At 40.4% G+C, this 52,935-nt stretch carries 40 protein-coding genes; 13 read left to right on the forward strand and 27 right to left on the reverse strand.

Annotated elements, in window-relative coordinates:
* The coding region (locus B5D46_RS05295; RefSeq protein ID WP_078928564.1) for a flagellin at window positions 1-678 on the forward strand (678 nt) is incomplete at its 5' end.
* Window positions 679-816: 138 nt separating this feature from the next.
* Here the strand turns inward: B5D46_RS05295 and B5D46_RS05300 are convergent.
* The 7 genes from B5D46_RS05300 to B5D46_RS05330 form a co-directional block, all read right to left on the reverse strand.
* Window positions 817-1,128, reverse strand: a complete 312-nt coding sequence (locus B5D46_RS05300) for a hypothetical protein (protein WP_031491878.1) — start codon at window positions 1,126-1,128, stop codon at window positions 817-819.
* Window positions 1,129-1,258: 130 nt separating this feature from the next.
* Window positions 1,259-1,945 (reverse strand): tRNA (adenosine(37)-N6)-threonylcarbamoyltransferase complex dimerization subunit type 1 TsaB, encoded by a 687-nt coding sequence (gene tsaB, locus B5D46_RS05305; protein WP_078928565.1) that lies wholly within the window; start codon window positions 1,943-1,945, stop codon window positions 1,259-1,261.
* Window positions 1,946-1,975: 30 nt separating this feature from the next.
* Window positions 1,976-4,219, reverse strand: a complete 2,244-nt coding sequence (locus tag B5D46_RS05310) for an ATP-dependent DNA helicase (protein WP_078928566.1) — start codon at window positions 4,217-4,219, stop codon at window positions 1,976-1,978.
* 21 nt (window positions 4,220-4,240) lie between these two features.
* The gene (locus B5D46_RS05315; protein WP_159443025.1) at window positions 4,241-6,148 is read right to left on the reverse strand and encodes a peptidase U32 family protein; all 1,908 of its coding nucleotides are present in this window, start codon (window positions 6,146-6,148) and stop codon (window positions 4,241-4,243) included.
* Entirely contained in the window at window positions 6,141-6,863 is a 723-nt protein-coding gene (locus B5D46_RS05320) for an SIMPL domain-containing protein (protein ID WP_031491882.1), read from the reverse strand. The genes B5D46_RS05315 and B5D46_RS05320 overlap by 8 nt, the downstream gene beginning before the upstream one ends.
* Before the next feature lie 90 nt (window positions 6,864-6,953).
* The gene (dhaM, locus tag B5D46_RS05325) at window positions 6,954-7,361 is read right to left on the reverse strand and encodes a dihydroxyacetone kinase phosphoryl donor subunit DhaM (protein WP_078928568.1); all 408 of its coding nucleotides are present in this window, start codon (window positions 7,359-7,361) and stop codon (window positions 6,954-6,956) included.
* 365 nt (window positions 7,362-7,726) lie between these two features.
* A complete protein-coding gene (locus B5D46_RS05330) occupies window positions 7,727-7,951 on the reverse strand; it encodes a hypothetical protein (protein ID WP_078928569.1) in 225 nt (74 codons plus the stop codon).
* 170 nt (window positions 7,952-8,121) lie between these two features.
* Here B5D46_RS05330 and B5D46_RS05335 point away from each other — a divergent pair, with 170 nt between their 5' ends.
* The 7 genes from B5D46_RS05335 (at window position 8,122) to B5D46_RS05365 (ending at window position 15,910) form a co-directional block, all read left to right on the forward strand.
* A complete protein-coding gene (locus tag B5D46_RS05335; RefSeq protein WP_078928570.1) occupies window positions 8,122-8,484 on the forward strand; it encodes a histidine triad nucleotide-binding protein in 363 nt (120 codons plus the stop codon).
* A 9-nt stretch (window positions 8,485-8,493) separates the two neighbouring features.
* Window positions 8,494-9,519: a hypothetical protein gene (locus B5D46_RS05340; protein WP_078928571.1), complete on the forward strand. Its 1,026-nt coding sequence runs from the start codon at window positions 8,494-8,496 to the stop codon at window positions 9,517-9,519.
* Between the two features lie 66 nt (window positions 9,520-9,585).
* Complete coding sequence (locus B5D46_RS05345) at window positions 9,586-11,508, forward strand: ABC-F family ATP-binding cassette domain-containing protein (RefSeq protein WP_078928572.1); 1,923 nt, start codon at window positions 9,586-9,588, stop codon at window positions 11,506-11,508.
* 115 nt (window positions 11,509-11,623) lie between these two features.
* On the forward strand, window positions 11,624-12,541 hold the full coding sequence (locus tag B5D46_RS05350; protein WP_078928573.1) for a manganese-dependent inorganic pyrophosphatase: 918 nt from the start codon (window positions 11,624-11,626) through the stop codon (window positions 12,539-12,541).
* 83 nt (window positions 12,542-12,624) lie between these two features.
* Window positions 12,625-13,950 carry a 30S ribosomal protein S12 methylthiotransferase RimO gene (gene rimO, locus B5D46_RS05355; RefSeq protein WP_078928574.1) on the forward strand — a complete coding sequence of 442 codons (1,326 nt, stop codon included), beginning with the start codon at window positions 12,625-12,627 and terminating at the stop codon, window positions 13,948-13,950.
* Window positions 13,951-13,978: 28 nt separating this feature from the next.
* Window positions 13,979-14,572: a xanthine phosphoribosyltransferase gene (xpt, locus tag B5D46_RS05360; protein WP_031491891.1), complete on the forward strand. Its 594-nt coding sequence runs from the start codon at window positions 13,979-13,981 to the stop codon at window positions 14,570-14,572.
* Between the two features lie 3 nt (window positions 14,573-14,575).
* Window positions 14,576-15,910 carry a nucleobase:cation symporter-2 family protein gene (locus B5D46_RS05365; RefSeq protein ID WP_031491892.1) on the forward strand — a complete coding sequence of 445 codons (1,335 nt, stop codon included), beginning with the start codon at window positions 14,576-14,578 and terminating at the stop codon, window positions 15,908-15,910.
* 149 nt (window positions 15,911-16,059) lie between these two features.
* On the opposite strand, the gene B5D46_RS05370 is transcribed toward B5D46_RS05365, so the two are convergent.
* From B5D46_RS05370 to B5D46_RS05415, 10 genes are all read right to left on the reverse strand, one after another.
* Entirely contained in the window at window positions 16,060-16,608 is a 549-nt protein-coding gene (locus B5D46_RS05370) for a methyl-accepting chemotaxis protein (RefSeq protein ID WP_078928575.1), read from the reverse strand.
* Window positions 16,590-17,666, reverse strand: coding sequence for a HAMP domain-containing protein (locus B5D46_RS05375; protein WP_078928576.1), 1,077 nt, complete (start codon window positions 17,664-17,666; stop codon window positions 16,590-16,592). Before B5D46_RS05375 ends, B5D46_RS05370 begins: the two co-directional genes overlap by 19 nt.
* 202 nt (window positions 17,667-17,868) lie before the next feature.
* On the reverse strand, window positions 17,869-19,068 hold the full coding sequence (locus B5D46_RS05380; protein ID WP_078928577.1) for a metallophosphoesterase: 1,200 nt from the start codon (window positions 19,066-19,068) through the stop codon (window positions 17,869-17,871).
* Between the two features lie 336 nt (window positions 19,069-19,404).
* Window positions 19,405-20,553, reverse strand: coding sequence for a YdgA family protein (locus B5D46_RS05385; RefSeq protein ID WP_078928578.1), 1,149 nt, complete (start codon window positions 20,551-20,553; stop codon window positions 19,405-19,407).
* Between the two features lie 150 nt (window positions 20,554-20,703).
* Window positions 20,704-21,999 carry a hypothetical protein gene (locus B5D46_RS05390; RefSeq protein WP_078928579.1) on the reverse strand — a complete coding sequence of 432 codons (1,296 nt, stop codon included), beginning with the start codon at window positions 21,997-21,999 and terminating at the stop codon, window positions 20,704-20,706.
* A 214-nt stretch (window positions 22,000-22,213) separates the two neighbouring features.
* Window positions 22,214-23,443 carry a peptidase T gene (gene pepT, locus B5D46_RS05395; protein WP_078928580.1) on the reverse strand — a complete coding sequence of 410 codons (1,230 nt, stop codon included), beginning with the start codon at window positions 23,441-23,443 and terminating at the stop codon, window positions 22,214-22,216.
* A gap of 9 nt (window positions 23,444-23,452) precedes the next feature.
* Window positions 23,453-25,030: an AbgT family transporter gene (locus B5D46_RS05400; RefSeq protein WP_078928581.1), complete on the reverse strand. Its 1,578-nt coding sequence runs from the start codon at window positions 25,028-25,030 to the stop codon at window positions 23,453-23,455.
* A 409-nt stretch (window positions 25,031-25,439) separates the two neighbouring features.
* Window positions 25,440-26,741 (reverse strand): phosphopyruvate hydratase, encoded by a 1,302-nt coding sequence (eno, locus tag B5D46_RS05405; protein ID WP_078928582.1) that lies wholly within the window; start codon window positions 26,739-26,741, stop codon window positions 25,440-25,442.
* A 250-nt stretch (window positions 26,742-26,991) separates the two neighbouring features.
* On the reverse strand, window positions 26,992-30,720 hold the full coding sequence (locus B5D46_RS05410) for a FimV/HubP family polar landmark protein (protein WP_078928583.1): 3,729 nt from the start codon (window positions 30,718-30,720) through the stop codon (window positions 26,992-26,994).
* A 149-nt stretch (window positions 30,721-30,869) separates the two neighbouring features.
* Window positions 30,870-31,874 carry an aspartate-semialdehyde dehydrogenase gene (locus tag B5D46_RS05415; protein WP_078928584.1) on the reverse strand — a complete coding sequence of 335 codons (1,005 nt, stop codon included), beginning with the start codon at window positions 31,872-31,874 and terminating at the stop codon, window positions 30,870-30,872.
* 396 nt (window positions 31,875-32,270) lie between these two features.
* Between B5D46_RS05415 and B5D46_RS05420 the strand changes: the two genes are divergently transcribed.
* Both B5D46_RS05420 and B5D46_RS05425 read left to right on the forward strand, forming a co-directional pair.
* Window positions 32,271-32,561 (forward strand): integration host factor subunit alpha, encoded by a 291-nt coding sequence (locus tag B5D46_RS05420; protein ID WP_078928585.1) that lies wholly within the window; start codon window positions 32,271-32,273, stop codon window positions 32,559-32,561.
* Window positions 32,562-32,650: 89 nt separating this feature from the next.
* Entirely contained in the window at window positions 32,651-32,911 is a 261-nt protein-coding gene (locus B5D46_RS05425) for an HPr family phosphocarrier protein (protein ID WP_031492353.1), read from the forward strand.
* Between the two features lie 97 nt (window positions 32,912-33,008).
* Here the strand turns inward: B5D46_RS05425 and B5D46_RS05430 are convergent, their stop codons facing one another.
* From B5D46_RS05430 to B5D46_RS05450, 5 genes are all read right to left on the reverse strand, one after another.
* Window positions 33,009-34,553, reverse strand: a complete 1,545-nt coding sequence (locus tag B5D46_RS05430; RefSeq protein ID WP_078928586.1) for a hypothetical protein — start codon at window positions 34,551-34,553, stop codon at window positions 33,009-33,011.
* 17 nt (window positions 34,554-34,570) lie between these two features.
* Complete coding sequence (locus tag B5D46_RS05435; RefSeq protein WP_078928587.1) at window positions 34,571-36,274, reverse strand: zinc finger-like domain-containing protein; 1,704 nt, start codon at window positions 36,272-36,274, stop codon at window positions 34,571-34,573.
* Between the two features lie 36 nt (window positions 36,275-36,310).
* On the reverse strand, window positions 36,311-37,387 hold the full coding sequence (locus tag B5D46_RS05440; protein ID WP_078928588.1) for a hypothetical protein: 1,077 nt from the start codon (window positions 37,385-37,387) through the stop codon (window positions 36,311-36,313).
* A gap of 105 nt (window positions 37,388-37,492) precedes the next feature.
* Window positions 37,493-41,452: an ATP-dependent RNA helicase HrpA gene (gene hrpA / locus B5D46_RS05445; RefSeq protein ID WP_078928589.1), complete on the reverse strand. Its 3,960-nt coding sequence runs from the start codon at window positions 41,450-41,452 to the stop codon at window positions 37,493-37,495.
* A gap of 2 nt (window positions 41,453-41,454) precedes the next feature.
* Complete coding sequence (locus B5D46_RS05450; RefSeq protein WP_078928590.1) at window positions 41,455-43,317, reverse strand: potassium/proton antiporter; 1,863 nt, start codon at window positions 43,315-43,317, stop codon at window positions 41,455-41,457.
* A 326-nt stretch (window positions 43,318-43,643) separates the two neighbouring features.
* Between B5D46_RS05450 and B5D46_RS05455 the strand changes: the two genes are divergently transcribed.
* Entirely contained in the window at window positions 43,644-44,648 is a 1,005-nt protein-coding gene (locus B5D46_RS05455) for a hypothetical protein (protein ID WP_078928591.1), read from the forward strand.
* Window positions 44,649-44,675: 27 nt separating this feature from the next.
* On the opposite strand, the gene B5D46_RS05460 is transcribed toward B5D46_RS05455, so the two are convergent.
* Window positions 44,676-45,518, reverse strand: coding sequence for a macro domain-containing protein (locus B5D46_RS05460; protein WP_078928592.1), 843 nt, complete (start codon window positions 45,516-45,518; stop codon window positions 44,676-44,678).
* A gap of 329 nt (window positions 45,519-45,847) precedes the next feature.
* Between B5D46_RS05460 and lon the strand changes: the two genes are divergently transcribed.
* Window positions 45,848-48,409, forward strand: coding sequence for an endopeptidase La (lon, locus tag B5D46_RS05465; RefSeq protein WP_234973822.1), 2,562 nt, complete (start codon window positions 45,848-45,850; stop codon window positions 48,407-48,409).
* A gap of 247 nt (window positions 48,410-48,656) precedes the next feature.
* Here lon and B5D46_RS05470 read toward each other — a convergent pair whose 3' ends face one another.
* Genes B5D46_RS05470 through B5D46_RS05485 form a run of 4 tightly spaced genes read right to left on the reverse strand, consistent with a single transcriptional unit; the run spans window position 48,657 to window position 52,022 of the window.
* Window positions 48,657-48,893 (reverse strand): hypothetical protein, encoded by a 237-nt coding sequence (locus B5D46_RS05470; protein ID WP_078928593.1) that lies wholly within the window; start codon window positions 48,891-48,893, stop codon window positions 48,657-48,659.
* Window positions 48,894-48,930: 37 nt separating this feature from the next.
* On the reverse strand, window positions 48,931-51,090 hold the full coding sequence (locus tag B5D46_RS05475) for a heavy metal translocating P-type ATPase (protein ID WP_078928594.1): 2,160 nt from the start codon (window positions 51,088-51,090) through the stop codon (window positions 48,931-48,933).
* Window positions 51,090-51,722: an HMA2 domain-containing protein gene (locus B5D46_RS05480; protein WP_078928595.1), complete on the reverse strand. Its 633-nt coding sequence runs from the start codon at window positions 51,720-51,722 to the stop codon at window positions 51,090-51,092. Before B5D46_RS05480 ends, B5D46_RS05475 begins: the two co-directional genes overlap by 1 nt.
* A gap of 9 nt (window positions 51,723-51,731) precedes the next feature.
* A complete protein-coding gene (locus tag B5D46_RS05485) occupies window positions 51,732-52,022 on the reverse strand; it encodes an HMA2 domain-containing protein (RefSeq protein WP_078928596.1) in 291 nt (96 codons plus the stop codon).
* A gap of 395 nt (window positions 52,023-52,417) precedes the next feature.
* On the opposite strand from B5D46_RS05485, the gene B5D46_RS05490 reads away from it, so the two are divergent.
* The coding region (locus tag B5D46_RS05490) for a hypothetical protein (RefSeq protein WP_200805022.1) at window positions 52,418-52,935 on the forward strand (518 nt) is incomplete at its 3' end.

Here is a 52,935-nt window from a genome sequence, read left to right on the forward strand (position 1 = left end):
ATGCTTCAGCGTATTCGTACCTTAGCTATTCAGGCAGCAAACGGTACCAATACTTCAATTGACAGAAAGTCAATTCAGCAGGAAGTTGAGGCTTTATCACAGGAAATTACCCGTATTGCATGTAAGACTACCTTCGGTGGCCAGCAGTGTTTGGCTGGACCTCATGGATTACTTGAGCCTAATGGTAAGATAGTATTCCATGTCGGTGCTTATTCCATGGATACCATCTCGCTATCCTTATCCTGTGGCTTTACCCTATCAGGTATCTGCGGAGATACAGTTGCACTTGGTACCGATGCTATTGCAGCAAGGGAAGGATTGGAAGGCCTAAAGACAACCTCTACAGGTTTATCAAAAGTAGATGGATTCTACCAGTTCTCTGTAATTACTCAGTCTACTGCAGAATATACCATTGGTACAATCGATAAGATTATTAACGTGGTTGACACTCACCGTGCTGCTCTTGGTGCTCTTCAGAACCGTATGGAATCTACCATACGTAACCAGGAAGTTACACATGAGAATGTTTCTGACGCTCGTTCACGTATCCGTGATGCTGACTATGCTGAGGAAGCAGCTAACCTGTCTGCTCAGACCATTACACAGCAGGCTGCAACCACTGTTCTGACACAGGCTAACCAGCGTCCTCAGATTGCTCTGAGTCTGCTTGGCGGTTAAAGCCTGAGCTAATGTTAGATATCTCTCCCTTTCAATACCGCAGATCTCATCTGCGGTATATGAGGGAAAAGGTTGAAGGCAAAAAAAATAGCACCACAAAGGATGCTAATTTTGTTATTTCTGAAAAGGAATTCTTACCTAAGCATATACAGACACACCTAACTGTTCTGAAATAGCCTCGCGTCTGTCCTGATTCTGCACACTGCTGTATGCACTGGCCTTACTCTTAGTTGCTTTCTGGGTATATCCAAGCTCCTCTCTGGCCTCAGCGTAATTATCCTCGTGCTCCTTTCCCTGAACCTTTGGGGTTACAGACAAAGTCTGCTGAACTTTTACAGAAGAATTATTCTCCTCATCATTACGGTTAATCTGCTCGTCAAGTCGCTGACGATTTGTGTGGCTCTGAATGATCTGAAATCTTGAAGAGTCAACAACATTAGATATAGCCATTTGAACCTCAAAAATTTAACACGAACAAGTTCGGATGAACAAAAATATTCAACTGTATTAAGTTTAGGTCAGGATCACACTTTATGCTAATCAGTAATTATTCCTTTTTACAAAGAGTTAAGAATTATTTTTACTGCTCGGAAACCTTCTTCCAGGTAACTTCATTTCTTACATATAAAGGAAGAGCTTCTTCAGGATCAACAACCTTGCCTAATGAGAACAGTTCAGCGCCCTTGTTTAAAAGGAACTGAGCCTGAGGAAAATCTGCAAGCTTTGGATAATCATTCATACCTGCTTTCTTCAGGATATCAACACCAGAACCGGCACAGATAACATCCTCACAGTCACCTACATTCTCCTTGAAGAATGCAACAGCCTCTTCCGGCTTTAATACTTTTTCCTCTGACATTAGTGACAATGAACTGCCTTCTACCTTGTATACAGCAATATAAACCTCGCCCATACGAGCATCGATTGATGAAACCACATATGAGGCAGAAGCTTTTGATAGAGCCTCAATAGCAAGAGCCTCCAGCGACGTAATTTTGGCAACCTTAAGATTTAAGCCCAGGGCCAGTCCTTGTACGGTTGATGCCGCAATACGAACACCAGTGAAGGAGCCTGGACCGATTCCTAAAACAAGACCATCAAGATCATCCTTTGATAAGGAATTATCCTTTAAGATTGTATCCAGCATCTCAAGAACAATTTCAGCATGCTTCTGAGGAGCAACTTCTGACCTGAAGGCAATTCTGGCTTCATTTAACAGAGCAACAGAGCAGTTTTCAGTTGAAGTATCAATAGCAATAAGTTTCATAAAAAAGCATTCCTGATGAACAGTTATATATTATTGGCCTTGAATTTTACCACTTTCGTCAAGAGTTTTTAAAAATGATTTAAAGTCCTCAAGATTATTGTAAATTGCCATATTCGGCAACGATTTTATAAACTGAGAACCATAGCCTTTATTGACAATTCTAGGATCACAGATAATAAGACCACCTACATCCTTCTCATGTCTAATCAGACGACCTACGCCCTGTCTTAAATCGATAACAGCCTCAGGTACAGAGATCTTTACAAAGCTTGCGCCTCGTTTCTGCACTCTGGCATCAAAGAAGTCACAGCGGGCCTTAAAAATAGGATCAGAGATATTCTCAAATGGCAGCTTATCAATGATTACCAGAGATAAAGCCTGGCCTGGCACATCCACGCCAGCCCAGAAGGATGAGGTACCGACCAGTATGGCATGACCATCTTTCTTGAACTTTAAAAGCATATCTGAGTTTGAAAGCTTCTCGTTCTGAGAGAAGATCTTTCTCTTTTTTCCAAACTTACGTCTTAAGGCCGTAGTAGCCTTGGATAAGGCATCACGTGAGGTTGTAAGGAAGAAGATTCCTCCATTTACCTGGTTTATAACCGGTTCAAGCAGATCTACAATCTTATCGATTCGATCAGCATCATCGTGTGGAGGAAAACTGCCATCAAGGTACAGGCCTGCCTGACGACTATAGTCAAAGGAACTTTCAACCTCAAGAGTATGAGTTTCTGCAGGTGCGCCTATATCATTTAAAAACTTGTCAAACCTATGATTTACAGCAAGTGTGGCAGAGGTCATCAGCACACCGATATTGCTGCTGTAGCAGTTATCAAGATAGCTGCCGAAGATACCTGAAATCTCAAGAGGAGTAAGGCTTAATTTGAAGGTCTTGCGCTGAACTTCAACAGTGCCCACGTATTTACCATAATAGATATTCTTTGGATCCTGTCGGTCATCGAGCTTCATCAGACTTACCAGAGTCTCAATCTTTCCCTTGATAAAGGCTGCAACCTTGTCAAAAAACTCCTCATCAAAATCGACATTGTCTAAGATGAACTTCTTGTATTCAGTAAGCTCTTTGTACAGATTTACCATGAGCATACGGAAATCCCTGTTAACCTGATGATACTCAACAAAAGGATCACGGCTGTTCTCATCATAGTCATCGTATTTATAGAAAAGGAAGTTGCGCTTGTTGCTGCCTCCAGCCTCTGCGGTTGAAAGGTAGGAGAAGATCTCCGAATAAACCTTGCGGACTCTTAAGAACCAGTCTTCAAAAGGACGATAAGGGATAGCTGCGTTCTTTCTGATATAGTTTAAATCTTCTTTGAGCTTCTCTAAATCTGATGAGCCAATGGTCTCAGACATATGCTCTCTTCCGATTGCAGGCAGTTCATGAGCCTCATCAAAAATGATGGAACGGAACTTAGGCAGCAGAATGGCAGGAGATAGAGCTGAGAAAGGATCATCAATAAACATATCTGCAAAGAACAGTGAATGATTGATTACCACAACCTTGGTTCTGATAGCCTTTTCTCTTGCAAGATAAGGAAAACACTCATCTGCGTACGGACAGCGTTTTTTAGAACACCATTCAGGAGCACAGGTAACACGTCTGGTTACAGCAGATGGAAACTTGGAGTTAACCTCGACAAAATCGATGTTAGGCAGATCCTTTTCAATCTGAAAATTAGCATTCTGAATCAGAAGCTCAAGCTTTGCCAACACCTCTTCAGTGATGGCATTCTCGTTTAAGGACTCCTCGCTTGGCTTGTTCTCATCAAGCATGCCCTCATCCACTCCATCACTTTTCTCAAGATTGGATTCATCAAATTTAAGAGCGGTCTTATTCAGAAATCTAGAGCATTCCTCATGGTACTTCTTAAGACAGAGATAGTTAGAAAAGCCCTTTAAGGCCATAAATGAAGGAGTAAGCTTCAATAGAGAGAAAACTGCAGGAAGATCCTTTTCTACAAGCTGATCCTGCAGAGCCTTTGAAGCTGTAGAGATAACCACGGTCTTACCTGACAGCAGAGCGGGAATCAGATAGGCAAAGGTTTTACCTGTTCCGGTACCAGCTTCGCAGACAATAAGCTCACTGTTGCGCAGAGACTGCTGCCAGTTTTTTGCCATCTCTATCTGGCCGGCTCTTACACGAAAGCCCTCAACAGAGGATTTGAATGAGCCATTATCTCCGATAAAGCTCTCCACATCCTGCATTGACGGATGAATATAGTCTTCGGTATCGTTGTTATCTTCAGCAAATGACATATGGTTACTGATTATTTGTAGTTATTCTGAGAGTATATGCATAAAGCATTTTTTGCAGTCTACTCTGATTTTAAAGGTTTTACCGCTAACACTTAAGGTATAGCCGCTGACCTTTCCTCCAAGCTTGGAACAGGTGCCATACTCGTTGATAAGGCAGAACTTGCAGGTCATAACAGAATTCTTTTCAAGACTCTCTGATGGTGTATCATCAAGACCGACCTTAGAGCCGCATGCTTCATAAAATCTTTTTGAAACAGAGTTTAGAACAAGTCTTGAATCAATATTATTCTTTGGATATCTGAGAGTATCAGACTCAAATTTAAAAGGTATAAATAAACTATCTGCATTGACTCTGTCATGTTCAAGACATGCTGTCAGAACCTTGCGTCTTAACTCATTTACGGAGGACAGCCGTAAAGAAAGTCGGTCTGTTTCTCCGGTTATTGTAAGGTTATTTAGAAGACTGTATTCATCAAGTCTCTTTGATAAGGTAGCTTTAAGCTTCTCAGGACTTATAACACCGAGCTCACTGCTGTATTCAAAGTCCAGTGACTCACAGGCTGTATTCATACTCTCATCTTTAGCCTTGAGTACTAAAGTGTATAAATTGCCCTCTTTATGCTCTACTGAACATTCAAGATCGTAGGATACAGAACGCTGAGCAAAGTTTTTGGAATCAAGAGTCTTTTCAAATTCTGCATCAAGATTTCTGTAAAGAACAGTTCCAGAGGTTAAATTAACCCTGCCAAATACATTTATAACAGCCGACTTTGGATTCTGCTCTGTAACAGAATTGATTCTAAAGCCATCAACTGAAGGTACCCGCTCTGAAATATTGATTGAGTTCCTTAAGGCAGAATCACTTTCTTTTAGGTAAGTTAAACCATCACCATTGTTAAGTACTGTTTTACCTGCAAGCTTAACTGTAATCTCACTTTCCTTGCCTCTGCGCTTTACAGAAACCACCGTTCCGATCTTAGGTCCCAGGAACTTTGGTGTAGCAGAAAATGGCAGAGCTTTTTTGTTATCAGTGAAAAGACCATCTGTAAAACCGCGGTTGAAGGTCTTATCTAGATCTGCTTTAAAGGCTATCTTGGTTTTTCCGTAGGATGCCCTTTCATACTGATCGTTATTCTTTATGAAAGAATCAAGCTTTGAGCTTACAAATGCGGTGGTGTTAGCCACATAATTCTTATCCTTTAATCTGCCCTCAATCTTAAAGGAGGTTACACCTGCAGACAGAAGATCATCCAGATGATCACCAAGATAATTGTCCTTTAAAGATAAAAGATGGCCTACAGCAATTTCCTTTCCGTTATGGAAAAGCTGCATTGGCAGTCGACAGATCTGGGCACAGCTGCCGCGATTGGCAGAACGCCCCTTCAGATAATCTGAGATATGACAGATTCCGGAAACACCGACACATAAGGCACCAAGAATAAAAGCCTCTAATCTTACAGATGGACAGGCTTCATGGAATTCTCTTATCTGATCTTTTGTAAACTCTCGAGGCAGAACAACCTGAGTTACACCTAAGGATGCATAAAACCTGAGCTTGTCAACAGTATCTATACAGCACTGTGTTGATGCATGAAGCTCGATTCCCTTTGGGATATCAAAGGTAAAAATACTTAAATCCTGAACGATAAGAACATCGATGCCGGCATCGGCAAGCTCATAGATAATATCCTGAGCATTTTTCAGCTCCTCATCATACAAAAGAGTGTTTAATGTAACATGAACCTTTACACCAAAACGATGAGCTAATGAGCAGACCTTTTTGATATCTTCAATTTTATTGGTCGCATCGACCCTGGCGCCGAATGCAGGACCACCGATAAATACGGCATCAGCACCACATAGAATAGCGTTTTTTGCAGACTGATAATCTTTAGCTGGAGCTAAAAGCTCCAGTTTTGTTCTATTCAATTGAGAATGTTGCATATACATTAGAATCTACTGACTGCTTCTCCGGCATATACTCTGTAGCAGGTTCAGCGGCTTCTGCCTTTGCTGCCATCAGAGATACCGCAGCCCTGTTTCTTACATAGTATACGTTGGAGTTATTTCCTTCAAATTTTAGGGAGCAGGCCTTCTTAATCTTCACACCGAAACCTTCGGCAAGACGCTTAGCCTGATCTCTGGCATCAGCAATTGCCTTGGCATCTGCTTCCCTTTTAACGGCTGTTGTATCCTTGACCTCATAGCCAAAGCCATTAATGTCAGATACCCCTGATTCAACAGCAGCTGTGGTTATTTTTTCAATCAGAGAGAAATCATCAATTTTAAAGACTATATCTCTACTGCAGAAATAACCGTCAAATACTCGCTTAGATTTATCTGTATAGTGATATTTAGGATAGAGAGTAATACTACCTGAAATAATCTGTTCTTTTTTTACACCAAAACTTAGGGCCTTATCGTATAGTGATGTGATTTTCTTTTCAACATTATTTCTTGCCTTAACTGGATCTTTATTCTCATCTTTGGCGCTATAGCTTAATACAGCAGTATCCGGCATGACGTCAACCTTACCGTGACCAACAACCTCAATCACTCCGCTGTCAGTACATGATTCTGCAAATACGGAGGCTGAACCTAAAATCATCATTGGCGCTGCCAAATATAAAAACGCTTTTTTCATACAACAAATCCTTATGTGTTTTTTAAGCTATAAAAAAACAAAAGGCCATAGAATTTTGATCTGTGGCCTGTCTGTCTGAGAATAGAAAAATTATTTTTTGTGTAGCTGACGTGAAGCTTCTGCTGCAGATACAACACTATCTAAAGAGCTGTTAGCATCTGATGCAACTTCAACAGCTGCGCCAACTGCACCTTCTAAAACAGGAGCATCGGCGATTCTTACTCTTGATTTTAATGGTTCCTCAAGCATTGCAATTGCTGCCTGAGAACTGATAACACCAGAGCCCAGGTCACAAATAACAACAACACCGTCGCCCTGATCTACTTTTTTGATTGACTCTAAAATACGGTTTGGGTCTGTACCAAGTTTACCCTCTGAGTTACCACCTGCGGCGATAATAGGTAGCTTGCCAGTTCCAGAAGCAGAAATCTGCTCAACCATATCGCAGATACCTTCAGATACTTTAACACTGTGCGATACCACTACGATACCAATCATTTGAAACTCCTCTTTACGCTATAAATTCTTCTTGTCTGCTAGCTATTGTAGATAAAATAAAAAGCATAAAACATGAAAACATTCACATTAGTGAATTTTTCTCTTTATTGATCCATATTTAACTAACTTTTTAACTTGTGTAAGATTATATACCCAGATTCTTAGGTTTGTATTTACAAGGATAGTGAGTTAGTACAACTTTTGTTTACGAAAAAAATTTCCACACTCTGAGTATAGCACTTCTTTTGAAGAAGAAATTGTAGAGAATTAAGCAATTTACTAAAAAAAATATCGCAGGAAAAGGACAAATGAAGACACTTTCCTATACATATCCGTATGTTAGGAAAAACACTGCACGCAAAGGACTACACAATAGCATCAATCCTGCCACTGTTCTTTTCCTTTTCATCCTCATAAACCTCGTTGAACTCTTTCCTGTCAGAATTTTCAAGTTCATACTTATGCTCTTTGGATGAGGTTCCCTTGGTATCATCTCCGCTGTCAGGCTTACTGACACGGCGGCGATAAACCAGATCAGATGGCCTGAGTGTAGGTCTTGGGAGAGCTGAATATACGAACTCCTGTCCCATAATCTGCCTCCTTTTTGATCATTTTGTTCCCTTTATCTATTTAACGGCAGAAATATCAAACAATTAAGTTTTTATAACGAAAAATCAGTCTTTTAAACACAATCTTTTTTTGTGATATAATCGACATCACATAAGTATGGAACCCAAAACATAAGATGAGGCTTTAGAAAATGAGCGAAGAGACACTGTTCACTAAAATTATTAACGGCACAATTCCTTCCAAAACAGTCTACCACGATGATCTGGTTACTGCTTTTTTAGATATCGCTCCTAAGGCTGAACATCACATACTGATCGTAACCAATAAGCCAATTCCATCTGTTGCTCATGTTGAGCCTGAAGATGAAAAGATGCTGGGTCATCTTTTCATTGTTGCTCGCAAAATTGCAGAGGATCTTGGTGTAAATGAATCTGGTTACCGCTTAATTGTTAACGTTGGAAAAAACGGATGTCAGGAAGTTCCACATATTCACATGCATCTTCTTGCAGGTGGATATCTGGGCGGATTCGGTTTTCCTAATGATAAAATCTAACAAAAAAATATGAAAACAAATTCATCTTTAATTGCAAAATTCTTTCTAGCTATAACTGCCGGCTGGCTATTGTCAGCCTGCAGCAGTTCAATGTTTGACAGCTCTGTTGATGCCAACGGTAAAAAGGTTATTGTTCAGCAGCAGCCAACTGCAAAGGTAAAAAAGAAAAAAACAAAGAAGATTACCGCTGCAAAGCCAGAAACTGCTCTTGAGACAGAGGATGCAGATACCGAAGCTAAGAGTGAAGAAGTTGCAAAGGCCTTCTCTCAGGAAATACAGGCGGGTCAGGTAAAGCCTTATATTCCAGATCCATCAGACAATGTCGGCAATGCGGAGAATGTTGGAACTCTGCTGCCAACAGTAAAGGCTCTTGAGGGCAAGGAAAACTCAAGTCCTCTATCAAAGATCACTGTTCAGGATGTTATTAAAGGAAACGTAAGTCTAAATAACATCGATGAAAAGGACGAAAACAGCGCAGATAAGGCCACTGCAGAATCTCAGGTAAATCTGCCACAGCCATATCTTCCAGCGCAAACCTCTCCACAGGATCTTCAGCCAATTGCACAGGTTGGAGAGACAATTGAGGTTTTAAATACAGATAACGATAATAATGTTGCAGCTCTTTCAGCAACTGCAAAATGTGATTCTGAAGCAGCATCAAATGCTACTCAGGTAGCCTATGATTTAGCAACCTCACAGGCTGATAGACTTAAGAACGAGGATGGACCAATCTATATTGCCCCAACCATCGTGTCAGATTCTGTAAGTGACTGTGTAACCGATGTTTCAGGTGCAATCAATCAGTCATTAAAATCAAACGGACTTAAGACTGTTGTAGGAACCAGAGTTCATGTAGCTCAGAACACAGGTTCAGCTGCTGTTATTCCACCACTTATCAGAGCCTGCAAACAGACTGGAATTCCACTGCTGAATGTATCTGTAATCAGACATATCGGCCAGAAAACAGTTATCACAATCAGAAATATCCGTGTAAAAGACGGTATTACCCTGGTTCAGAATACCACTCAGCTCTGATTTTTACCCCATCACTAAAAACAGTGGACTTTGTTCCACTGTTTTTGTTTATCAAGACTATAAAAAATGATTCAGCTAAATGACGTAACAATAATGAGAGGAAGCAAGTACCTTTTAGAAAATGCTTCCTGCAGTATTTTTCCTAACCAGAAAGTAGGTATTATCGGTCGTAACGGCTGTGGAAAATCTACATTATTCGCCGCCATCAAAGGAGAGGTTGCCCCAGAACTTGGAAACATATCCATTCCAAAGGGATTCAAAATCTCCTCTGTTTCTCAGCAGACTCCTTCTTTAGAGATCTCAGCCCTTGAATACGTTAAACAGGGTGACAAGGATCTGTGCGAGCTATTAAAGCAGAAAGAGCAGGCATATAAAGAAAACAATGGTGAGAAGATCGCCTTAATTGAGGATAAGCTGGGTATCGCTGGAGCCTGGACCATTGACAGCAGAGCAAGGATTCTGCTGCACGGTCTTGGTTTTAGTGAAGAGGAAATGGATAAGAGTGTAAAGGAGTTCTCCGGTGGATGGAGAATGCGTCTGAACCTGGCTCAGGCTCTTATCTATCAGTCAGATGTTCTGCTTTTGGACGAACCAACAAACCATCTTGATCTGGATACTATCATCTTCCTAGAGAACTACCTGAAAAACTATGAAGGCACAGTTCTGTGTATTTCTCACGATAGAGATTTCCTGGATACATTCTGCTCTCATATACTTCATTTTGAATCTTGCAAGCTTGTTTCCTATACCGGTAACTATTCTGATTACGAAAGACTAAGAGCTGAAAGAATCAGAAATGAGAAGGCTTCAAGAAAACGAGAGGAAGCTGCCCTTGCCCATATGCAGGACTTTGTGGAAAGATTCAGATACAAAGCCAGCAAAGCCAAGCAGGCTCAGAGTATGTTAAAGGCCATCGACAGACTGAAGCTTACCGCTGTTACAGCAGAGGAATCTCCTTACCATATCCAGTTTGCAGAGCCTGAGAGAACAGTGGATATTCTTGCAGATCTAAAGAATCTTGATGCCGGTTATTCAGAAAATGATGTCATTTTAAAAAACATCAATCTGATGCTTATCGCCGGTGACAGAATCGGTCTTTTAGGAAAGAACGGTCAGGGTAAGTCAACTCTTATCAAAACCTTGTGCAACGTGCTAAAGCCTGTACATGGAACTGTAACCTTAGGTAAGGGAATTAAAATCGGCTATTTCGCACAGCATGAGCTTGACCAGCTTTCAGGACAGATGAGCGGTCTTGACCATCTAAGAGCAATTGATCCAAATGCCAAGGAAAAGGATTTAAGAACATTCCTGGGGTCATTCTCATTCAGCGGAGACAAGGCTACAGCCAAGGTTGAGACAATGTCCGGAGGTGAGCAGGCAAGACTTGCTCTTGCAATTGTTGCCTATCAGAAACCAAACCTGCTTCTGCTTGATGAGCCAACCAACCATCTTGATCTTGATATGCGTGAAGCACTGTCAATTGCCCTTTCATCCTATCAGGGAGCTCTGATTTTAGTATCCCATGACAGACATCTTCTTGAGGCAATTGCAGATAAACTGTGGCTGATTGATAACGGCAATGTTACAGAATTCAACGGGGATCTGAATGACTATCAGGAATTTTTAAATCAGAAGAACCGTGAATATAAAGAACAGCTTGCACAAAAAAAGGACAATTCTCTGAATCTTTCAGCTTCAGCCTCTTCATTTAAGACTAAAGAGCAGAAAAAACTTGAAGCCCAGAAACGACAGGCTTTAAGACCTCTGAAAAAAGAGATTGAACAGCTTGAAAAGACTATGGAAAAGCTAAGAGCAGAGATCGCAAAAATCGATGAGACTCTCTCTGACAGCAGTCTTTATCAGACTCAGAAAGAAAAGGTTGAAGAGCTGTCAATTCAGCGTTCAGAATACAGCGAAAAGCTTGATGAAACAGAGCTTTGCTGGCTGACAAAACAGGAAGAACTTGAAAATGCTGAGGCAGAGATTTAAAGCTGAAATTTCTTTGTTAAAACAGAAAAATTTTAGATAAAAATCTCAATTTTCAGTGTAAAATACATCACAATTTAATTCGTACCATAAATCCAAGTATATTGAGGACATTTCAATGAGCGTTTTGGTTCTAGGTCATAAGAATCCTGATACAGACTCTATCGTTTCAGCTATTTCATTTGCACACGTTTTAAATCAGCGTGGTATTCAGGCAACTGCAGTTGCTCAGGGTACTCCAGCACCTGAGACAGAGTTTGTTTTAAATAAATTCAATTTAAAGGCTCCAGAGGTTGTAACTTCTGTTGCATCAAAGGAACTTTATTTAGTTGATTATTCAGACTTAGCACAGGCTCCTGCTGATCTTAAGGATGCAAAGATCCTAGGTATCGTTGATCACCACAAGCTAGGTGACGTAACCACCGATACTCCTCTAGAGTGCTGGATTCAGCCATACGGCTGTTCAAACACCATCATCAAGATGGTTGCAGATTACTACAACGTAACTATTCCTGCTGATATTGCAGGCGCAATGTTATGTGCAATCCTTTCAGACACTGTTCTGTTCAAGAGCCCAACCTGCACCGAGTTCGATAAGAAGGCAGCAAAGGAACTTGCTAAAATTGCTAACGTTTCTGATTTAGAAGCTTTAGGCATGGAAATGTTCAAGGCTAAGTCAAATCTGAATGCTTCTCCACGCGACCTTATCTTCCGTGACTTCAAGGATTTCGACATGGGCGGCAAGAAGATTGGTATCGGTCAGCTAGAGCTGATTTCATTATCAATGGTTACCCCAGAGTTAAAGGAATCATTAAAGAAAGAGCTTGCTGCTGTTAAGTCTGAAGGCAGACATTCAGCTGTTCTAGTTCTAACCGACATCATGAAGGAAGGTTCAGAGCTTCTATTAGTTTCTGATGAAGAGGACATCATCATCAACGCTTTAGGCACCCAGAAGTCAGACAATATCTGGATGCCAGGTGTTATGAGCCGTAAGAAGCAGGTTGTTCCTCCTCTACAGGGCGCTTTTAAGGCTTAATAACTTAAAAAATAAATATAAGGCCAGGATTTTATCCTGGCTTTTGGCTATTCATATCATAAAACTTAACGAATTATAAACGCATGCGTAAATCACCTAAAATTGGTCTTGTTTCCCTAGGATGTGCAAAAAACCTTGTTGATGCACAGCGATTAACTTCTGTCCTGATTGCAATGGGATATGAAATTGAGAACGAATACAGTAAATGTGATGCTGTAATCGTCAATACCTGTGGCTTCATCGGACCTGCAGTTGAAGAATCAATGCAGGCCATCGGTGAAGCTTTAAACTATTCAAGAAAGGTTATCGTCACTGGCTGTCTTGGAGCAAGAGCAAAGGTGATCCTGGATAAATATCCTCAGGTTGCTGCAGTTTATGGCCCTGGAATGAGAGCCACTGTTATTCGTGGAATCATCAGTCTGGTAGGAACACCTGATCCTTCAGCTGCTCAGTCAGTTAACCCATCAGGTATTCTATTAACCCCTCCTCACTACGCTTATCTGAAGATTGCAGAAGGATGCAGACATCACTGCTCATTCTGTATCATTCCTTCACTGAGAGGACCATTACGTTCACGCTTTAGTGATGCCATCTACAATGAGGCATCAGATCTTGTAAGACGCGGAGTAAAGGAACTTCTTGTGATTGCTCAGGATTCTTCGGACTATGGAATGGATCTTAAAAAGAACAAGACTTCCCTATCAGCTCTGCTGCGTCAGTTAAGTGAGCTAAAACGCTGGATACGAGTGCACTATGTCTACCCTTCAGATGAGGCTGACAGAGTTGTTGATTTAATGGGCGAAGGTCTGGTTCTGCCATACCTTGATGTTCCATTCCAGCACGTAAATCCAACAATTCTGCGTTCAATGAAGCGTCCAGGCAATATTGAAAAGACCCTTCGCTCAATTGAAAAATGGCGTAGCGTCTGTCCTGATATTGCAATCAGATCAACCTTCATTGCAGGATTCCCTGGCGAGACTGAAGAGCAGTTCAATGAGCTTTTAGACTTCATTAAAGAAGCTAAGCTGGACAGAGTCGGATGTTTCCCTTACTCAGATGTTGACGGTGCAACTGCTAACACCTACTTAAATCCGGTTGACGAACAGATTCGTGAAGAGAGAGCAGCAAGACTGATGGAACTTCAGGCAAAGATTTCATATGACAAGCTTGAGGCAAGAGTCGGCAAGGAATATCAGGTTTTAATAGATTACGTTTCAGACGACGGCGTTGCTGTCGGTCGTTCCAAATACGAGTCTCCTGATATTGACGGTGTTATTTCTATTCCAAATACCAAGGATGTACAGGTTGGTGATTTGGTTAAGGCTGTTATCACTGGTCATGATGAACACGATATGGAAGCATCTCTGGTTGAAAAGACCACAGGCTCGATTTCATTTATAAAGAAATAATTGTTTTTACTTCTATAAGGACTTTTTTATGTCAGATCACTACAAGCCATTTGAACCATTGGTTAAGCGCATCAAAGAGGATGGCAAATGCCTGGACGGTGGAATACTGAAGGTTGACAGCTTTATCAATCATCAGATTGATCCTACCCTGCTTCAGGCTATGTCGATTGAGTTTGTTCGCAGATTTGCAACAAAGGAAATCAACAAGATCATCACCATTGAGGCATCTGGTATCGCACCTGCAATCATGGTTGGATTCCTACTGAATGTTCCTGTAGTGTTCGTCAAGAAAAAGAAGCCATCAACAATGACAGGAATGTATTCCACCGAAGTTTTCTCATTCACTAAGAACAGATCATATACCGTATGCTGCTCTCAGGAATTTTTAAACGAAGGAGATAAGGTTCTGTTCATCGATGATTTCCTTGCAAACGGTAATGCTGCAAAAGGCATTATTGAGCTTGTAAAGCAGGCTAAAGCTGAGCTTGTAGGTATGGGCTTTATTGTTGAGAAATCATTCCAGTTAGGTGGCAGCTATCTGAGAAACGAAGGTTATCAGGTAGAGTCTCTAGCTATTATTGATAGTCTGGATAATTGTCAGATAAAGTTTAAAGAGAATTAAAAAATGACCCAGAGCACCAAACCAGAGCTTTTTACATCGCAACTTATTTATAAGCTTGAGGATAGACCTCCTCTAAGAGATGCCATCTTTGCAGCCTTCCAGCATCTTCTGGCTATCTTCGTAGCAATCATCACTCCGCCTCTGATTATTGCCAGTGCCCTTAAGCTTGATCTGGAAACTACAGGTTATCTGATTTCCATGTCTCTTCTGGCTTCAGGTATTTCAACATTTATTCAGTGCAAAAAGGTTGGTCCTATCGGATGCGGCCTTTTGTGTATTCAGGGCACATCATTTTCATTCATCTCACCAATTATCGGTGCTGGACTGAATGGTGGTCTTGCAGCAATATTCGGAGCAGTAATCTCTGGATCATTCATTGAAATGTTCATCAGTAGAGTACTTCGCTACACCAGACAGATTATTACTCCTTTAGTTTCAGGTATCGTAGTCTGCCTTATCGGTTTAAGTCTGATTAAAGTTGGTGTAATCGCCTGTGGTGGCGGTTTTGGAGCAAAAGCAGACGGAACCTTTGCTTCAGTTGAGAATATCTCTCTTGCAGCAATAGTTATTGTTACAATTCTGTTCTTTAACCGCAGTTCAAACCGTTACCTGAGAATGAGTTCTATCGTTCTAGGACTAATCATCGGCTTTGTAGTAGCTTACTTTATGGGCAGAGTTGATTTCTCTCAGATTGACAGCTTCGGTGGCTTCAACGTACCACATCCATTCAAGTATGGCCTTGCATTTGATCCAGGTGCAATCATCGGTCTTGGTATCGTTTATATGATCACCGCAATTGAGGCTTATGGCGATATCACTGCAAACTCTCTGATTTCAGGCCAGAAGATTGAAGGTTCAGAATTCCAAAAGAGATCATCTGGCGGTATTCTGGCAGATGGATTCAATTCAATGATCGCAGGCTGTCTAAACTCATTCCCTAACTCAATCTTTGCACAGAACAACGGAATGATTCAGCTTACAGGTGTAGCTTCAAGATATGTTGGCTTCTTTATCGCAGGCTTCCTTGTAGTACTTGGTCTATTCCCTGCTGTAGGAAAGGTATTCTCTTTAATTCCTGATCCTGTATTAGGTGGAGCTACTCTTCTGATGTTCGGTACTGTAGCAGCTGCAGGTGTAAGAATTATTGCCTCACAGGAAATGAACAGAAAAGCTATTCTGGTTATGGCAGTAAGTTTCTCATTTGGTCTTGCAGTTGAATTTGAACCAGATATCTTAAACTTCCTGCCAGATAACATTAAATCTCTGTTCACATCTGGAATTACTACAGGTGGTCTTGTAGCAATTATTTCAAACTTCATGATCAGAATTAAAGAGTAAGCAAAAAAGCTTACCCTAGACATTCAAAAAGACTTCATAACTGAGTCTTTCCTATTATTCTCGGGTGTTTCCCGAGAATATCATAAAAAAAATCAGAGATAATGCTACCTCTGATTTCTCTGTTCATTTTAAATAAGGTATTAACGTTTCTATACGATAAACCTATCCACCATTGCCTTTAAGGAATTGAGGTTATCGACAGAAGAGTTAACTGTTCCCTGAGCAGCTCTTACATTCTCTGTCAGATTCTGAGATTCATTGGTAATACTCTGCATATTGGTTGAAATCTCAGAAGTTGCAGTTGTCTGCTGCTCAGCTGCAGTAGCGATCTGAGATATCTGAGTATTAACGGATGTAACATTCTCAATAATACTGGACAGTAATGATTCGACTTCCTCAGTCTGGGTTGCCAGAACTCCCATCTGTTCAACAGAAGCAGCCATACTGTCATTAGCTGTATTAGCGTCATTCTGAATTTCAGTAACCATCTTGGTAATCTCTGAGGTCGAACCTGAGGTTCTAGATGCAAGAGAACGAACCTCATCGGCAACCACAGCAAAGCCCTTACCGGCTTCACCTGCACGAGCTGCCTCAATAGCAGCATTAAGAGCAAGAAGATTAGTCTGAGAAGCAATATCCTCAATAGTCTGGACAATAGTACCGATCTTCTGAGTCTGATCTACAAGACGAGCAACCAGTGAGGCTCCTTCTTAGATTTCTCAACCTGCTCTCGAATTGAATCAATAGTCTGATGTACCTTATCAACACCATCCTGAGTACTCTTGTTACTCTCATCTGCTGTAAGCGCAGCATTCTGACAGTTCTTTGCAATATCACCTGTTGTGGACACCATCTCGTCTGATGCAGCAGCAACAGTCATAGCTTTTGACTCATTTGAACGGGCAGATTCATCAATAACCATTGTTATATCGTTGATTGAACCAAAATCATTTACAGCCTGACCAACTGAAGACTTAATCTTGCCTACAAGCTCATTAAGCTGAGTTCTCATCTGCTCAACTTCATCTAAAAGCTTACCAAATTCATCTTTTGATGTGGACTTGACTGGTTTTGAAAGATCTCCTTTTGCAATTGCTGAAGAAGCGATTAAGGCTGTACGCAGATTCTTAACTGTATAGTTTGAAACTATCATGGCAATCATGATAGCCAGCACCGTAGCACAGGCAGATGCAACCAGAATTCCGTATATAGGTGTATACGATGTGTTCTCCTCAATTTTGGCAATACCATTTCCAATCTGAGTCTCAACAATAGTAGCGCAGGCTTTATCTGCAGCAACCTTTAGTTTATGCATCTTCGCGAATGTACTCTGCATTCTGTCGAGATCCTGTGCTGCTAAAGCTGGGAGAAATTCGTTTCTATACAGGTTCTCGTATTCAGCAATTGAATTTTTGATGATTGCAGTCTGCTGTGGAGTAGTTCTGCCTCTTAGAGCTTTAACCTTGGTGGATACTGCAACAACCTTTTCTTCAATGTCTTTTAATAAACCCAGTGTATTGTTCTCAAGTTCCGCCTGAGACTCAAACAGGTCATTGTGCATGTTATCAATCATATCGCGAACAGTCGATAGAGTAACACGTCTTACGGCTAACACCTCATGAGCATAAGATGAGGCTGAGTTAAAATTCAGCATTATCAGTACTGACACAGTTGAAATGAGAATTGTGAAGATAATTACTACGGCAAAACCACCCATTACCTTTCCACGAACGGATAGTCTTTCAAAGAATCCCATAAGATTTCTCCTAAAAACTTCAAACCTATCCTTGAGTATAAATTAGATTAAAAACAATGCATTAAAAAAGCAGGAGAATGATATTAAAAATGTGAATATTGAACAGCAAATTATATTAAACAATGACGCAGTTAAAAAAAAAGTTTAATACAGAAGGGAGAGGTAAACCGCGTTACTGAGATGTAACGCAGATTAGTTTTGCCTAGCTTTCAAAGTAGATTGAGTAATTCTTTGAGCTTAGTTTTCTCTGAGTATTTGGAGACTCAAGAATAATAATATTGATTGCAGGTTTATTGAATATTCTGAAAGCTGAGGCTGTATTGATACGTGTACCAGGAGAAACAATAACCTTCTCCCTGCCAAGCTTATAAAGACCGTGAGTCATACCTTCGTTCAGAAGACCGACCAGTCTATCGATACCAGGCATAAAACCGCCATGAGTATGACCACACAAGGTCAGATCAGATAACTCCTGAAGTTCTACAGCAAACTTTGGACGATGAGACATGAAAACAGTTGGAACAGTGTTATCAATACCTTCAAGAGCATCTTTGATGCTAGGCTCAGTCATATCGTAGTTTTCAGCAGTAGGGTCGGTGATTCCGCAAAGATTTATTACATTTTTCTGAGCATAATTCTTGATGGAAATATTTTTATTCTCAAGGAACCTGATATTGCCCTTTTCAAAGTATGCAATCCACTTTTTGTAGTCAGAATAGTATTCATGATTACCAGGAACTGCGTATGTACCATACTTTGAATCCAGATCAAAAAGAATGTCTGTGATTTCCTTTAAATCAGCAACCTTACCATCAACAAAATCACCGGTAATTAAAACAAGATCCGGTTTATGTTCATTTACCCTATCAACAATATCTCTGATTTCACTCTTGGTAGTGATGCCATCAATATGAAGATCTGAAAGCTGAATAATCTTAAGACCAGAATTCTCCTCAGAAAGCTTATCAACAGTAAATGAATAATTCTTGATAACGGGAGGAACAAAGCCGTTACTTACAGCAACAGCTGAAATGTAAAAGCTCAATGCAGTCATGAATAAACCAAGAATAACTGATTCTGGTTTAAACAGATTGAATGAAAGATTTCTTCTAATAATCTTGAACACAAAATTCAGGACTAATCTGATGCCGATTAGAATACATAAAACAGCCATAGCCCAGAATATATTAAGAACAATCATCACCATCCACTTTGGAATTCCAAAGTAAGCAGTTGTCATCTTAAAGAAGATATAAAGATAACCGTTTAACGCGCTTATTCCCAATAATACAAAGAAAAGCTTTCTAAAGATGAAAGAGTATTTCTGAATAGGCTTTAGAAACAGGTAATAAACGAAAACGAACTGTAAAATCGGGATAATAGAAAGAAGAAGAATGTTCATATAAATTTTGTTTGTTCTTGTTATTTATATTGGTTTAATGATTCTGTATTTTATTACCCCAGAATTATATAAGACTTATTTTTTCTATAAAAGAAAAAAGGAACCAGTATGTTGAAATTTACCAGAAAACAAGCCTTTTCCTAATCATAAAAAATAATTCGATTGGTAATCAAACACTAAATCAAACGTAAAATTTTGCGTTTGATTTTTCGTTTGATCAGAAGACGCAAAATATAAACATTTTATAACAAAAAAGGCTTCTGCCCATGTAAAAACAGAGAGCAGAAGCCTTAATGTAGAAAGATCTGGTTCAATTATTGAACCTTATTCTGCATATTACATGAATGGCTTGCCGTTAACCATTAAACGACCGTTTTCAATTGAAATAGCTGACTCATAGGAACCATCCTCTCCTTCAACAAAAAACTGTTCAGCATTCTTGTTAGAATCAGACTTAACGGTCAGCATACCCTTTAAAGAATCCATTCCTTCCTCAAGATTCCATTCAAATTTGCCACTTGAAGTCAGATTGAACTGATCAACATTCTGAATTCCTGTAAAGAAAGCTACGATTTTACCAACCTTACCATTAAGCTTGTTTATGGCTAGAGAATTAACAGATTTGAAAAGCTCCTGATATGATTTATCTGTATCTGCACTCTGAGATAGCTGTTCAATTACATCAGTATTGAACTTTGAAACAGTTAAATCGATGTCATAATTCATCAGATAGCCAAATAAATCATCACCGGATAAGGTAACGTTCATATCAAAATCACCTTCTTTGGTCTGATTTACAGCCTTTGAAGTTAATTTCAGGTTATCGAACTTGTAAGGCATAGCCTCAAAGCCTTTAATGATAAGAGATGAATTACCAAAACTCTTGATATCAGTTATGCCCTGCATATTTCCTGACATTTCGATTTCTTTAACAGAGAATGATTTGCCATCCTGCAGATTCTTGATATTCAGATGGGAAACAACATCTTCATCTGAGTTGATATCGATATTAAGAGCAGAATCCAGAGCTCCCTTGGTGTTATCAAGATAATCAGCCTTTAGAGCACCGTGAGCTTTGATCTTTGAGGAGAATACAGATGAATCAAACTCAAGATCTGCCTTTACAGTATTTGGAGCGAATTTGATAGAATCATTCTTAGCAATCATCTCTTCAAATTTGGCAGTATCAATTACAGTATTTGCTGAGCCAAAGCCCTTATTGATTGTGAATGGAATATTTAAGGTCTCATCCTCGAAAGCAATAGTGAAATTACCCTTTTCTGAAAAGAATGAGTCATCATCAACCTTGCAGCTGACCTTTGCGCCAGGAAGATACTGATTGATCTGTTTAGTTATAGTTTCATTATTTTCAATACCATTCAGGTATTCGTTGATCTTAACACCAGTGTAATAAACACCACCAACATAAACAGCAGATGCAAGAACAACTGCGCCGGCACCAAATAATACTGATTTTTTTGCCATAAAATAGTTTAGCCTCAAAAAAATACCCGCAATTGCGGATTTATAATAAAATCTCGGAGAGATTCCGAGATTTAACAACCTTTTGCTTATATCTGAATTAGCAGAACGTTAATAGTAAATAAAGATTGGGAAGATCATATCCCTTTTCTGCTATCTAATCATCTTGAAAATATTAGAATTTTTAATCTTGTCATCCAATTTGTTTAATTCCTTATCAAGTTTTTCCGTCTTGATATTAAGTTTGTCCTCTAGCTTGATTTTTTCAATCAGGCCATTGATTGCAGAGTTCTTAAGAAAATCTGAAGACAAGGCAAAATCACCTAACTGATACTGTCCGTTTTTAATAACCAGATCAGTTCCATAATAGCCATTGCCCTGATCTTTAAGCAGGAAGCCAAGACCTTTTAAAGTTCTGGTACCGAGGTGCAGAACGCCGTTTAAACTCTGAGGTATGGTTGCATACTGGAATTTAAAGCTACCGTTTGACTGGAATGGAATATCAGCAGAATTCTCCGATAAAAGTCGCTTTGCAAAGTTTCTTGATAGGCTGAAATTGAATTTATCGATTTTAGCTTCAGTAAGATCAGACAGAATAATGTCTAAAGCTTCATCAGATTCTTTTTTCTTGTACTTATCGGTTGAAAGTATCTTATCAAGATTAAATGAGGAGAATGTTCCCTCAAAATCAAAGCTGCTCAAGTGCTCAGTTACGCCTTTGCCCTGAGAATTTACATACAGCTTAAAGATTCCGTTTTCATATTCAAAGGTTCTGTATTCACCATCAAGAGTATTCAGCACATACTTATCAAGATTCAGATTCTTTCCGCTGAATTTTCCCTTTCCTAAAGAGGTAATAGAGGTAAGTCCCTCGATATTACCCTTGTAATTAAAGCTGTCACATGAGAAAAGAGCTGGGTTCTTAAAGTTCTGAACATCTAGGGTAGCTTCAGGATTAAAGGAAGAATCGACGTTGGCTACAAGCTTTAATGCAAAATCCTTATAACGGTTCTTCTGGTATTTTGATGAAAGATCAGTAGTTGCTACTCCCTTTAAAGACAGCACATTAACATCAGCCTCAAAATCACCTTTAGAGGTCTTGGTATCAAAGGTTGATGGCAGCACAATGTTCTTACGTGAAAGGTTTGCAACAAGCTCATCTAGCTTCATCTTTACATTAGCATGAAGGAACCCAGAGTAAATTGCTGTAGGACAGACTGATTTGCCAAAGACAGGAGAGTCAATTATATAATCGCCTTCACGATTATACAGACCAGATGATTTGGAAACGTAGCTTAGTTTTGTACCTTTTAGAAGTTCTGAATCCGAAGATTCAATGAACTGCTGAGAATTTACAAGATTAGATTCGATAAGATAGCCTGTTATATAGCAGATTCCTACATATACGAAACAGACAAGAACCAAAAGAAAAACAATAAATTTCTTCATAATCCACCTCCGATCAGCTTATTGAATGCTGATTTTGGAAAACCTTATGTTTGAAAAATCTGTAATCCTTTCTGATTATATTCCTTACCTCTTGATAAAAAAAAGAATTCTCTCAAATTAACAGAAAAAAGATAATATCAATTTTGCAGATCTAAAAAAGCAGGAGATTACACATCAAAAGTGAAATCTCCTGTTAGTCTCTTTCAACTTAATTTTATTTTCTGCATGAAAGCTCAATAAGCTTTAAGGTAACCTCACATGATTTTTTAAAGGAGGTTAATGGCAGAAACTCACAGTTGCTGTGGAAATTAAAGGCACCAGTGAAATAGTTTGGAGTAACAATTCCCCTGGTAGACAGCTGAGAGCCATCAGTACCGCCACGCATTGCGTAGGTGACACTCTTTATCCCAAGCTCGGACAGAGCCTGATAAAGCATGGCTACAGGAGGGTCTTCGCGCTTTACGTTATTGGCGATGTTCTCATAGGTATCAGAAAGTTCAACAGATATCTCAGCCTTTGGATAACGCTTTTTAAGCATCTCAACAGCATCCAGCACATACTGTTTGCGCCACTCATATAGCTTTTTGTCATGATCACGTATCAGCATGGTCAAATCACAGTAAAGAGGATCAGCATGCATACCGCTAAACCACCAGTAGCCCTCCTTGCCCTCTGTATGCTCTGGAGTCTGAGCTCTGTCAAACATTGAGATCAGATCATGAGCAACAATGATAGGATTAACAAGTACATTCTTAGCTGACATAGGATGAGCGCTTACACCTTTGATTCTGAACTTAACAGTACCTGCATTGAAGGTCTCATATACAACCTGTCCAACACCAGAACAGTCAATGGTATACGCAAAATCCACCTTGAACTTTTCCAGATCCATGCACTTTGAGCCAAGAAGCCCGATTTCCTCATCAGGGACAAAAGCTATTTTAAGCTCAGGATGTTTTCTGGACGGATCATTTTTTAAGACCTCAAGCATGGTCATGATGTTGGCAATTGCAGACTTATCATCCGCTCCCAAAACAGATGTACCATCTGAGAAGATAATGTCCTCACCGATAAAATCCTGAAGTTCAGGATGCTCTGAGAGTTTCATGATGATGTTCTTCTCTTTGTTAAGAACAACATCTCCTCCCTCATAATGAATAATCTGAGGATGAATCTCTGGACTTAGAGCAACATCAACTGTATCAAGATGTGCTAAAAAGCCAACCACAGGACCATTACAGTTTCCCTTTAAGGTTGCATAGACACAGCTGTGTTCATCTACGCTGACATCTGTTAGCCCTAGCTCACGAAGTTCATCTGCAAGCATATTGGCAAGTACAGTCTGCCCCTTTGAAGTTGGGACAGTCTTTACAGTCGCATCTGACTGGGATGCAACTGCAACGTAGCGGTAGAATCTGTCTGTAAGACATTTAATCAGATCCATGAGTTCTCCTTAATGTCCCTGAGGGAACATGCTTGATGGATAGTCAAAACCGCTCTGGAATCCTAGAGGTATACCTATAAACCAGTACAGATACAGAACTATGGTTAAAACAATCATCAGTGCAAAGGTATATGGCAGCATCATGGAGCTTAAGGTACCCACACCAGCCTTCTTGCAGTAACGCTGACAGTATGAAATCAGCAGAGGATAGAAAGCAAACATAGGGGTACATACGTTTACTGCTGAGTCAGATACTCTGAATGCAGCCTGAGTAAGCTCTGGAGAAATGCCAAGCATCATCAGCATTGGAACAAAGATGGTTGATAGAATAGCCCACTTTGAAGTTGCAGAAGTAATCAGAAGGTTCAGACAGCCGGTCAGAATAATAATACCAAGCAGAGTAATACCAGATGGAAGTCCCATATTCTTTAGGAATTCTGCGCCGGAAATTGCCAGCAGTGAACCTATATTGGAGTGACCGAACACATACAGGAACTGACCTGCGAAGAAGCAGAATACAATGAAGGAAATCAGCATATTCATGATGTGTTCCATTGAGCGGATTACATCGTTTGCATTCTTGAAGGTTCCTGCAGCATAACCGTATACAATACCAGGCAGAGAGAAGAAGATAAACAGTAATGGAACAAGCCCCATCATTACTGGAGCCTTAGGTGAGGTTAAGGTACCGTCAGGAGCTCTTAGCATTGAGTTCTCTGGATAGCACAGAATAAAAAGCAGAGCCAGAAGACCGATAACAGTTGAGATAGCAAACTTGAAGGCATGATTCTCTTTTGCGCTTACTGGAGTTACTGCAAGATTCTTATCCTCTTTGATGTCAAGATCAAGAGGCATGGTACGCATCAGTCTTGGCTCGATAATCTTATCGGTTACATACCATACGGAAAGGATAACAAAGATAGTTCCGCCTAAAGCATAGAAATAGTTGCACAGAACATTCACTGAATAATCAGGATCAATTATATGAGATGCAGCTTCTGTAAAACTCTGCATTACAGGATCAATAATTGATGGAGTAAAGCTTGCTGTGAAACCGCCTGCAAGACCTGCAAACGAGCAGGCAATACCAGCTAATGGATGACGTCCGCAGGAGTAGAACATCAGAGCGGATACAGGCATCAGAATGGTATAGGCACTGTCTGAAACAAGATGGCAGACAATGGAAATAAAGATAACAGTTGGAGTCAGAATCTTTCTTGGGGTAACTGACAGAAACTTTTTAATCAGAACATTAACAAAGCCTGAACCTTCAGCAATACCGATACCCAAGGTTGCAACTATAGTAATGCCTAAAGGAGGGAATCCCATGAAGTTCTTGACGGAATTAACGATCAGATCAAGTACATTGGCAGGTGCCAGCATATTTAAAATCTGAATCTTTTCCTTGGTTGTCGGATGAATGTAGTCAAAATCCACAAATGATAGAAGAGATGAAATAATCATCGTCACAATAAGAGCATAAATAAACAGCATGGTAATGTGAGGAAGCTTATTTCCCAGACTTTCGATAAGGTTCAGAAACCTGTTAAACAGATTAGGTTGAGAATTATTTTGAATATCAGTCATTATTCTACAGTGCAGAAAGAATTCTTCTCTGAACTGTCTCCTTATATTTTATTGTCAAGCTTTACCAAAACAAATGATACAAATAACAACAAATGTATTCATTTGGATATTCTGTATTAGCAACTATTTGAATTAAAAACTAATACACTTTTATTATACACCTCTGATTTTTGTTCTTTATAACAACACCGAATTTGTGCGGTTTTATTTTATTTTTTCAGACTGGTGCAAGAATTGGTTAAAAATGATCTGATAGAATTGGAAAATTTTAAGAAAAAAAAGTCAGAGATTATACTCTGACAAAAAAAATGGAACCGAAGATATACACTGTAACTAGTTCAAAACACGGATTTTTGAACCATTCTAAGGCACCGAGAGGATACCCGATGCCCTAAGACCGAAGCCAGAATTAGTTCTGGCCCTTGATTGCCTTACGACCTAGGAAGACAGCGTTCTCACCTAACTCTTCCTCGATACGGATCAGCTGATTGTATTTTGCGATACGATCTGAACGGCTCATTGAACCGGTCTTAATCTGACCACATGAAGTACCAACAGCAAGATCAGCAATTGTGGTATCCTCTGTCTCACCTGAACGGTGTGAAACAACTGCAGTGTAACCAGCATCCTGAGCCATCTTAATAGCATTTAAAGTCTCAGTTAAGGAACCAATCTGGTTGAACTTGATAAGAATTGAGTTTGCAATGCCCTTCTTGATACCTTCTGAAAGGATCTTGGTATTGGTTACGAACAGATCATCACCAACAAGCTGAACATGAGAGCCTAGCTTCTCAGTCTGGTACTTGAAGCCATCCCAGTCAGACTCGTTCTGACCGTCTTCAATTGATACAATTGGATACTCGTTAACAAGATTTGACAGATAATCAGTGAACTCGTGGGAAGTAAAGGACTTGCCTTCACCCTTTAGTTCATACATGCCAGTCTTTTCGTTATAGAACTCTGATGAAGCACAGTCCATAGCCAGGGTTACGTCCTTACCGAACTCGTATCCTGCCTTCTCAACAGCCTCTTTAATACATGCAAAAGCTTCAGCATTAGATGACAGATTAGGTGCAAAGCCACCTTCATCACCCACTGCAGTATTCAGACCTTTTGACTTTAGTACCTTAGCCAGAGAGTGGAATACCTCAGAACCGATACGCAGTGCATCACGCAGATTCTTACCACCAACAGGCTGAATCATGAACTCCTGAATATCAACATTGTTATCAGCGTGCTCACCACCGTTTAGAATGTTCATCATAGGCAGAGGCATTACATACTTGCCCTTGTGGCCGAATAACTCACCGATATACTGGTATAGAGGAATCTTTCTTGAAGCTGCATTTGCCTTTGCTACAGCTAAAGACACAGCTAAAATTGCATTAGCACCTAGTGAATCCTTGTTCTCGGTACCATCAAGCTTAATCATGGTGTTATCAACAAGTGACTGCTCAGCAGAATCTAAACCGCATACTGCCTTGGCAATTGGGCCGTTTACATTAGCAACAGCCTTTAGAACACCTTTACCGCCAAAGCGAGATTTATCGCCATCGCGTAACTCTAAAGCTTCTCTAGAACCGGTTGATGCACCTGATGGAGCAGCAGCACGACCGAATGAACCGTCTTCTAGATATACTTCTGCTTCAACAGTTGGGTTACCGCGTGAATCAATAATTTCACGACCGATTACTTTAACGATTTTTGACATGACATCCTCAACAATTTAGAAATAACATTTATTTGAACAGGATCATTGTATAGAAACAGTAAGCCTAATGCAACTAAAATTAGTTGCAACTAACAGAATTGATATTTTTTTTCTAAAAAAGTGCATGTTAGATAATTTAGACTTGAAAGAAATACAAATAGACTCTTTATTTTCTATACAAAAAACATTCAAAGAAAAGGGCAGATCATTAGATCTGCCCTTTTCTTATGAACCACGTTTCGTTCTATTTTTAGCTTCCGTAGGCTTCCATTACTTTAGAGGCCTCTTTCTTAAGATCAAGACTTCCGTGCTCCTGAACATCGGCAATTATCTTGATAGCCTCTTCTGTATCGCCTGTCTCAAAGTACAGTCTTGCAAGATTCAGCTCGTCAACATAATACTGATGCTCTTTAGGAGAGAGGATTTCCTTTTCTCCCTCTGAAAGGTTCTCTGCTAATGTTGCCTGATCAGAAAGATCCGCATTTGCAGAAATTGGGCCTATGGTATTAGAAACCTGCTGTAGTTCAGGAACGTCTGACTGTGAAGGATCACCGTTAATCATTCTTGAAATCTCTTCAGGAGAAAATGCAGTCTCTCCACCTGAAGATAGTGACTCATTATCTGCTGATACACCATTTCCAAGCATATTCATGAGTTCAGACTCTGCCTGAGGATCAACATAGTGAGCAGCAGAATTGATTCTTGCTTCAAGCTGAGCTAACGCTGCAGCTGCATCTTCAACAGAATCATCCTGGGAATTAGAACTTACTACATCGTACTCATCCTGAGGTACTTCCCATGAAACAACATCTTCCTTTGCTGGTTCAGCAGCTTCAGGTGCAGGAGCTGCCTCAGTAGCGGCAACCTCTTCTGAAGCGGCCTCGGCTACTGTAGCATCTGCAGGCTCTTCAACAGGAATGTCTGTATTCTCTGCCAGAGCTTCCTCTGACTGAGCATCTTCCTGAGGCTCATTCTGAACCAGATCAGATTCACCTTCACCTTCGCCGGTTACAGGTCTTAACAGGACTTCAAGATCAATCTCATCATCAACAACTTCATCAACCTTGGCAGCATCTTCAGAAGGCTCTTCAACAACCTCAGCTTCGGCATCAGGAACAGCATTTTCCTGTGCAGTCTGATTCTCCATTGCATCAAGTAAAGCACTTTCTTCGCCGCTGATTTCATCAGATGGAGCTGCTTCCTGTTCGACTTCATTCTGAACCAGATCACCAACATCGATTTCCTGTTCTGCAGGATCGGAAGAACCTTCCTCAGCAGGAGCCTCAGCTGCAATATCTTCGACATTTACATCTTCAGATACTGCTTCCTCAGCAGGAGCCTCTGCAGCGATATCCTCAACATTTACATCTTCAGATACAGCTTCCTCAGCAGGAGCTTCAGCTGCTATATCTTCGACATTTACATCTTCAGATATCGCTTCTTCAACAGGAGCTTCAGCTGCAATATCTTCGACATTTACATCCTCAGATACAGCTTCCTCTGCAGGAGCTTCAGCTGCTATATCTTCGACATTTACATCCTCAGATACAGCTTCCTCTGCAGGAGCTTCAGCTGCAATATCCTCAACATTGATATCTTCAGATACCGCTTCCTCAGCAGGAGCCTCAGCTGCAATATCATCAACATTGATATCTTCAGATACTGCTTCCTCAGCAGGAGCCTCAGCTGCAATATCCTCGACATTTACATCCTCGGATACGGCCTCCTCTGCAGGAGCCTCAGCTGCAATATCATCAACATTGATATCTTCAGATACTGCTTCCTCTACAGGAGCTTCAGCTTTCTTTTCAGGAGCAGGTTTTGCAGGAGCTTCCTTAGCAGGAGCCTTCGCCTCAGGTGCAGCAGGTGCAGCTTCCTCTGCCGGAGCAGCTTCCTCTGCCGGAGCAGCTTCCTCTGCAGGAGCACCTTCCTGTTCACCTAGTGCAGCAGCCCAGGCAGCAGCCATATCTTCCTGTTCACCAGAGCTTGCACTTTCTTCAGCAGGAGCAGCTTCCTGTGCAGGCTTATCTTCAGCAGGTTGTTCTTCAGCACCGCCTTCCTGCTCACCTAATGCTGCAGCCCATGCTGCGGCCATATCTTCCTGTTCATCTTTCTTAGGTTCTTCAGGAGCTTCAGCAGCTTTCTCTGCATTTTCCTGTTCACCTAAAGCTGCAGCCCATTCATCAGCTACGCTGGCATCATCTGATTTGCCTTCAACTTCTGTTTCTTTCTCGCCTGACTGCTGGTCCTCATTAAGAGCCTTAGACCACTCATCAAGAACATTCTGATCGTTGCTTGAACCCTCAGCTGATTCTTCAGCAGCCTTATCCCACTCTTCCTGAGCCTTGGATTCATCAGAGCCTTCAGCTGCAGGAGCAGCTTCATCCTTATTCTCAGCAGGAGCAGCCTCTCCCTCAGCAGCAGGAGTTCCATCAGCTGCAGGGGCAGCGGCATCACCGCCTTCAGCTGGAGCTGCTGCGCCTTCGGCAGAAGCCTCATCGGCAGAATCATCTCCATCTGGAGCATGTGTCTCAAATTCAATAGAACCATTATCATCAGACAGCAGCATATCGTCTGAGCCTAATGAAGATGTATCATCAAAATCGAAGTCATCATGATACTTGCGGGAACGGGCACGTGCTCTTGCCTTGAAGATAATAAACAGAATCAGGATAACCAGTGACAGTAAACCGGCACCGAACAGAATCATCATCACAGGCTTATCCATATCAATGCTTGCATCAACTGATGACACTGTAAACTGAGACATCTGCAGCTGCATATCCTCAATCTTTTCGTCATTAGCAAGAAGCATTTCTCTCATTCTGTCGTTATCCTGAGAGAGCTTAGATACATTACCCTTGATTTCAATCAGATCCTGCTGAATACCAGCAATAATATTGTCATACTGACTTGAAAGGGATGAAACACTGTCTGCAGCAGTCTGAGCTGTAACAGCTGATGACTTTTTCATTCTGGCTATAGCATCAGCAAGCTGCTGCTCAATAACCTTGGTTTTCTGGTCAATCTGCTTTTTATTTTCCTCAAGCATAATTCTGATTGACTTAACATCAACAGCTTCCTGAGGATTCTGTTTTAACAGAGCCTGAATCTGTTTCATCTGCTCAGGAGTAAAGCCCTGATTTGAAAGCTGAGGATTTGCATTTGCGCCATCAGGAGTATTGGCTAATTCAGCTCCATTCTGCACCTCTAACTGAGTGCCGTTCTGAGCAAGATTACGTCTTTCATTTGGATTCTGTGAATCTTTGTTTGAAGCTGCAGATGGAATCAGCTCTCCATTCTCTTCGGCCTCACGCTGCTTCTGGACTTCCTTGATACGGGTTTCAGTAGCTGTGTATACAGGAATATCATTGGCAGGCTGTTTTGCATTAGCTGCAGGTGCAGGAGCTCCATTCTGAGCAACAGCAGCAGAACTCTGAACAGCAGGTGCGGCAGGAGTCTGTGCTACAGGCAGAGGAGGAAGAGCCATTGAGCCCTGAGCTAAAAGGGAACTTCCTGTCTGAGTATTTTCCTGGGCAATTACTGAATCAGGAGGAATTCTGAGAGTAGTTCTCATCAGATTATTGACATTGCCGCCAGCAAAAGCCTGAGGATTATTTCTATAGATAGAAGCAACAACCTGGAATTCGTTGATACTTCTATTAAGCTGGGCATAACGATGGGCAACAGACCAGATGGTATCTCCGGTTACAACATTATAGGTTCTGAACTCTCCCTGTGGAACAGCAGAAGCTGCTGCAGGAGTCTGAGCAGGAACAGCTACAGCACCCTGAGGAACTGCGGCATTCTGTCTAGGGGTAACAGTTACTGCAGGAGCCTGACGAGGTGTAACAGTGCTTCTTCTAGGAGTAGTACGGACTTGTGGACGTGTTGCAGGAGCTGTATCTTCAACTTCTGGGCCTTGGATTGTAATGGTGAAAGTACCATCATCATCTGCAGCAAATGCAGATAACGACATAACAAGACCCAATGTCACTTCTAAGGTGACTTTTTTTAACCTATGCATACATCTCCCCTATTTCTATGCATTATTGTATCTAAAAACGGGACCGTCAAAAATCTAGCAAGATCCCATTTTTTCTAACGAAATGCATAAAGTGTGCAAGGCTATATATTTTGTGCAATCAATTTAACAATTTCTACACATGAAATTGCTTCGCCACGTCTTGTATTATCCATCAGACATACAAAACTTACATTCTTGCTTCCCTTGATATTCTGACGAATTCTGCTTACAAGGACAGTTCTTTCGTTAATTACATCCTCAACAGGAGTCAGATTCTCATCATTATCCTTTACAGTAACAAATTGGGATTTCTTGAAAGCTTCAATCACATCCTCAACATTTACTGATTCTTCAAGATCTGCGTTAACACTGATGGTATGTCCGTAGAATACAGGAACCTGAACAGTTGTTACATCGAAGCCTCGCTCGAATTTACCAAGAATTCTTGAAACTTCTGACTTTATGGTCTGTTCATGATCTGTATAGCCATTGTCCTCAACAGATCCGCTAATGGTATGAAGATTAAATGCAACCTGAGCAGAGAAGCCCTGGTGGTCACCGCTCATGCCATTTAATAGTAATGTGGTTTCATGAGCAAGAGTTTCAGTTCCTAATCTTCCTGACTCTGATACAGACTCCATTGCGGTTGCAACTGCTCTGGTAACCCCAAATTCATCGTGAAGGGCACCTAAAGCCAGGCATAGCTGAACAGATGGAGCCAGTGCCGGAATAACCAGACGAGACTCTATAGCCTTTTTAATATCAAATGGATTAATCTCAGGTACAACTAAAGCTGTTTTTTCATCACCGCTGAAAAGATGGCTGTTATCAACAACAATACAGCCGGCATTCTGAGCTTTAGAAATCCAGCGCTGACTTTCATCCTGAGTACTTAAAAACAAGGCAACATTTGCCTTTTCAAAATCGAATTCTTCAATTGGCTGCACAAAGTAATTCTGTGAACAGATATTTACGGCATCATATTCACCTGAGAAAGGTGATAATGGGAAAACATCATCTAATGGAATCTTCTGCTCTTCTAGTGTTTCAATAACCAGCTTTCCAATATCTGAATCATAACCGTAAATAGCTAATTTTAATGCCATGTCTGGCTCCTACCTTTCAATAATAATCAAACTAGAAAAATTGTAGCACACCAGTCAAGTCCACATTCTATTAATGTTCAGCCATGAGATCTGATTGCACATTATTCTCAGAAATTAGATCTCACGAAAAAATTTAACAGAAAAAATCCTTTAAATTTAATATAGTTCTACCTAAAAGCTAGTTCGTGTTATGAAATTTTTACAGAAAAATAAGAAAAAATCTCAGAAAAGTGTTAGCGAGATAAAATTTTTTACTAAATTATTGATAACTTATAAAAAAAATGGGAGAGATAACTAATTTTTTTTTGATTTTTGTATTATATTACAAACAGTAAGTATTTTTATTGGTACTTATTCCCCTGTTGCTGGGGATTTACAGTACGAGGAATGGTGAAAATGGCGTTAACTAGAGCAGATATTGCAGACCGTCTTATCATAAAACAAGGTCTACCTAAGACTACAGCACAGGAATTTGTTGATTCATTTTTTGAGCAGATAGCCTCAACTCTAGAGTCAGGAGAAATCGTAAAACTAACCGGATTTGGTAACTTTGAACTGAAGGTAAAAAATGCCCGTCCTGGAAGAAACCCAAAAACAGGAAAAGAAGTAACCATCTCATCAAGACGAGTTACAACCTTCAGAGCTGGACAGAAGTTGAGAAACAGAATTGACATGCCTGGCGAATAGTATTTTTTTGGTGAAAAAACACTATTAAATAAAAATAATGGCATAATACCGATATTGATTATTTCTTTTCTACGTGGATTTCTTTAGATATGGAAAAAATTGTTTACAAAATCAAAGATCGTGATGGTGTACATGCACGTCCAGCTGGTGCAATTATCAAGGCAATCAGTGGTTACAAGTCAAAGATCACTTTAATTTACCAGGATCGTCAGATTGATCTGAAGGGTGGTATCTTTGGACTATTAGGTTTAGGTATTCGTTTTGACGACGAAATCTACATTCACGTTGAAGGTGAAGACGAGAAGGAAGCAGTTGTTGCTGTAAGAAGAGCCTTCGAAGAGTATCTATAATCCAGATTCATATTTGGATATTGAGAAAAACTCATTCATTTCTGAATGAGTTTTTTTGTATCTGAAATTCTACAAAGAAGAAGTCGGTTCTTTCTGATCAGGTTACGATATACGTAATAATTTCAATTATCAGCGTACCCGACAGCATTGCAATCGATCGGGAAAGATCGTAGTTAAAATCAATAAATTTCGAGATATTTTCAAAGGTTTTAGACGCCAGCATAACCTCATAGAACTTGAGGGTCTTGGTTCCAAAATAGGCAACCAGAAATGACGCCACCAGAGAAAAAAGCACACACGCCACCAGATTTACAGGGTTGTGAATAAAGAAATTCAGCATAAACGTGATTACCCATATAAATGAGGTAGTCATATCCCAGTAATGTCTTCCAGAATGCTCTCTGAATTTGAGGTTACTGATATATTCCACCAGAGAAAGACAGATTTCCTTTGAAAAATTCTCTTTCATCAGATTATTGGTGGACATCAGAAGCTTCTTGCTAAGTTCATCGGCCAGCTGTTCTTTACGGTATGCAAGAAGACTCATCAGCTTCTCACGCATGGTAAAGATTTTTGAAGTGTAATTGTCTGTCTTAACAACCTCGTTCTGAAGCTTACGGGTTACAAGGTCAAAATAAAACTCATAAGAACATAACAGACCGTAAAAGAAGCGGTTCTGACAGAGAATTCTGAAAAGGTCAATCTTGATATCAATATCAGTGAGTGTATTTCCTATAGCGGCGTCAGAAAGTCTCATCTTCAGCTCACTGTATATACTTTCAAGAACAGGCGGTATGTTCATTGGAGTGAAATCATTGCCGCAGGTGTAGAAAGTGAATGACTTGGGAACCTGAGAAATCTCAAAGGTCACATAATCCATTCTGCATTCTGCAACATAAGTGATAAGAAATACACCGCTCTCTTTGAACTCAGCATCAAATATCTGGAACGGAAGTTTCTTTAGAAGCTCAAAATAGCAGACATAATCAACATGACAGTTTGGAACAGCAAAAACATTGTTCATGTCCTTGACTTCAACATCGATTACAGGGAAATTTCTTGCCAGAAGACAGATCATTCTGTCGACCATGATTCTGCCCTTTCCTTTACAGTTCTGACAGGCAATCTTCTGCAGATTGTTACATGTAGGACAGACTATATAGCCGGTTCTGTTACATCTTGTGCAGCCGCCTTCTCTTCCCTGACAGGATGGACAGAGAATCATACCGTAGCCAGAGCAGTTCGGACAGTTGACCCTCTTGGTTCCCTTACATGAAGGACAGGTACAGTCACCCTTGGCATGTCTTGCCGAAATACGGTTGACCTTATTACAGATTTTAAAGATATCCGCAGCTGACTTATTCTCAAGACCGGTACAGAAAGGTCTTTTCAGACTGGCATCTTTTAGTAGAGCATCAGTATTGCTTTTCTGAAAATCTTTTAAGGCATCCTCATCTAAAATTGTATCTGAGGACATAACCGAGTTTAAAACAGTATCCTTGCAGTTAACCTCAAAAAACCAGTTAACACTGAAAGTGAGTTTCACGTCGACGGTACGGGATTCGCCATAGGAAACCTTATCAGGCGGGATATCTACACTCTGGAGCAGCTTGGTAATGACTTCTGTAATATTATCATGCATCTGAAACAGCTCCAGTTTTACCAGCCGCGATAGTTATACAGTACAAACAGTACCACATTTATAAGAATCGTTCCAAAAAGAAGGCGCACTGAATGAATTGCTTCGGAGGTAAGATTTGGAACCTTTCGCATTTTATGCCTTATTCGAAGAGAACTTACAGCAGAATAATAAGTCCAGTTCTTGGTTAAGGTAATTGATGTAAACGCACATACAGCGATAGAAAGACCGATGCACAGGAATATACACGCAATCGTCGGAACAAAGTACACGGCCAGAGAATTTACGAGCCATACCGCAAGCGATACTGAAGTCCATACCGTTTGGGTATTCGGATTGAGCATCATTAAAAGCGGAACAAAATCAATCAGATTCTTGGCAAAGTACCTTGAGAATTCTTTGGAAATAAAGCCCTGAGCATTTGTCATAAGCTCTAAGGAGACATTATCAATAAGCTGTTCTCGAACTGTAGATTTAATCAGTCTTGCCTTGCTGTTCAGATCGTTCTTATTCTCCCAGATTATGGACTCAACAGTAACGCCCTGCTTGGCAGCTTCCTTTTTGATAATATCAAGCTCATAGTTTTCAATTGAGCGAATTGTCTTGGCAAGAATTGCCTTGCCAGCCAGAGCCTTCACGCAGACTATCTTCTCATCCACATCATCCGAACCGATATTCAGAGTTGAGGACAGAATATTTGACTCTTCCTTGAACACAACATCCAAAAGAGGCGGCTTGCAGATTGGTTTTAATGACTTACCGCAGAGAATAAAATCAAAAGGAGTTGTTTCTCCCTTAAGATTTACTCGCACTGCAAAACATGGAGCATAGCCAAGGAATGTGGCCTTGTATCCGTGAGAGCTTTCAGAGCCTAATGACTGATCATCAAAGTTGGCTGCCTCAAGGATAATCTTCTCATCTTCCTTTGAAAAACTGGTAATGGTCTTATCTGAGCCAGGAACACTAAGAGAGATTTCAATATCCTTGCTGCACTCGGAGTCATAGATAATCTCACGCTCAACAACCAGCTCACCCATGCCCTTACAGTCACGACAGACTACCTTGCCGGTGCCGTCGCAGGTGTCACAGTTGATAAATCCGGTGCCATTACACATCGAGCAGCTGTCAGAAAGTCCCTGACAGGATGGACAGGTAATAACGCCTTTACCAGAGCATACCTCACACATGGCCATTTTGCTGCCATGGCATTTCTTACAGCGGGCTCTACCAATGGCAGAGATACGGTTAAACGCCATAATCTGTCCTGCCAGAGCGGTAAGTTCACTGAATTTTGCCTCAGCAAGACGTTTGATGTAGGCTTTGGTAATATCACTTTCCTTTTCAAGCTCCTTGGAATTTTTTTGAGTGAATTCATCAAGACCGCTCTGAGATAACACATGAGTCTCGTCACTGATCTTGCCTGCAGGCTTATCTGATGCTCTGCATTTGAAATTCCAGGTAAGGTTGTAATTGACTTTAGCGAAGAAGGATAGAGGTTCAGATACAGTAAAATCGGCAATAGGAACACCGCAGCGAGAAAATATTGCCGAAACAATAGAATTCAGCTTTCTTGCGAAATCTACATTTTTTACCTCTAAAGCCGCGGCCTCTCTTGCCTTGCTGCCATCCGCTACAGCTTCAGCTGAAGTGGCAGACCTGGTATCTGAGGATACGACGGCTTTGTTTTCCTTTTTAACAGGATTTTGTTTTTCTGGCTGCTGCATCCGATTCGAATCTATTTTAGTTAACTACTATATCTACTATAGTGTTTTATTAAGATTTAACATTACAAATCTGAAGAAATTCGTATCTAACACACAAAAATAATTAGAATTATCAAAAGAAATGTCATCACCGAAGGAAAAAACAGCGTCACTGATCGGAAAATCACTCTTTGAATATGGAGTTTTTACAATTATCTTCTTTGATGTAAGAATAATGGTTCCTTCGTCCTTTGAGGTAAGCTTTGCAAATTTAGCAACAATAGCTCTGAATACAGGGCTTAGGTTCTGATTTATTTTGTACATAGGAGATGTAGATACATAGAGAATCTTCTCAGAATTCTCTAAAGACTCACCATCAACTGCAATTGAATAGTCAGATGAAGTCTTCTCCAGCAGAGATACAGTAAGGTCTGCCTCTGCAATAAACTTGGCAATATTGTAAGGAACTGCATTAAACTTAATCTCAAGGAGTTTTGCAATTGCCTTTGATTTTTCACAGAAAACCTGCAGATTCTCATAAAGCTTCTTGTTGTCATAACGGCTTGTCATGTACTCAAGCAGGAAAATATACTGAGCTTTAACATCAACAGCACCATCCAGAACCCAAGGAAGAGATTTTAGAGTATCTACAGTAACCTCAGGAGTATTCTCCAGTAATCCGTCAGCTAATGTCTTGTTGGATTTCTCTCTTGCAAATATTTCCTTAAAGAAGTACTTAGGTCCGATAGCCTTCATTCTCTGAGAATAGTTGTTAAGATAGCCGTATACATCATTGCAAGGCTCTAAAACCTCACCGTTATCATTAAAGCAGACCTTTGAATCACGACGAAGCTCAACGTTTCTGTCATCATTAAACTTTAAGACTGTGAATATGGAAACAACTGCAGGAATGAGACCTAGAATCAGTGGATACATACCCTGAGAGAAATCACCATCCCAAAGGAAAGGAAGAGCAACAAACAGATTTACCCATCCGTACCAGCCTAAAAGGCCCTGCCATTTTGTAACCTTTACAGTATCAGGAAACATGCATAGAGCAAGTCTGTAGTTAAACTGATTTAAAACAACTGCGATTACAGCCAGTAGCAAAAGAATAATAATTAAATCTTCCATTTATATTCCACTTCTTAAAATTCTAAAGCATGCAAATAAACAAATGCATGACAGCAAAAAATTCTAACCTACTTAGGTCTGGAGCTCAATCAGTTACGATGAATTTTAACCGTGTTCGGGATATTCCTCTAAAATACGCTTAAGCTCATTTGAAATGCGCTTGTCAGAAACACTTACTCTGACTCCAAGCTGCTGAGCAAAATAGGACACTCTCAGCTCCTCAATCAGCCATTTGACGTTGATAAGATCATCTGGAATGGCAGTATATTTATAGCGAGATAAGGTATTCTTATAAAGAGTATTAACTTCCTCAATCTTTCTGGTATGAACCAGATCACGGTTAACATCCCGGTGAACCTTCTCGATTCTGTAAAGCATTGCATCAAGATATCTTGGGATCTGCTCCAGGTACTCAACCTTGGTTGAGCTTAAAAAGCCCTTATACACAAGAGAATCAAGCTGAGCTGCCATATCCTTGTAGCTGTAGGCTACAGCAAGGTTCAGCTGACCTTTAAGCTTACGCTTAAGCTCATGAGCCTTTAAAAGAATCTTCTCAACAATATTACAGAGCTTCAAGGCTGTATCGTTCAGATCACCTCGAACCTTCTCTAAAAGCTTTTTAAAGCTCTCCTCGTCATATACAGGAGCATTGTTCTCGACCATAATAAGGTCAATTGAGGCCAGCATCAGATCATTTATCAGATCTTTGATGGTTCCCAATGGCTGATAGTACATTGAGAGTTTTGACTTGTTAGGCAGGTGCTGCTCAAGATATGCTGTAGGCTGTTTTAAGCCTAATGATAAAAGCTTTCTCTGACCGGTCCACATGGCTTTTGCCTGCTTGTATTTGCTGTCATACAGCTCGAGGGTTACGCCCTGACCTTTATCGGTTAAAGCAGGATATGCTGTAATCTCAATGCCGTTCTGGCGGGTAACCTCGGTTGGTTTTATAGTACCGAAATTCCACTCGCTTAAAGGCTTCTGAACCTTGGTGGTCTTTGATGCATACTTACTCAGAGCATCCTTAACCTGCCCCTGAAGAGAGGCGGCGATAGCATCAAAGTTTCTGCCTTTTTTGATAACTCTGCCCTTTTCATCCTCAACAGAAAAAATCATGAAAAGATGCTTTTCAATAAGAGTCCTGTCAAAATCATCAGCTGTGACAATCTCTCCTCCCATACGGGTAAGCTCCTTTGCAGCTCTCACATAGAGATCATCCCTGCAGGGACCTCCCAGTGATTCAGACAGAGCCTTTGCATAGTTTGGAGCTGGGATCAGATTCTTTCTTAAGCGCTTAGGCAGAGACTTAATCAGCGAGGTTAAAAACTCAAGTCTTAAACCAGGAATCTGATAGGCAAATTCCCTGCTGTTGATTCTGTTAACAATAGCCAGAGGAATATGTACGGTAACACCGTCATCCTTTGAGGTTGGATCAAAGACATAGCTTAAAGGAAGTTTAAAGCTGTCATAATGCCAGAACTCTGGGAAATCGTGTTCCTCTACCTCATTGAAGGCATCCTTTGAAACCAGATCAATTGAGAAATTCAGGTAATCAGGCTCGCTTACGCGTTTCTCTTTCCACCATTTGTCAAAATGTCTCTGAGTCAGAATATCCTGAGGAAGTTTCTTGTCATAGAATTCCTCTAAAACAGATGAATCAACAAGAAGATCACGGCGACGCAGCTTATCCTCTACATGCTCAACCTCGTCTATAACCTCAAGATTATGTCTGAAGAATGCGTGATTACACTCGATATCTCCTCCGACTAGTCCATCACGGATAAAGAGTTCACGACAAAGCTTAGGATCAATACTGGTATAAAGAACCTTTCTGCCCTGAACAACAGGAAGACCGTATAGAGAAATGGTCAGATTGGCAACAACACTCCCCTTTGATTTTGACCAGTGAGGTTCTGCATAGTTCTTTTTAACAAGATGTCTGCCAATTGACTCAACCCATAAAGGATCAATTGCGGCAACAGTTCTTGCAAACAGTCTTGAGGTCTCATTAAGCTCACCGGCACAGATCCACTTAGGCTTTTTCTTGTTGAACACTGATGAAGGATGTATTACAAACTTAATGCCTCGAGCGCCAAGATACAGTCCCTTGTCATTGTCATCATAGTGACCGACCTGAGACAGAAGACCACTTAATATTGCCCTGTGAATTGCATCGTAGCCTGCTGGTACCTCATTTAGAGTATACTTGAGCATCTGGCAGGAAGCTCTTAGCTGACGGAGCAGATCGAACCATTCACGGACTCTCAGATATGAGATAAATTCTGATTTTAACTTCTTGCGAAGCGCTGAGTTGCTCATCTCCTTCTGGCACTTGCAGATGTAGTGATACAGATTCAGATATGCAAGGAAATCTGACTTCTCATCATCAAATCGGGCATGCTGCTGTCTGCTCTGCTCCTGTCGGTCGACAGGTCTCTCTCTAGGATCCATGACCGCCATGGCAGAAACGATAACCAGAACCTCAGATAATGAACCTTCTCTGTGAGCCTCAACCAACATTCTTGAGAGTCTAGGGTCACAAGGGATCTTTGATAAATCTGTACCAATCTTGGTAAGTCTTAACTCATCAGTTGAAAGACCTCGTGACTCACTGATGGCTCCGACTTCCTCTAAAAGTCTGATACCATCGGTAATCTGCTTGCCTGATGGAGGATCAATAAATGGAAATACAGTTATATTTCCAAGACGCAGAGAAACCATCTGCAGAATTACAGACGCAAGATTGGTTCTCAGAATTTCAGGATCAGTGAAATCCTGTCTTAAATCGAAATCTTCCTTTGAATAAAGTCTTACACAGACACCTTCACTGACACGTCCGCATCGGCCTTTACGCTGATCAGCACTGGCCTTTGAAATCTTTTCAATCGGCAGACTCTGAACCTTGGTTCTAGGAGAGTATCTGCTTATTCTTGCTGTACCAGGATCAATTACATATTTGATGCCCGGAACTGTCAGAGAGGTTTCAGCCACGTTTGTTGCAAGAACAACTCTTACAGTTGAATGAGGAGCAAAAATCTTGTTCTGATCAGATGTTGCAAGACGAGCATATAAAGGAAGAATCTCGGTATTAGGAAGATGAGCCTTTGAGAGGAACTTTGAGATATCCATAATCTCACGTTCTCCTGGCAGGAATACCAGAATATCCTCTCTGCCATATTCTTTGAAAAGGAATTTAATGGCATTGAGAATACCGTTTCTCAAATCCTTCTCATCAGTTTCAACCTCATCATCATTATCAGTTTCATCTGTCTGACCAAGTGGTCTGTAAACAACTTCAACCGGATAGGTACGACCAGAAACCTCGATAATAGGAGCATTATCAAAGTGCTCAGAGAATCTTCTGGTATTGATGGTTGCTGAAGTAATAATAAGCTTAAGATCAGAGCGAACCTTTAAAAGCTTCTTTAAATAGCCTAAAAGGAAATCAATATTAAGAGAACGCTCATGAGCCTCATCGATGATGATACAGTCATAATTTAATAGCTTTCTGTCATGGGCTGTTTCAGCCAGAAGAATACCATCGGTCATAAGCTTGATGTAGCTTGTATCAGAGGTTACATCATTAAATCTGACCTTGTAGCCTACACTCTGACCTAACTCCTCTCCAAGCTCTGAAGCAATTCTTGTACTTACAGCACGGGCTGCAATACGGCGAGGCTGTGTATGTCCGATAAACCCGAAACGACCTAATCCCGCCTCAAGACACATCTTCGGAATTTGTGTAGTTTTACCAGAACCGGTTTCACCTGCAATGATTACAACCTGATTGGATCTGATAGCCTCAATAATCTCTTCGCGTTTCTGAGATACAGGAAGATTCTCATCATAGGTTAAATTCGGGATATGAGATTCACGCTGCTTGAAGAACTCAAGATACTCTTCAAGTTTTTCACAGATATAAAGCTTCTGCTCAACCTCTTTATCGCCCTGACAAGAAGAGAGCTTATTAAGCTCCCTTGAAATTAAATGTCTATGTCTGAAAGTTAATGATGGAAATTTGCTTTTTACTTCTGAGATAAATTTTTCTTGTTCTTTCTTGTCCATATTTATGAGTATTCTTCGTCGTCATTTATACTGTCAAACAGCTGCTTCTGCGCAGCCTTACGACGACGCTCAAGTTCATCCTGTTCTATTTTCTGCATTATAAGCTTATCTTTGCGCTTACGTTCAAACTCCTGCATCAGCTCAGAAGTCAGATACAATCCGGCACGTCTAATCTTGTCACCTTCAAGATCAACAACCACCAGGGAGATTTTAATCAGATTTACTCTATCTCCTGGCTGAGGATATCCGCCAATATGATAGGACATGAAATCACCCAGAGTTAAGGTCTTCTCGTATGTAGTAAGTTCAAAGCCGTACTGTTCGCCAAGCTCCATCATGAGAGTATCGGCGGCGTACATTTTATCACCTTTATATAATGGGTGTCTCTTCTCTTTTAAAGGATGAGAAAACAGAGAATTCAAAAGCAGTTCATCTGCATCTCGACCGATTAGGGACAGAATATCGCCAACCTTGATAGGTGTATCTCCCTGACATTTAATCATCTTGCCATCACGGAAAATAGCTGCAACAGAGGTGCCCTTTGGAAAAGGAATGGTTCTTAAAATTGCTCCGTCAAAGGTTTGTTCCTTGATTCTGTAATTGAGGATTTCATAGTCGTTTGAAAGCATAATGCCCACATCTGACTTGGTAATTGGAACCATAACCGATGGAGTACATACCCTTAGGAACTTTGATAATGGAACAATCAGTGACCCCTGGAACAGCAGAGATACAATAACAACCACGAAAGCTACATTGAAGTACAGCTGAGGATTATCAAGATTCTCAAATACAGGATAGATTGCAAGTACAATAGGAACAGATCCTCTCAAGCCCACCCATGACATGAAAATCAGATCACGATTGTTATAGGCTCTGAAGAATGGCTTTAGACACAGGAATACAGCCAGAGGTCTTGCTAGTACGGTAATTACTACGGCAATAACAACACCAGGGAACCAGTAGTTAAACATCTCATGTGGGGTAACCAGAAGACCTAACATTAAGAACAGAGTGATCTGAGAGAGCCAGGTAAAACCTTCTGATACAGGAAGAATATAGCTTACATGACGGGTTTTCTGATTACCGACAAACATACCGATAATAAAGATAGCCAAAAAGCCAGAACCATTGAGATAAGCTGTAACAGCAAAACCTACAAGGCCCATACCTATAACCAGAATACAGTACAGACCAACACCCAGGGAGATATTGGCAATAATAAATCTTGCAACTGCACCTATACAGACACCTATCAGGATACCAAAGCCAAACTGGGTTGCAAAAAACAGCAGAGCATCAGTAAGAGAGGTTGCTTTTGCTGAGGCAAAGGCAATCATGGTAGTGGTAAGAAGAATTGCCATAGGGTCGTTGGTTGCAGATTCAATCTGCAGTGTACTGCTGACATTGGTCTTAAGAGAGACATCTTCGTTTCTTGAAAGCAGAGAGAAAACAGCAGCAGCGTCAGTAGATCCTACGATACAGCCTAAAAGCAGAGACTCAATCAGGGAAATATCCAAAAGCAGATAGGCAATGCCGCCGGTAATACCGGAGGTAAACACAACGCCCAGAGTTGCAAGTATGGTCGATTCACTTGCCACCGACTTCATGGTTGTGAAATTGGTTCTGAGTCCGCCATCAAGCAGAATAACCGCCAGCATAAGGTTGGCTATAAAGAAAGCAGATCTGTAATCTGTATACTGAATGTGCAGAATCACACCGTCTTCACCGGTTAACATACCGATTGCCAAGAACAGCAGCAACAGTGGAGTTCCGAAGAATGATGAAAGCTTTGAGGCAAAAATTGCGAAGGTAAGCAGTAATCCCACAATAAAGAATGCGTAATTTACATCAGTAATCTGCATCGCATCCTCCTTTTCTTGTTATTGTGGGAATCCAGAATTGAATTCTTTACATTTTCTTTAGTGTCATATTTATATTCTAAATTATCGCCGGCTTTAAACATAGTAAAATTCAAACATTTGTCAAAATTTTTTAAAATTTTTTCGTTCTATTACACTAGGTTAGAAAGGATATACGAAAAATTGAGAAGAAAGTCTGAATATTATTCAGAAAAAATCAGATCAATTTTATTGAGATTTATGCCTTTTCCATTTAATTAAGTGAGAGATAGAGCCTCTGTGATAGAATGGAAGGCCGTGTATATAACAAAAGAAAAATAGATTGTATTATGGAAGAATTTGGCTTAACTCGTGTTCCCTACTACCCAGAACTGAATGTAGTTAATAGAGATAATGTTAATAATGACTGCAGCTCACTGGTTCTGTCGGTTCTGCTTTTCTGGCATTCAAAAGATAAATATGTAAGATTCAACGCCAGATGTCATACCCATCTTCTTGCAAGAAATCTAAGAGTAAGTCCAGAGGCTGTCAAAGAGGCACTTGAGTATCTTGCTTCCATAAAAATTCTTATAAAGGAAGAGGAAGTCATAACCACCCAAAGTGAGGATCCAGACAAGAGAACCAAGCTTAATGAGTTTTATGATCTGGATTTTCACAGCCTTCATGAATACCTAAAGACACGTGACATCATTATTCCTGTGAAGGTCCTGAGACTTGCATCAGATGATTATTTTGATTTCTATTCCTATATAAGTCCAAGACGACTTCCTGTGGTTCAGGGACTTTTAGGCATGGTAAAGGGAGAGAAATACGATACTGCAGCCTTAAATGCATGTGCAATCATCTGTGGTATCTGTCGCGAAAGTGAGTATGAGGATTTCTCTTACAAGGCTCTGGCCCCAGGCTGGAGAATGCTCGCTCAGCCACCTGCAACAGCATATGATGTCGTACAGAGATACCAGAGAGAGGGCGAGCGTTCTGTAGATATTGATCTGATGGATGGATCCTTCTTTATGCCAGACGGAGATTACTTTGGTACAGAAAAACACAAAATCTGGCATTCAGGCAAAACCACTGAACCAAGAATTCTTGCTGCAGCTCTTTATCTGTGTTTTACAGCTGTAGATGAGGATGTTGAATTCTACTCTGATCTGAATATGGACGAGCTTAAAGCCGCCTTTGAACTTCTATACAGATTCACATCTCTTAAGGGCAGAATCGGAGATTACTACTATCATTACCGTGATGTTCATGGAGAAAGACTCAAAGAGGAGCAGGAAAAATACAAGGCCATCCTGGATTCTCTGGACAGCCTTGAGACTTTTGAATTTTAGAGGAATCTGGCGCCACTGGCGCCATTTTTAAATCAGATTGATATTAAAGAAAGGATGAAGCTCTGCACTGTCCTTTTCAGGCTGAGGTTCAAACTCAATCTTATAGGCCTTTGCATCTCTGTCTGATTCCACATCAAAGATAACCTTCAGATCATTTCCATGAGCCTTGAGATCCTCATTGACGGTACTTACTGCAATCTTGGCAGCAACAGCATTTGGGAAGCCTAAAGTATCTGTAGAAATACTGCAGAATGCCAGTGATTTAACCCCGTTCTTTCTTGCAACCTTCAAAGCCTCGGTATAGCAGGAAGCTAATGTAGCCTTTTCTCTTGGTGAAATGTTAAATCCAACCTTAGGACCTACAACATGAATTACGAATTTGCATGGAAGATTGAATCCATGAGTAATGGTTGCGGTGCCTTCCCTAGCCTCTCCGCCACCCAGAATCTTGTAGCACTCATAGCGAAGCTGCAGACCGGCTGCAGAATGAATGCAGTTGTCGATACAGTTATGACCTGCCTGGAAACATCCTAAAAGAGATGGTGTTGCAGAATTAACAATTGCATCCACCTTTAATGTAGTTATGTCCCCCTGATGAAGACTCATATTTGAATTGATCTTAGCCTTTAAAAGACCTCCTGGCTGCACCAGTTTTTTCTCTGCAAGCTCTGCCTGAAGCAGCTGATCCTGCATTGTAAAATATTCAGGAGGAAGTTTATTCTGGACTTTATGCATATTCATAAGACCTCTTAACAGAGCTCTCTGAGCAAAGTAGTCATCAGAAAAGGACTGAGCCTGATTCTTTAAACTAGGCACGTACTGTACTAATATCTCGATAAGCTTTTCTACTAAAGGTTCTTTCTCAGTCATATCGGTTCACCTTTATGAATGTTATTTTTATAAGACTAACTTTTTTATACCTTCACCCTCCATTTTTTTCAACAAATTTACTTTAAAAATACGGTCTACTCTGCAACTAATAAAATTTTTCTTAAAATTGCATAAAAATCAGATCTGTATAGGATTTTTCAGCAAACTGAATTTCCTTATCTAATACAAAAAGTTATTCGTAAAGATCAAAAATGCAGAAAAACAAGTTAGACAAAAGTACTTATTAGAAAAAAAATTACTTGAAAAAAAGGTGAGTTGGCACCATGTTTAAAGAGAACGAGTGAAACTGAATTAAGGTATGAAAATATATGTCAGATAATACTCCTAAAGATAGAGACGACCTTGATCCTCAAAAGCTTAAAACTCTTAGTGACAAGGTAAACTCCATCAAAGAGAATATAAAGAAAGGTGTAGAGGAATTGCAGAAGACCGAAGCCCTTATCAATGCACAGAATACAGATTCATTAAAATCTCTTGCCGCAAAACTTGCAAGTTTGGGCGAGAATACCGATGGCATGGAAACATCAAAAAATGAGCCTGAGGAGTTATTTGTAATTCCTACCTTCGGCCGACCAGTAATGCCATCTCAGATCACCCCTATGCAGATTAAGTCTGACTACGAGGAGATCATTACCCAGATAGCTCAGTCTGACAGTAAAACATTTGCAATTTTCGCTATTGACGAAAAACTAGAGAAAAAAGGAAAAATCAGACAGGCTGACTTTCCTAGGATCGGAACCCTGGTAAAACTACTGCATGCAAAGGCTGTAACCGGAGAGGTTCATTTTGTATGTGAAGGTATTGAGCGTGTAACCATCAAGGAATGGAGAAACTTCAACGGCTCGCCTAAGGCTGTTTTGGGATACCCAGAAAATGAGATGCCAGAGCCGGGTTCAGAGGATGAGGTTAAGGTTAAGGCCTATGCTATGAACCTTGTCTCTCTACTGCAGGAGCTTCTGCCTTTAAATCCAATGTACTCTGATGAAATGCGTCAGTACCTGCTGCGCTTTGATCAGAACGATCCTTCCCTGCTTGCAGACTGTGCAGCATCAGTTACAACAACCTCTGCAAAATCACTGCAGAAGGTTTTAGACTGCACCAATATCTTAAAGCGACTTGAGCTTTCTCAGGATCTGCTGCAGAAAGAACTGAAGGCAGCTAAACTGCACGATGAGATCAAAACCACTGTTAATGAAAAGCTTTCAAGAAAACAGAAGGAATATGTTCTAAGAGAGCAGTTAAAGCAGATCCAGAAAGAGCTGGGCACACGTTCAGACAGCTCAACAGAGGCTGACGAGTATGTAGACAGAATGAAGAAGCTATCTCCTCCTGACTACATCAGCAAGAGATTTGAGAAGGAGCTTAAGAAGCTTAACTCACTTGATCCAAATTCTCCTGAATACGCAGGATTAACCAATTATCTTGATATTCTGACAACTATCCCATGGGGAGAGGTTGCAAAGGAAGAGCTTGATATTGCCAAGGCCAAGAAGATTCTGGATGAGGATCATGAGGGACTTAAGGATGTTAAGGATCGTATCCTTGAATTCTTAGCAGTTGGAGCCCTAAAGGGAAATACCAACGGTTCAATTCTTCTGTTTGTTGGACCTCCAGGTGTAGGTAAAACCTCTATCGGCAAGTCCATTGCAAAGGCTTTAAACAGACCTTTCTACAGACTGTCTTTAGGCGGTGTAAACGACGAATCTGTTATCAAGGGACATCGTAAGACCTATGTGGGAGCAATGCCAGGTAAATTCGTACAGGCACTGCGTGAAGCCAAGGTAATGAATCCTGTAATCATGCTCGATGAAATCGACAAGCTTACAAGATCTTATCATGGTGATCCAGCATCTACCCTGCTTGAAACCTTAGATCCAGAGCAGAACAACGGCTTTATGGATCATTACCTGGATGAAAGACTGGATTTATCAAAGTGTCTGTTTATCTGTACAGCAAACACCACTGATACAATTCCACCTGCTCTTTTAGACAGAATGGATCCTATAAGACTCTCAGGCTATATCAGTCAGGAGAAGCTTGCGATTGCCAAGAAGCATCTGCTGCCAAAAGGTCTTGAGAAAGCAAACATGAAAAAGAGCCAGCTTAAGATTTCAGACAGCGTGCTCAAAAAGATCATTGAAGAGTATGCCCGTGAAAGTGGAATGCGTTCTACTCAGAGAGCAATAGATAAAATCATCCGTAAGGCTGCTGTAAAGATTTTAGAGGGCGAAAAGTCCGTAACAATTACAGCATCATCACTGTTTGATTATCTTGGCACCGCCCCATTCAAGCGAGAAAAGAAGCTTGAGGGTGTAGGTGTAATCACAGGTCTTGCCTGGACCTCAGTAGGTGGAGCTACTCTGCCAATTGAATCATCCAGAGTAAGCAATGATGCCAAGGGCTTTGAGCTGACAGGATCTTTAGGTGATGTAATGAAGGAGTCTGCCCATATTGCCTACAGCTATGTACAGGCTCACATGGGAACCTTCTGCAAAGACAAGAAGGATTTCTTTAAAAAAGCATTCATCCATCTGCATGTACCAGAGGGAGCTACTCCTAAAGATGGTCCGTCAGCCGGTGTAACCATGGCAACAAGTCTGCTGTCACTTGCCATGAACAAGGCCCCAAGAAAAGGCTTTGCCATGACTGGAGAGCTGTCTCTTACCGGACAGGTTCTGGCTATCGGTGGAATTAAAGAGAAGACTATTGCCGCAAGACGCATGGGTATTACCAATATCATCTGCCCTAAAGCAAATGAGTCTGACGTCAAGGAGCTGCCTCCTGAGGTAACTGAGGGAGTCACCTACTACTATGCAGATACATTCAACGATGTTGCCAATGTAATCTTCGACAGTCGTAAAACAAAGTAATATCAAAGAATAAGAAGACAAATCCTCCTTACAGGTTCAAATTCTGAAAGGAGGATTTTTTTTGTTGTTACACTAAAATCAAAGAAAAATAATTAAATAAGAAAAGACTTACAGATAGCAAAGGAAACAAAAAAAAATATTGTGACAGAATCTTCTGATTTAGAGTGGTGACAATCTGAAAGTAATCAGACTTTAAGATAGGAGGGAAAAGCCGTCCCAGACGGTTACGTCTGGGATGTGCTTTGTATTACTTAGCTTTCTTAGCAGCCTTCTGCTCTGCAATCAGGTCCTCTAAGTGCTCTTTCTGAGCCTGAAGCTCTTCCTCTGATAAGGCAGTCTCTTCAGTCTTTGAGAACTTTGAGGTTAAAGAATCAAAAGAACCTAGAATCTGCTCTTTGTGGTCCTGAAATAGCTTGTAGCCAACAGCACCAGCAACAGCACCTGCTAGTAAGCCGATAAAGAAATCAGTCTTGTTTGATAACATATTTATCTCCTATCAATTTATTAAGACTTAGTTAAAATTATAAATTATCCAGATCCTGATTGCGTTTAATTTTTTCAAAATTAAACTTCTTATCAAAAAGAATTCTGGCAGAATTGATTACCACACCTATGGTTGCGGCATTGTGAATTGTTGCAGCAATCAGAGGATTGATTTTACCCAGTGCACCTAGCATCATTGCAGCAGAATTAATAGCGATAGTTGCTGCAAAGTTCTGACGAACCAGCCCCATAGTGGACTTAGATAATTCCATAACCTTTGCAAGCTTTAAAGGCTCATCTGAAGTTATGGTAATATCTGCAGACTCCATAGCAATATCAGTAGATTTACCTCCTAAGGCAACACCAATATCGGCATAAGCTAAAGCTGGAGCATCGTTAATACCGTCACCTACCATCAGAACCTTTGAGTAGCTCTGTTTGCTTGCCACAAACTCAGCTTTTTCGTGAGGCAGAACATCCGACTTATAGCCATCAAGATCAAGTTTTCCTGCAACATATTCGGCTGTAACCTTGTTGTCACCAGTCAGCATAACAATCTCATCCACACCGTTTCTGCGGATTCTGTTAAGAGTCTTCTTGATGTCCTTACGGATTGGATCAGTAATTACCAGAGCGCCTAAAAGCTCACTGTTTCTAGCAACATAAATAATATTGCATTCCTTTGAGAAGCCGGATCTGTCAATGTCATTTACTCCAGGAATATGCTTCTCTTTCATGAAGGTTCTGCTACCTACCAGGATCTCTCCGCCCTTATAGCCATCAAAATCAGAAACACTGGCGCTGATACCACGACCAACTACTGTTTCAGTCTTTACTTCATGAGGAACATTCCACTCTTTATCCTGAGCGTAGTTGATTACAGCTTCAGCTAAAGGATGTGATGAGGATTTCTCGGCAGCTGCTGCTAACAGAACCAGCTCTTTCTCCTCAATCTCATTGCATCTGATGGTATCAATAAGAATTGGGTGACCGTCGGTAATGGTTCCGGTCTTATCCAGAATAACAGTATCAATATCAGCTAAGGTTTCAATAAAGTTACCGCCCTTGACCAGAACACCAATCTGAGCAGCCTTACTTATTGAAGCAGAGATTGCTGTTGAGGTTGAAAGCTTCAGACCGCAGCTGAAATCAATGAAGAACATATTCAAAACACGCTGGAAGTCACGGGTTACACCGTAAACTACAGCAGCTGACAGGAATGAAATTGGCACTAGCGCATTTGCCATTCTGTCAGCAAAGTTCTGGATAGGTGCTCTTCGGTTCTGAGCATTCTCCACCATGTTGATAATGCGGGCCAGATTAGTCTCATCACCAACCTTGGAAACTCTGATGGTAATTTCACCGGAACGAACTACAGTACCGGCATAAACTTCCTGTTTAACAGTCTTGAAAGCAGGAATCGACTCACCGGTCAGTGATGACTGATCAATTGAAGCTTCACCTTCAATAATCACGCCGTCAACGCAGATCTTCTCACCCACGTAAACTACGACTTCATCATTTACCATTACATCGTCAATGCTTACCTTAGAAATATGACCCTGCTTATTCTTAAGCCATACATATTTCTCCTTCATATCAAGAAGAGTTGAAATATGCTGACGAGCCTTCTCTGCCGCACCGATAGTCAGCATCTCAGCAAAGTTGGAAAGAACAAGTAGAGAAAGACTGGACTCAGGCTTGCCAGAAAGTACAGATGCAAGCACTGCAGTTGCAGTTAAGGTATCTGCATTAGGTGCTTTCTCCTTGATAAGGCCCAATACACCTTCTTTAAAAATATCCTTTGCAATCAGCAGAACAAAAGCTGTTCTTAAAAAAGACAGATTGGTGAATGCTGTTGGAGACAGACGCTTGAACGCCTCTAAAGCACCAAAGCCGAACAGTGAAACCAGAGCTTTGAACTTATAGTTCTTAAGTTCCTCTGATACCGCCTTAATATCATTCTTTTCCTTTTTAGCCTTGGCTTTAAGCTCTTCCCTAACAGGAACAAGTCTTAATGCAAAAAGAGCTTTAGCTAAAGACAGCTTGTCTTTAGCATAAACGCTTAAAGTATTGTCCTTTAAAATACAGGCTGATACTACACCTGGAACCTTTCTTAGCTTATATTCAAGAACAGCAGTGCCTTTTGCACTGTATTCCTGTTCGAGCTTGGTTGTATAGTGAAATACTTGTGCCATTATTTAGTACCACCCTCAAGAATCTTATAACCCCACCATACTAAAGAAGGGCCGTTTGGAACCTGATTCTGTGTAAAGACCTTATATCCGCCCCATAAAAGACAGATCGCACCGACAACTACAGCAAGATCCGCAACACCGTTAGTTGAGCGCTTTACACATGAGTTAACCTTTGTGGTGTAATTTCTCAAAGACTGACCAATAAGCGAATTTCTGCCGATTGATGCTGCCTGCTGTCCAACGCTGTAAGCTGAGGTTGCACCAAGTGTTGAATTGGCAATCTTTGACTTGCTTTCTGCTACCTTAAGGGTCTGAGCATTCAGATGATCAATTACGGTATCTACATCCTTCTCCTCACATTTATAGGTAAGAAGAATAGTGCCGGTAACATTGTTTACAGTTATCTGATCGAACAGATCCAATCCTTTTAACTTATTCTTTAACGCATCAGAGAACGATTTATCCTTCAAAAGAACACTCTTATAGCGTCTTCTTCCCTCAATACTGTGTAAACAGGTAAACATAGCTAATTTGGTATTCTCGTTGAGTTTCTTGTTAGAGTAATTATTAAAAACCATCTGCATTAAAGGCTGAGCTACAGCAATAAGTACAGATAAAACGGTAATATTCATTTAAGTTTCCTACTTTCCCGCCTTCTTTCGAAGACAATGTTCAATTTCCAGTAATTCTTTGTTCGAGGCTAATTTATCAACATCGTATTCAATCAGAATTGAACCGGTTACTTCATTTATGGAAAAGCTATCCAGTTCCTTAAACTGTGAAAAATACTCTTCAAGAGCCTTTGCATTTTCATGATTTCCCTTGATAAGAGAACTGTATCCTCTGATACGTCCAGGGATATAGCTTGCAACGGTTACAGTTGACAGAAAGTATTTTTTTTCGTTAAAAAACTGAGATAAGAAATTAAACATAAATTACCTTTTTTAATTTTTAAATGATTTTATTACATAAATAATCAGTGAGCATAGTCAAATCTTTATTACTAATAAACAATACAAATTAGCAGAGTCTAACTATTATGATAAAAATCAAGGAAATATTGTTTAATTCATTCCACTTTCAGCATAAATTAGCCATAGCTAATTAGTATATGCTAACAGAAATAGTGGAAATTTTCATGCTAAAAAAATTATTTTTTTGACGGGTTAATAACTGTTTTGAAAAATCTATAAATTGTTTATAAAGTCTACAAAAATTTTGTAGACTTTTATTTTTTAGGCTTTATTTGATTTTCTACAGAAGGTAGAATACACAGTCTCGTTAATTATTAAAAGAAGCAGCGGAAGCTGACAGGTAACATAAAAGAATGATTGTAGGACAGGTTATAGAGCTAAAGGCAAACAATAAGTTTTTCACTTATTGCAGAAAAGCCTTTGGAGTAAAAAGATTTGCCTACAACTGGTGTGTTGAGAAGTTTAAAAAAGACTATGTTTCACATATAGCCGCCATGAAACGATATACCAGAGAACTTGCCGAGTATAAAAAATCACCACTCCAGTCTACAACAGCACCTGTAAAACCTAAACTGCCAACATGGCAGGATTATAAAAAAGAATTCAATGCAATCCGCCTGGAAAAATACCCCTTCACTTACGAAGTAACAAAATATGCGTCACAGCAGACCTTCGTCAATTTCGGAACGTCCGTAAAAAGTTACTTTGAAAATGTAAAAAAGAGAAAGAAGACCAAGGTAAAGAAGAATAGTAAAAAACGAAAAGCATTCTTTCCAAGATTCAAAAAGAAGAGTTACCAGCATGGCTCCTTCTATATAGGCGGTGACCAGGTAAAGCTTGTAACAGGAAAATCCTGTTCAAAGAAATTAGA

The sequence above is a fragment of the Succinivibrio dextrinosolvens DSM 3072 genome (assembly GCF_900167015.1).
Classification (GTDB): domain Bacteria; phylum Pseudomonadota; class Gammaproteobacteria; order Enterobacterales; family Succinivibrionaceae; genus Succinivibrio; species Succinivibrio dextrinosolvens.

What these genes read in the sequence shown, in the direction of transcription:
- B5D46_RS05300 (WP_031491878.1), bottom strand. Translation starts at nt 1,128, where the DNA reads ATGGCTATATCTAATGTTGTTGACTCTTCAAGATTTCAGATCATTCAG.
- tsaB (WP_078928565.1), bottom strand. Translation starts at nt 1,945, where the DNA reads ATGAAACTTATTGCTATTGATACTTCAACTGAAAACTGCTCTGTTGCT.
- B5D46_RS05310 (WP_078928566.1), bottom strand. Translation starts at nt 4,219, where the DNA reads ATGTCATTTGCTGAAGATAACAACGATACCGAAGACTATATTCATCCG.
- B5D46_RS05320 (WP_031491882.1), bottom strand. Translation starts at nt 6,863, where the DNA reads ATGAAAAAAGCGTTTTTATATTTGGCAGCGCCAATGATGATTTTAGGT.
- dhaM (WP_078928568.1), bottom strand. Translation starts at nt 7,361, where the DNA reads ATGATTGGTATCGTAGTGGTATCGCACAGTGTTAAAGTATCTGAAGGT.
- B5D46_RS05330 (WP_078928569.1), bottom strand. Translation starts at nt 7,951, where the DNA reads ATGGGACAGGAGTTCGTATATTCAGCTCTCCCAAGACCTACACTCAGG.
- B5D46_RS05335 (WP_078928570.1), top strand. Translation starts at nt 8,122, where the DNA reads ATGAGCGAAGAGACACTGTTCACTAAAATTATTAACGGCACAATTCCT.
- B5D46_RS05340 (WP_078928571.1), top strand. Translation starts at nt 8,494, where the DNA reads ATGAAAACAAATTCATCTTTAATTGCAAAATTCTTTCTAGCTATAACT.
- B5D46_RS05345 (WP_078928572.1), top strand. Translation starts at nt 9,586, where the DNA reads ATGATTCAGCTAAATGACGTAACAATAATGAGAGGAAGCAAGTACCTT.
- B5D46_RS05350 (WP_078928573.1), top strand. Translation starts at nt 11,624, where the DNA reads ATGAGCGTTTTGGTTCTAGGTCATAAGAATCCTGATACAGACTCTATC.
- rimO (WP_078928574.1), top strand. Translation starts at nt 12,625, where the DNA reads ATGCGTAAATCACCTAAAATTGGTCTTGTTTCCCTAGGATGTGCAAAA.
- xpt (WP_031491891.1), top strand. Translation starts at nt 13,979, where the DNA reads ATGTCAGATCACTACAAGCCATTTGAACCATTGGTTAAGCGCATCAAA.
- B5D46_RS05365 (WP_031491892.1), top strand. Translation starts at nt 14,576, where the DNA reads ATGACCCAGAGCACCAAACCAGAGCTTTTTACATCGCAACTTATTTAT.
- B5D46_RS05375 (WP_078928576.1), bottom strand. Translation starts at nt 17,666, where the DNA reads ATGGGATTCTTTGAAAGACTATCCGTTCGTGGAAAGGTAATGGGTGGT.
- B5D46_RS05380 (WP_078928577.1), bottom strand. Translation starts at nt 19,068, where the DNA reads ATGAACATTCTTCTTCTTTCTATTATCCCGATTTTACAGTTCGTTTTC.
- B5D46_RS05385 (WP_078928578.1), bottom strand. Translation starts at nt 20,553, where the DNA reads ATGGCAAAAAAATCAGTATTATTTGGTGCCGGCGCAGTTGTTCTTGCA.
- B5D46_RS05390 (WP_078928579.1), bottom strand. Translation starts at nt 21,999, where the DNA reads ATGAAGAAATTTATTGTTTTTCTTTTGGTTCTTGTCTGTTTCGTATAT.
- pepT (WP_078928580.1), bottom strand. Translation starts at nt 23,443, where the DNA reads ATGGATCTGATTAAATGTCTTACAGACAGATTCTACCGCTACGTTGCA.
- B5D46_RS05400 (WP_078928581.1), bottom strand. Translation starts at nt 25,030, where the DNA reads ATGACTGATATTCAAAATAATTCTCAACCTAATCTGTTTAACAGGTTT.
- eno (WP_078928582.1), bottom strand. Translation starts at nt 26,741, where the DNA reads ATGTCAAAAATCGTTAAAGTAATCGGTCGTGAAATTATTGATTCACGC.
- B5D46_RS05410 (WP_078928583.1), bottom strand. Translation starts at nt 30,720, where the DNA reads ATGTCGTTATCTGCATTTGCTGCAGATGATGATGGTACTTTCACCATT.
- B5D46_RS05415 (WP_078928584.1), bottom strand. Translation starts at nt 31,874, where the DNA reads ATGGCATTAAAATTAGCTATTTACGGTTATGATTCAGATATTGGAAAG.
- B5D46_RS05420 (WP_078928585.1), top strand. Translation starts at nt 32,271, where the DNA reads ATGGCGTTAACTAGAGCAGATATTGCAGACCGTCTTATCATAAAACAA.
- B5D46_RS05425 (WP_031492353.1), top strand. Translation starts at nt 32,651, where the DNA reads ATGGAAAAAATTGTTTACAAAATCAAAGATCGTGATGGTGTACATGCA.
- B5D46_RS05430 (WP_078928586.1), bottom strand. Translation starts at nt 34,553, where the DNA reads ATGCATGATAATATTACAGAAGTCATTACCAAGCTGCTCCAGAGTGTA.
- B5D46_RS05435 (WP_078928587.1), bottom strand. Translation starts at nt 36,274, where the DNA reads ATGCAGCAGCCAGAAAAACAAAATCCTGTTAAAAAGGAAAACAAAGCC.
- B5D46_RS05440 (WP_078928588.1), bottom strand. Translation starts at nt 37,387, where the DNA reads ATGGAAGATTTAATTATTATTCTTTTGCTACTGGCTGTAATCGCAGTT.
- hrpA (WP_078928589.1), bottom strand. Translation starts at nt 41,452, where the DNA reads ATGGACAAGAAAGAACAAGAAAAATTTATCTCAGAAGTAAAAAGCAAA.
- B5D46_RS05450 (WP_078928590.1), bottom strand. Translation starts at nt 43,317, where the DNA reads ATGCAGATTACTGATGTAAATTACGCATTCTTTATTGTGGGATTACTG.
- B5D46_RS05455 (WP_078928591.1), top strand. Translation starts at nt 43,644, where the DNA reads ATGGAAGAATTTGGCTTAACTCGTGTTCCCTACTACCCAGAACTGAAT.
- B5D46_RS05460 (WP_078928592.1), bottom strand. Translation starts at nt 45,518, where the DNA reads ATGACTGAGAAAGAACCTTTAGTAGAAAAGCTTATCGAGATATTAGTA.
- lon (WP_234973822.1), top strand. Translation starts at nt 45,848, where the DNA reads ATGTCAGATAATACTCCTAAAGATAGAGACGACCTTGATCCTCAAAAG.
- B5D46_RS05470 (WP_078928593.1), bottom strand. Translation starts at nt 48,893, where the DNA reads ATGTTATCAAACAAGACTGATTTCTTTATCGGCTTACTAGCAGGTGCT.
- B5D46_RS05475 (WP_078928594.1), bottom strand. Translation starts at nt 51,090, where the DNA reads ATGGCACAAGTATTTCACTATACAACCAAGCTCGAACAGGAATACAGT.
- B5D46_RS05480 (WP_078928595.1), bottom strand. Translation starts at nt 51,722, where the DNA reads ATGAATATTACCGTTTTATCTGTACTTATTGCTGTAGCTCAGCCTTTA.
- B5D46_RS05485 (WP_078928596.1), bottom strand. Translation starts at nt 52,022, where the DNA reads ATGTTTAATTTCTTATCTCAGTTTTTTAACGAAAAAAAATACTTTCTG.